The 57,671-nt window shown below is 34.7% G+C and carries 53 protein-coding genes, 2 tRNA genes, 3 rRNA genes, 1 pseudogene and 1 riboswitch (2 of these 60 running past the window's edge); of the genes and pseudogenes, 14 read left to right on the forward strand and 45 right to left on the reverse strand.

Annotated elements, in window-relative coordinates; translation table 11 throughout:
* The 8 genes from ilvB to ilvA all read left to right on the forward strand — a co-directional run.
* Window positions 1-334, forward strand: the 3' portion of a protein-coding gene (gene ilvB / locus NSS86_RS09105; RefSeq protein ID WP_000047811.1) for a biosynthetic-type acetolactate synthase large subunit. Its footprint begins 1,436 nt before the window's first position; only the last 334 of its 1,770 coding nucleotides appear in the window; the start codon falls outside the window, past its left edge; the stop codon is at window positions 332-334.
* Complete coding sequence (locus NSS86_RS09110; RefSeq protein WP_000196911.1) at window positions 334-588, forward strand: ACT domain-containing protein; 255 nt, start codon at window positions 334-336, stop codon at window positions 586-588. The genes ilvB and NSS86_RS09110 overlap by 1 nt, the downstream gene beginning before the upstream one ends.
* A gap of 136 nt (window positions 589-724) precedes the next feature.
* The gene (gene ilvC, locus NSS86_RS09115; RefSeq protein ID WP_000214562.1) at window positions 725-1,729 is read left to right on the forward strand and encodes a ketol-acid reductoisomerase; all 1,005 of its coding nucleotides are present in this window, start codon (window positions 725-727) and stop codon (window positions 1,727-1,729) included.
* 29 nt (window positions 1,730-1,758) lie between these two features.
* The gene (locus NSS86_RS09120) at window positions 1,759-3,288 is read left to right on the forward strand and encodes a 2-isopropylmalate synthase (protein WP_000094583.1); all 1,530 of its coding nucleotides are present in this window, start codon (window positions 1,759-1,761) and stop codon (window positions 3,286-3,288) included.
* 2 nt (window positions 3,289-3,290) lie between these two features.
* Window positions 3,291-4,337: a 3-isopropylmalate dehydrogenase gene (gene leuB / locus NSS86_RS09125; protein WP_000221945.1), complete on the forward strand. Its 1,047-nt coding sequence runs from the start codon at window positions 3,291-3,293 to the stop codon at window positions 4,335-4,337.
* A 13-nt stretch (window positions 4,338-4,350) separates the two neighbouring features.
* Window positions 4,351-5,721 carry a 3-isopropylmalate dehydratase large subunit gene (gene leuC / locus NSS86_RS09130; protein ID WP_000531835.1) on the forward strand — a complete coding sequence of 457 codons (1,371 nt, stop codon included), beginning with the start codon at window positions 4,351-4,353 and terminating at the stop codon, window positions 5,719-5,721.
* A complete protein-coding gene (gene leuD / locus NSS86_RS09135) occupies window positions 5,722-6,294 on the forward strand; it encodes a 3-isopropylmalate dehydratase small subunit (protein ID WP_000718953.1) in 573 nt (190 codons plus the stop codon). It begins immediately after the preceding gene.
* A 14-nt stretch (window positions 6,295-6,308) separates the two neighbouring features.
* Window positions 6,309-7,577: a threonine ammonia-lyase IlvA gene (ilvA, locus tag NSS86_RS09140; protein WP_000216855.1), complete on the forward strand. Its 1,269-nt coding sequence runs from the start codon at window positions 6,309-6,311 to the stop codon at window positions 7,575-7,577.
* Between the two features lie 721 nt (window positions 7,578-8,298).
* Here ilvA and rrf read toward each other — a convergent pair.
* The 22 genes from rrf to kdpF form a co-directional block, all read right to left on the reverse strand.
* Window positions 8,299-8,413: ribosomal RNA gene (gene rrf, locus NSS86_RS09145) — 5S ribosomal RNA — on the reverse strand.
* A 72-nt stretch (window positions 8,414-8,485) separates the two neighbouring features.
* Window positions 8,486-11,408 (reverse strand): 23S ribosomal RNA (locus tag NSS86_RS09150).
* A gap of 471 nt (window positions 11,409-11,879) precedes the next feature.
* A 16S ribosomal RNA gene (locus tag NSS86_RS09155) occupies window positions 11,880-13,431 on the reverse strand.
* Together the 16S, 23S and 5S rRNA genes with 2 tRNA genes alongside form the textbook arrangement of a ribosomal RNA operon.
* A 118-nt stretch (window positions 13,432-13,549) precedes the next feature.
* A tRNA-Gly gene (locus tag NSS86_RS09160) sits at window positions 13,550-13,623 on the reverse strand.
* Between the two features lie 21 nt (window positions 13,624-13,644).
* Window positions 13,645-13,727: transfer RNA gene (locus NSS86_RS09165), tRNA-Leu, on the reverse strand.
* Window positions 13,728-14,373: 646 nt separating this feature from the next.
* Window positions 14,374-14,829: a SprT family protein gene (locus tag NSS86_RS09170; RefSeq protein WP_001058111.1), complete on the reverse strand. Its 456-nt coding sequence runs from the start codon at window positions 14,827-14,829 to the stop codon at window positions 14,374-14,376.
* Window positions 14,822-16,972, reverse strand: coding sequence for a Tex family protein (locus NSS86_RS09175; RefSeq protein WP_000370130.1), 2,151 nt, complete (start codon window positions 16,970-16,972; stop codon window positions 14,822-14,824). Before NSS86_RS09175 ends, NSS86_RS09170 begins: the two co-directional genes overlap by 8 nt.
* 433 nt (window positions 16,973-17,405) lie before the next feature.
* On the reverse strand, window positions 17,406-18,176 hold the full coding sequence (gene sigB, locus NSS86_RS09180; protein ID WP_001041111.1) for an RNA polymerase sigma factor SigB: 771 nt from the start codon (window positions 18,174-18,176) through the stop codon (window positions 17,406-17,408).
* On the reverse strand, window positions 18,151-18,630 hold the full coding sequence (gene rsbW, locus NSS86_RS09185) for an anti-sigma B factor RsbW (protein WP_001190829.1): 480 nt from the start codon (window positions 18,628-18,630) through the stop codon (window positions 18,151-18,153). The genes sigB and rsbW overlap by 26 nt, the downstream gene beginning before the upstream one ends.
* Before the next feature lies 1 nt (window position 18,631).
* A complete protein-coding gene (locus NSS86_RS09190; RefSeq protein ID WP_001052491.1) occupies window positions 18,632-18,958 on the reverse strand; it encodes an anti-sigma factor antagonist in 327 nt (108 codons plus the stop codon).
* A gap of 118 nt (window positions 18,959-19,076) precedes the next feature.
* Window positions 19,077-20,078, reverse strand: a complete 1,002-nt coding sequence (locus NSS86_RS09195) for a PP2C family protein-serine/threonine phosphatase (RefSeq protein ID WP_000390829.1) — start codon at window positions 20,076-20,078, stop codon at window positions 19,077-19,079.
* Window positions 20,079-20,427: 349 nt separating this feature from the next.
* Entirely contained in the window at window positions 20,428-20,790 is a 363-nt protein-coding gene (locus tag NSS86_RS09200) for a type II toxin-antitoxin system PemK/MazF family toxin (RefSeq protein WP_000621175.1), read from the reverse strand.
* Window positions 20,787-20,957: a type II toxin-antitoxin system antitoxin MazE gene (gene mazE / locus NSS86_RS09205; RefSeq protein ID WP_000948331.1), complete on the reverse strand. Its 171-nt coding sequence runs from the start codon at window positions 20,955-20,957 to the stop codon at window positions 20,787-20,789. The genes NSS86_RS09200 and mazE overlap by 4 nt, the downstream gene beginning before the upstream one ends.
* Window positions 20,958-21,041: 84 nt before the next feature.
* A complete protein-coding gene (gene alr / locus NSS86_RS09210; RefSeq protein WP_001281152.1) occupies window positions 21,042-22,190 on the reverse strand; it encodes an alanine racemase in 1,149 nt (382 codons plus the stop codon).
* Between the two features lie 65 nt (window positions 22,191-22,255).
* Entirely contained in the window at window positions 22,256-22,615 is a 360-nt protein-coding gene (acpS, locus tag NSS86_RS09215) for a holo-ACP synthase (protein WP_000581197.1), read from the reverse strand.
* 3 nt (window positions 22,616-22,618) lie between these two features.
* A complete protein-coding gene (locus tag NSS86_RS09220) occupies window positions 22,619-23,110 on the reverse strand; it encodes a PH domain-containing protein (RefSeq protein WP_001205912.1) in 492 nt (163 codons plus the stop codon).
* Window positions 23,097-24,680 (reverse strand): PH domain-containing protein, encoded by a 1,584-nt coding sequence (locus NSS86_RS09225; RefSeq protein WP_001294626.1) that lies wholly within the window; start codon window positions 24,678-24,680, stop codon window positions 23,097-23,099. The genes NSS86_RS09220 and NSS86_RS09225 overlap by 14 nt, the downstream gene beginning before the upstream one ends.
* Window positions 24,673-25,152 (reverse strand): PH domain-containing protein, encoded by a 480-nt coding sequence (locus NSS86_RS09230; RefSeq protein ID WP_001287087.1) that lies wholly within the window; start codon window positions 25,150-25,152, stop codon window positions 24,673-24,675. The genes NSS86_RS09225 and NSS86_RS09230 overlap by 8 nt, the downstream gene beginning before the upstream one ends.
* Before the next feature lie 207 nt (window positions 25,153-25,359).
* A complete protein-coding gene (locus NSS86_RS09235) occupies window positions 25,360-25,920 on the reverse strand; it encodes a K(+)-transporting ATPase subunit C (RefSeq protein ID WP_001092411.1) in 561 nt (186 codons plus the stop codon).
* A gap of 19 nt (window positions 25,921-25,939) precedes the next feature.
* On the reverse strand, window positions 25,940-27,967 hold the full coding sequence (kdpB, locus tag NSS86_RS09240; RefSeq protein WP_000546611.1) for a potassium-transporting ATPase subunit KdpB: 2,028 nt from the start codon (window positions 27,965-27,967) through the stop codon (window positions 25,940-25,942).
* Window positions 27,968-27,985: 18 nt separating this feature from the next.
* Entirely contained in the window at window positions 27,986-29,662 is a 1,677-nt protein-coding gene (gene kdpA, locus NSS86_RS09245; protein ID WP_000402651.1) for a potassium-transporting ATPase subunit KdpA, read from the reverse strand.
* Window positions 29,663-29,685: 23 nt separating this feature from the next.
* The gene (gene kdpF / locus NSS86_RS09250; protein ID WP_001789641.1) at window positions 29,686-29,796 is read right to left on the reverse strand and encodes a K(+)-transporting ATPase subunit F; all 111 of its coding nucleotides are present in this window, start codon (window positions 29,794-29,796) and stop codon (window positions 29,686-29,688) included.
* 137 nt (window positions 29,797-29,933) lie between these two features.
* Here kdpF and NSS86_RS09255 point away from each other — a divergent pair, with 137 nt between their 5' ends.
* Window positions 29,934-32,591, forward strand: coding sequence for a sensor histidine kinase KdpD (locus NSS86_RS09255; RefSeq protein ID WP_000072278.1), 2,658 nt, complete (start codon window positions 29,934-29,936; stop codon window positions 32,589-32,591).
* Complete coding sequence (locus tag NSS86_RS09260; RefSeq protein WP_001190841.1) at window positions 32,591-33,286, forward strand: response regulator transcription factor; 696 nt, start codon at window positions 32,591-32,593, stop codon at window positions 33,284-33,286. The genes NSS86_RS09255 and NSS86_RS09260 overlap by 1 nt, the downstream gene beginning before the upstream one ends.
* A 309-nt stretch (window positions 33,287-33,595) precedes the next feature.
* Here the strand turns inward: NSS86_RS09260 and NSS86_RS09265 are convergent.
* The 5 genes and pseudogenes from NSS86_RS09265 to NSS86_RS09285 form a co-directional block, all read right to left on the reverse strand.
* Window positions 33,596-33,667, reverse strand: a pseudogene (locus NSS86_RS09265) (hypothetical protein); the annotation flags it as partial.
* 2 nt (window positions 33,668-33,669) lie between these two features.
* The gene (locus NSS86_RS09270; protein ID WP_001557163.1) at window positions 33,670-34,989 is read right to left on the reverse strand and encodes an ISL3-like element IS1181 family transposase; all 1,320 of its coding nucleotides are present in this window, start codon (window positions 34,987-34,989) and stop codon (window positions 33,670-33,672) included.
* A gap of 168 nt (window positions 34,990-35,157) precedes the next feature.
* Window positions 35,158-36,678 (reverse strand): DEAD/DEAH box helicase, encoded by a 1,521-nt coding sequence (locus NSS86_RS09275; RefSeq protein ID WP_001178942.1) that lies wholly within the window; start codon window positions 36,676-36,678, stop codon window positions 35,158-35,160.
* A 516-nt stretch (window positions 36,679-37,194) separates the two neighbouring features.
* Window positions 37,195-38,553 carry a UDP-N-acetylmuramoyl-tripeptide--D-alanyl-D-alanine ligase gene (gene murF / locus NSS86_RS09280; protein WP_000611464.1) on the reverse strand — a complete coding sequence of 453 codons (1,359 nt, stop codon included), beginning with the start codon at window positions 38,551-38,553 and terminating at the stop codon, window positions 37,195-37,197.
* A gap of 14 nt (window positions 38,554-38,567) precedes the next feature.
* Entirely contained in the window at window positions 38,568-39,638 is a 1,071-nt protein-coding gene (locus NSS86_RS09285) for a D-alanine--D-alanine ligase (RefSeq protein ID WP_000159631.1), read from the reverse strand.
* Between the two features lie 317 nt (window positions 39,639-39,955).
* Between NSS86_RS09285 and NSS86_RS09290 the strand changes: the two genes are divergently transcribed.
* A complete protein-coding gene (locus NSS86_RS09290; protein WP_001109939.1) occupies window positions 39,956-41,158 on the forward strand; it encodes an FtsW/RodA/SpoVE family cell cycle protein in 1,203 nt (400 codons plus the stop codon).
* A gap of 263 nt (window positions 41,159-41,421) precedes the next feature.
* Here the strand turns inward: NSS86_RS09290 and NSS86_RS09295 are convergent, their stop codons facing one another.
* From NSS86_RS09295 to csoR, 3 genes are all read right to left on the reverse strand, one after another.
* Window positions 41,422-41,559 carry an Lmo0850 family protein gene (locus tag NSS86_RS09295; protein WP_000828354.1) on the reverse strand — a complete coding sequence of 46 codons (138 nt, stop codon included), beginning with the start codon at window positions 41,557-41,559 and terminating at the stop codon, window positions 41,422-41,424.
* 127 nt (window positions 41,560-41,686) lie between these two features.
* A complete protein-coding gene (locus tag NSS86_RS09300; RefSeq protein WP_000581792.1) occupies window positions 41,687-41,896 on the reverse strand; it encodes a heavy metal-associated domain-containing protein in 210 nt (69 codons plus the stop codon).
* 11 nt (window positions 41,897-41,907) lie between these two features.
* Window positions 41,908-42,201 carry a copper-sensing transcriptional repressor CsoR gene (gene csoR / locus NSS86_RS09305; protein ID WP_000138932.1) on the reverse strand — a complete coding sequence of 98 codons (294 nt, stop codon included), beginning with the start codon at window positions 42,199-42,201 and terminating at the stop codon, window positions 41,908-41,910.
* 165 nt (window positions 42,202-42,366) lie between these two features.
* Between csoR and cls the strand changes: the two genes are divergently transcribed.
* Together cls and NSS86_RS09315 are read left to right on the forward strand one after the other, a co-directional pair.
* Window positions 42,367-43,851 carry a cardiolipin synthase gene (gene cls, locus NSS86_RS09310; protein ID WP_000571549.1) on the forward strand — a complete coding sequence of 495 codons (1,485 nt, stop codon included), beginning with the start codon at window positions 42,367-42,369 and terminating at the stop codon, window positions 43,849-43,851.
* A gap of 27 nt (window positions 43,852-43,878) precedes the next feature.
* Window positions 43,879-44,526, forward strand: coding sequence for an HD domain-containing protein (locus tag NSS86_RS09315; RefSeq protein ID WP_001187630.1), 648 nt, complete (start codon window positions 43,879-43,881; stop codon window positions 44,524-44,526).
* A gap of 912 nt (window positions 44,527-45,438) precedes the next feature.
* Here the strand turns inward: NSS86_RS09315 and yidC are convergent.
* The 7 genes from yidC to NSS86_RS09350 all read right to left on the reverse strand — a co-directional run bounded on the left by yidC (window position 45,439) and on the right by NSS86_RS09350 (window position 51,193).
* Entirely contained in the window at window positions 45,439-46,311 is an 873-nt protein-coding gene (gene yidC, locus NSS86_RS09320; protein ID WP_000725802.1) for a membrane protein insertase YidC, read from the reverse strand.
* Between the two features lie 85 nt (window positions 46,312-46,396).
* Window positions 46,397-47,038: a thiamine phosphate synthase gene (gene thiE / locus NSS86_RS09325; RefSeq protein ID WP_000483153.1), complete on the reverse strand. Its 642-nt coding sequence runs from the start codon at window positions 47,036-47,038 to the stop codon at window positions 46,397-46,399.
* Between the two features lies 1 nt (window position 47,039).
* Entirely contained in the window at window positions 47,040-47,831 is a 792-nt protein-coding gene (thiM, locus tag NSS86_RS09330; RefSeq protein ID WP_001108483.1) for a hydroxyethylthiazole kinase, read from the reverse strand.
* Window positions 47,815-48,645 (reverse strand): bifunctional hydroxymethylpyrimidine kinase/phosphomethylpyrimidine kinase, encoded by an 831-nt coding sequence (gene thiD, locus NSS86_RS09335; RefSeq protein ID WP_000594954.1) that lies wholly within the window; start codon window positions 48,643-48,645, stop codon window positions 47,815-47,817. The genes thiM and thiD overlap by 17 nt, the downstream gene beginning before the upstream one ends.
* On the reverse strand, window positions 48,638-49,327 hold the full coding sequence (tenA, locus tag NSS86_RS09340) for a thiaminase II (protein WP_000396077.1): 690 nt from the start codon (window positions 49,325-49,327) through the stop codon (window positions 48,638-48,640). The genes thiD and tenA overlap by 8 nt, the downstream gene beginning before the upstream one ends.
* Window positions 49,328-49,406: 79 nt before the next feature.
* Window positions 49,407-49,509, reverse strand: a riboswitch (TPP riboswitch).
* A gap of 204 nt (window positions 49,510-49,713) precedes the next feature.
* On the reverse strand, window positions 49,714-50,409 hold the full coding sequence (gene sceD / locus NSS86_RS09345; RefSeq protein WP_000752005.1) for a lytic transglycosylase SceD: 696 nt from the start codon (window positions 50,407-50,409) through the stop codon (window positions 49,714-49,716).
* Window positions 50,410-50,797: 388 nt separating this feature from the next.
* A complete protein-coding gene (locus NSS86_RS09350) occupies window positions 50,798-51,193 on the reverse strand; it encodes a single-stranded DNA-binding protein (RefSeq protein ID WP_000932694.1) in 396 nt (131 codons plus the stop codon).
* A 193-nt stretch (window positions 51,194-51,386) separates the two neighbouring features.
* Here NSS86_RS09350 and NSS86_RS09355 point away from each other — a divergent pair, with 193 nt between their 5' ends.
* Complete coding sequence (locus tag NSS86_RS09355) at window positions 51,387-51,827, forward strand: YwpF-like family protein (protein WP_000846746.1); 441 nt, start codon at window positions 51,387-51,389, stop codon at window positions 51,825-51,827.
* Between the two features lie 58 nt (window positions 51,828-51,885).
* Here NSS86_RS09355 and fabZ read toward each other — a convergent pair whose 3' ends face one another.
* The 8 genes from fabZ to atpA form a co-directional block, all read right to left on the reverse strand.
* Window positions 51,886-52,326, reverse strand: a complete 441-nt coding sequence (fabZ, locus tag NSS86_RS09360; RefSeq protein ID WP_000447678.1) for a 3-hydroxyacyl-ACP dehydratase FabZ — start codon at window positions 52,324-52,326, stop codon at window positions 51,886-51,888.
* A gap of 33 nt (window positions 52,327-52,359) precedes the next feature.
* Window positions 52,360-53,625, reverse strand: a complete 1,266-nt coding sequence (gene murA / locus NSS86_RS09365) for a UDP-N-acetylglucosamine 1-carboxyvinyltransferase (RefSeq protein ID WP_000358007.1) — start codon at window positions 53,623-53,625, stop codon at window positions 52,360-52,362.
* A gap of 110 nt (window positions 53,626-53,735) precedes the next feature.
* Window positions 53,736-53,969 carry a DUF1146 family protein gene (locus NSS86_RS09370; protein ID WP_000384523.1) on the reverse strand — a complete coding sequence of 78 codons (234 nt, stop codon included), beginning with the start codon at window positions 53,967-53,969 and terminating at the stop codon, window positions 53,736-53,738.
* A 131-nt stretch (window positions 53,970-54,100) separates the two neighbouring features.
* Window positions 54,101-54,193 (reverse strand): hypothetical protein, encoded by a 93-nt coding sequence (locus NSS86_RS09375; protein ID WP_001790611.1) that lies wholly within the window; start codon window positions 54,191-54,193, stop codon window positions 54,101-54,103.
* 337 nt (window positions 54,194-54,530) lie between these two features.
* Window positions 54,531-54,935: a F0F1 ATP synthase subunit epsilon gene (locus tag NSS86_RS09380; protein ID WP_001094394.1), complete on the reverse strand. Its 405-nt coding sequence runs from the start codon at window positions 54,933-54,935 to the stop codon at window positions 54,531-54,533.
* A gap of 19 nt (window positions 54,936-54,954) precedes the next feature.
* Window positions 54,955-56,367 (reverse strand): F0F1 ATP synthase subunit beta, encoded by a 1,413-nt coding sequence (atpD, locus tag NSS86_RS09385; RefSeq protein ID WP_000511135.1) that lies wholly within the window; start codon window positions 56,365-56,367, stop codon window positions 54,955-54,957.
* A gap of 21 nt (window positions 56,368-56,388) precedes the next feature.
* Window positions 56,389-57,255 carry an ATP synthase F1 subunit gamma gene (gene atpG / locus NSS86_RS09390; RefSeq protein WP_000157603.1) on the reverse strand — a complete coding sequence of 289 codons (867 nt, stop codon included), beginning with the start codon at window positions 57,253-57,255 and terminating at the stop codon, window positions 56,389-56,391.
* Window positions 57,256-57,285: 30 nt separating this feature from the next.
* Window positions 57,286-57,671: the 3' end of a F0F1 ATP synthase subunit alpha gene (gene atpA / locus NSS86_RS09395; protein ID WP_000974881.1), read on the reverse strand. It continues 1,123 nt past the right edge of the window; only the last 386 of its 1,509 coding nucleotides appear in the window; its start codon lies beyond the right edge, outside the window — the gene reads right to left on this strand; the stop codon is at window positions 57,286-57,288.

Genomic DNA, 57,671 nt, shown 5'->3' on the forward strand with positions numbered 1-57,671 from the left:
AGAAATGGCACTTTTACCCGAATATGGTTTAGATGTCAAAATCGTACTAATCAATAATGGAACATTAGGTATGGTTAAACAATGGCAAGATAAGTTCTTTAATCAACGCTTCTCACACTCAGTATTTAATGGTCAACCTGATTTTATGAAAATGGCAGAAGCATATGGCGTCAAAGGTTTCTTAATCGATAAGCCAGAACAACTGGAAGAACAATTAGATGCAGCGTTTGCTTATCAAGGACCAGTTTTAATTGAGGTTCGTATTTCCCCTACTGAAGCTGTAACCCCAATGGTTCCGAGTGGCAAATCAAATCATGAAATGGAGGGCTTATAATGACAAGAATTCTTAAATTACAAGTTGCGGATCAAGTCAGCACGCTAAATCGAATTACAAGTGCTTTTGTTCGCCTACAATATAATATCGATACATTACATGTTACACATTCTGAACAACCTGGGATTTCTAACATGGAAATTCAAGTCGATATTCAAGATGATACATCACTTCATATATTAATTAAAAAATTAAAACAACAAATTAATGTTTTAACGGTTGAATGCTACGACCTTGTTGATAACGAAGCTTAATTTTAAGACAAAGGCAATGATGCGCTAATTAGTTATAGATATATCATAGGCTGCTAGTTAACATCTGCCACTATTACAAAGTTATATTTCAGAATTTTCGAAAAACAAAACATTTAATTATTTGGAGGAATTTATTATGACAACAGTTTATTATGATCAAGACGTAAAAACGGACGCTTTACAAAGCAAAAAAATTGCAGTAGTAGGTTATGGATCACAAGGCCACGCGCATGCACAAAACTTAAAAGACAATGGATATGATGTAGTCATCGGTATTCGCCCAGGTCGTTCTTTTGACAAGGCTAAAGAAGATGGATTTGATGTGTTCCCTGTTGCAGAAGCAGTTAAGCAAGCTGATGTAATTATGGTGCTATTACCTGATGAAATTCAAGGTGATGTATACAAAAACGAAATTGAACCAAATTTAGAAAAACATAATGCGCTTGCATTTGCTCATGGCTTTAACATTCATTTTGGTGTTATTCAACCACCAGCTGATGTTGATGTATTTTTAGTAGCTCCTAAAGGACCGGGTCATTTAGTTAGACGTACATTTGTTGAAGGTTCTGCTGTACCATCACTATTTGGTATTCAACAAGACGCTTCAGGTCAAGCACGTAATATTGCTTTAAGTTATGCAAAAGGTATTGGTGCAACTCGTGCAGGTGTTATTGAAACAACATTTAAAGAAGAAACTGAGACAGATTTATTTGGTGAACAAGCAGTACTTTGCGGTGGTGTATCGAAATTAATTCAAAGTGGCTTTGAAACATTAGTAGAAGCGGGTTATCAACCAGAATTAGCTTATTTTGAAGTATTACATGAAATGAAATTAATCGTTGATTTGATGTATGAAGGCGGTATGGAAAATGTACGTTACTCAATTTCAAATACTGCTGAATTTGGTGACTATGTTTCAGGACCACGTGTTATCACACCAGATGTTAAAGAAAATATGAAAGCTGTATTAACTGATATCCAAAATGGTAACTTCAGTAATCGCTTTATCGAAGACAATAAAAATGGATTCAAAGAATTTTATAAATTACGCGAAGAACAACATGGTCATCAAATTGAAAAAGTTGGTCGTGAATTACGCGAAATGATGCCTTTTATTAAATCTAAAAGCATTGAAAAATAAGATAGACCTACAATGAGGAGTTGTTAAATATGAGTAGTCATATTCAAATTTTTGATACGACACTAAGAGACGGTGAACAAACACCAGGAGTGAATTTTACTTTTGATGAACGCTTGCGTATTGCATTGCAATTAGAAAAATGGGGTGTAGATGTTATTGAAGCTGGATTTCCTGCTTCAAGTACAGGTAGCTTTAAATCTGTTCAAGCAATTGCACAAACATTAACAACAACGGCTGTATGTGGTTTAGCTAGATGTAAAAAATCTGACATCGATGCTGTATATGAAGCAACAAAAGATGCAGCGAAGCCGGTCGTGCATGTTTTTATAGCAACATCACCTATTCATCTTGAACATAAACTTAAAATGTCTCAAGAAGACGTTTTAGCATCTATTAAAGAACATGTCACATACGCGAAACAATTATTTGACGTTGTTCAATTTTCACCTGAAGATGCAACGCGTACTGAATTACCATTCTTAGTGAAATGTGTACAAACTGCCGTTGACGCTGGAGCTACAGTTATTAATATTCCTGATACAGTCGGCTACAGTTACCATGATGAATATGCACATATTTTCAAAACCTTAACAGAATCTGTAACATCTTCAAATGAAATTATTTATAGTGCTCATTGCCATGACGATTTAGGAATGGCTGTTTCAAATAGTTTAGCTGCAATTGAAGGCGGTGCGAGACGAATTGAAGGCACTGTAAATGGTATTGGTGAACGAGCAGGTAATGCAGCACTTGAAGAAGTCGCGCTTGCACTATACGTTCGAAATGATCATTATGGTGCTCAAACTGCCCTTAATCTCGAAGAAACTAAAAAAACATCGGATTTAATTTCAAGATATGCAGGTATTCGAGTGCCTAGAAATAAAGCAATTGTTGGCCAAAATGCATTTAGTCATGAATCAGGTATTCACCAAGATGGCGTATTAAAACATCGTGAAACATATGAAATTATGACACCTCAACTTGTTGGTGTAAGCACGACTGAACTTCCATTAGGAAAATTATCTGGTAAACACGCCTTCTCAGAGAAGTTAAAAGCATTAGGTTATAACATTGATAAAGAAGCGCAAATAGATTTATTTAAACAATTCAAGACCATTGCGGACAAAAAGAAATCTGTTTCAGATAGAGATATTCATGCGATTATTCAAGGTTCTGAGCATGAGCATCAAGCACTTTATAAATTGGAAACACTACAACTACAATATGTCTCTAGCGGCCTTCAAAGTGCTGTTGTTGTTGTTAAAGATAAAGAGGGTCATATTTACCAGGATTCAAGTATTGGTACTGGTTCAATCGTAGCAATTTACAATGCAGTTGATCGTATTTTCCAGAAAGAAACAGAATTAATTGATTATCGTATTAATTCTGTCACTGAAGGTACTGATGCCCAAGCAGAAGTACATGTAAATTTATTGATTGAAGGTAAGACTGTCAATGGCTTTGGTATTGATCATGATATTTTACAAGCCTCTTGTAAAGCATACGTAGAAGCACATGCTAAATTTGCAGCTGAAAATGTTGAGAAGGTAGGTAATTAATTATGACTTATAACATTGTTGCCCTACCTGGTGATGGAATCGGTCCAGAAATTTTGAACGGATCTCTATCATTGCTTGAAATTATAAGTAATAAATATAACTTTAATTATCAAATAGAGCACCACGAATTTGGTGGTGCCTCTATTGATACATTCGGCGAGCCTTTAACTGAGAAAACCTTAAATGCGTGTAAAAGAGCAGATGCTATTTTACTGGGTGCAATCGGTGGACCTAAATGGACAGATCCTAACAATCGACCAGAACAAGGATTATTAAAATTGCGTAAATCCTTAAATTTATTTGCAAATATTCGCCCCACTACCGTTGTCAAAGGCGCTAGTTCTTTATCACCTTTAAAGGAAGAACGCGTTGAAGGCACAGATTTAGTTATAGTCCGTGAATTGACAAGTGGTATTTATTTTGGAGAACCTAGACATTTTAATAATCACGAGGCCTTAGATTCTCTTACTTATACAAGAGAAGAAATAGAACGCATTGTTCACGTAGCATTTAAATTGGCCGCTTCAAGACGAGGAAAACTAACATCAGTTGATAAAGAAAATGTATTAGCTTCTAGTAAATTGTGGCGCAAAGTCGTAAATGAAGTAAGTCAATTATATCCAGAAGTAACAGTAAATCACTTACTTGTTGATGCTTGTAGTATGCATTTAATCACAAATCCAAAACAATTTGACGTCATCGTATGTGAAAACTTATTTGGCGATATTTTAAGTGATGAAGCTTCAGTGATTCCTGGTTCACTTGGTTTATCACCTTCTGCTAGTTTTAGTAACGATGGTCCAAGATTGTATGAGCCTATTCATGGATCAGCACCAGATATTGCAGGTAAAAACGTTGCCAATCCATTTGGAATGATTCTATCTTTAGCGATGTGTTTACGTGAAAGCTTAAATCAACCAGATGCTGCAGATGAATTAGAACAACATATTTATAACATGATTGAACATGGGCAAACGACAGCAGATTTAGGCGGCAAATTGAATACTACTGATATTTTCGAAATTCTATCTCAAAAATTGAATCACTAAGGGGGAGATGTAAATGGGTCAAACATTATTTGACAAGGTGTGGAACAGACATGTGTTATACGGGAAATTGGGCGAACCGCAACTATTATACATTGATTTACACCTTATACATGAAGTTACTTCTCCTCAAGCATTTGAAGGACTTAGGCTTCAAAACAGAAAATTAAGACGCCCAGATTTAACATTTGCAACACTCGATCACAATGTTCCTACTATTGATATTTTCAATATTAAAGATGAAATTGCAAACAAACAAATCACAACATTACAAAAAAACGCCATAGATTTTGGGGTGCATATTTTTGATATGGGCTCTGATGAACAAGGTATTGTTCACATGGTAGGACCTGAGACAGGACTTACACAGCCCGGCAAAACAATCGTTTGTGGTGACTCTCACACAGCAACACATGGAGCATTTGGTGCTATTGCATTTGGAATTGGAACAAGTGAAGTTGAACATGTTTTCGCAACTCAAACGCTATGGCAAACAAAACCCAAAAACTTAAAAATCGATATTAATGGTACCTTACCAACAGGCGTCTATGCTAAGGACATTATTCTGCATTTAATTAAAACGTATGGTGTTGATTTTGGTACAGGCTATGCTTTGGAATTTACTGGCGAAACAATTAAAAACCTTTCAATGGACGGTCGAATGACTATTTGTAACATGGCTATCGAAGGTAGTGCCAAATACGGCATAATCCAACCTGATGATATAACATTTGAATATGTTAAAGGGAGACCATTTGCCGATAACTTCGCTAAATCAGTTGATAAGTGGCGTGAGCTATATTCTGATGACGACGCGATATTTGATCGTGTAATTGAACTTGATGTTTCAACATTAGAACCACAAGTGACATGGGGAACTAATCCTGAAATGGGTGTTAATTTCAGTGAACCATTCCCTGAAATCAATGATATCAACGATCAACGTGCGTATGATTATATGGGGTTAGAACCAGGTCAAAAAGCTGAAGACATCGACTTAGGGTATGTTTTTCTCGGTTCATGTACAAATGCTAGACTATCAGATTTGATTGAAGCTAGTCATATTGTTAAAGGAAATAAAGTTCATCCAAATATTACAGCTATTGTCGTACCAGGTTCTCGTACAGTAAAAAAAGAAGCAGAAAAATTAGGTCTAGATACTATCTTTAAAAATGCAGGATTTGAATGGCGTGAACCAGGATGTTCAATGTGTTTAGGCATGAATCCTGACCAAGTACCTGAGGGCGTACATTGTGCATCTACAAGTAATCGAAACTTTGAAGGACGACAAGGCAAAGGTGCAAGAACACATTTAGTATCCCCTGCTATGGCAGCAGCAGCAGCTATTCATGGTAAATTTGTGGACGTAAGAAAGGTGGTTGTTTAAATGGCAGCAATCAAACCTATTACAACATATAAAGGTAAAATAGTCCCTCTCTTCAACGACAATATCGATACAGACCAAATCATTCCTAAGGTACACTTAAAGCGTATTTCAAAAAGTGGCTTTGGTCCATTTGCTTTTGATGAATGGCGGTACTTACCTGATGGTTCAGATAATCCTGATTTCAATCCTAACAAACCACAATATAAAGGGGCTTCTATTTTAATTACTGGAGATAATTTTGGATGTGGTTCAAGTCGTGAACATGCTGCTTGGGCTCTTAAGGACTATGGTTTTCATATTATTATTGCAGGAAGTTTCAGTGACATATTTTATATGAATTGCACTAAAAATGCGATGTTGCCTATCGTTTTAGAAAAAAGTGCTCGTGAACATCTTGCACAATATGAGGAAATTGAAATAGATTTACCAAATCAAACTGTGTCATCACCAGACAAGCGTTTCCATTTTGAAATTGATGAAACTTGGAAAAATAAACTTGTAAATGGCTTAGATGACATTGCAATCACCCTACAATATGAATCATTAATAGAAAAATATGAAAAATCACTTTAAGGGAGTTGAATATTATGACAGTCAAAACAACAGTTTCTACGAAAGATATCGATGAAGCATTTTTAAGACTTAAAGATATTGTCAAAGAAACACCTTTACAATTAGACCATTACTTATCTCAAAAGTATGATTGTAAAGTTTATTTAAAACGAGAAGATTTACAATGGGTACGTTCTTTTAAATTAAGAGGTGCTTACAACGCTATTTCTGTTTTATCAGATGAAGCTAAAAGTAAAGGTATTACATGTGCGAGTGCAGGTAATCATGCTCAAGGTGTTGCCTATACAGCTAAAAAACTTAATTTAAACGCTGTTATCTTTATGCCAGTCACTACACCTTTACAAAAGGTAAATCAAGTAAAGTTCTTTGGAAATAGTAACGTTGAAGTTGTACTCACTGGTGATACATTTGATCACTGTTTAGCTGAAGCTTTAACTTATACAAGTGAACATCAAATGAACTTTATAGATCCATTCAATAATGTTCATACAATTTCTGGACAAGGTACGCTTGCTAAAGAAATGCTAGAACAATCAAAGACTGACAATGTTAACTTTGATTATTTATTTGCCGCTATTGGTGGTGGTGGATTAATTTCAGGTATTAGTACTTACTTTAAAACCTATTCACCTACTACGAAAATTATAGGTGTTGAACCTTCAGGTGCAAGTAGTATGTATGAATCTGTTGTCGTAAATAATCAGGTAGTCACATTGCCTAATATCGATAAATTTGTGGACGGTGCATCTGTAGCTAGAGTTGGCGATATTACATTTGAAATTGCAAAAGAAAATGTAGATGATTACGTTCAAGTAGATGAAGGTGCAGTTTGTTCTACGATTTTAGACATGTATTCAAAACAAGCAATTGTAGCAGAACCTGCTGGCGCATTAAGTGTGAGTGCTCTTGAAAACTACAAAGACCACATTAAGGGTAAAACTGTTGTTTGTGTCATTAGTGGTGGTAATAATGATATTAATCGTATGAAGGAAATTGAAGAACGTTCTTTATTATATGAAGAAATGAAACATTATTTTATTTTAAACTTCCCTCAACGCCCTGGTGCATTAAGAGAATTTGTAAATGATGTTTTAGGCCCACAAGACGATATTACAAAATTTGAATACTTAAAAAAATCTTCTCAAAATACAGGTACTGTCATTATTGGTATTCAACTTAAAGATCATGATGATTTAATACAACTCAAACAACGTGTAAATCATTTCGATCCTTCCAATATTTATATTAATGAAAATAAGATGTTATATTCATTGTTAATTTAACACATAGTAAGAAAAACAGTCATAAATTGATTTCTAATTGAAATCATCTTATGACTGCTTTTTATTATACTTTACATTTCTCGTTTCGTCAGATTCAAACGTTTTCACTTCGCCAAGCCATCTTTCTTTGTGTTTGCTTTTATTTTGACGTTTTAGACATAAAAAAAGAGACCTTGCGGTCTCAATGCGGCTCATCGCATCCACTTTTTGCCTGGCAACGTTCTACTCTAGCGGAACGTAAGTTGGCTACCTTCGTCGCTAAGAACCTTTCTTGACTTGTGACAATCGCTTGCTTCTTTCCTCTCCTTCGGCTCTCGCTTACTCATTTAGCTCTACTAAACTCGTTGCACTCTTTTCTCGTTTCGTCAGATTCAAACGTTTTCACTTCGCCAAGCCATCTTTCTTTGTGTTTGCTTTTATTTTGACGTTTTAGACATAAAAAAAGAGACCTTGCGGTCTCAACTTGCCTGGCAACGTTCTACTCTAGCGGAACGTAAGTTTGCTACCATCGTCGCTAAAGACCTTTCTTGACTTGTGACAATCGCTTGCTTCTTTCCTCTCCTTCGGCTCTCGCTTACTCATTTAGCTCTACTAAACTCGTTGCGCTCTTTTCTTGTTTCGTCAGATTCAAACGTTTTCACTTCGCCAAGCCATCTTTCTTTGTGTTTGCTTTTATTTTGACGTTTTAGACATAAAAAAAAGAGACCTGCGGTCTCAACTTGCCTGGCAACGTTCTACTCTAGCGGAACGTAAGTTCGACTACCATCGACGCTAAGGAGCTTAACTTCTGTGTTCGGCATGGGAACAGGTGTGACCTCCTTGCTATAGTCACCAGACATATGAATGTAAATTATACATTCAAAACTAGATAGTAAGTAAAAGTGATTTTGCTTCGCAAAACATTTATTTTGATTAAGTCTTCGATCGATTAGTATTCGTCAGCTCCACATGTCACCATGCTTCCACCTCGAACCTATTAACCTCATCATCTTTGAGGGATCTTATAACCGAAGTTGGGAAATCTCATCTTGAGGGGGGCTTCATGCTTAGATGCTTTCAGCACTTATCCCGTCCACACATAGCTACCCAGCTATGCCGTTGGCACGACAACTGGTACACCAGAGGTATGTCCATCCCGGTCCTCTCGTACTAAGGACAGCTCCTCTCAAATTTCCTACGCCCACGACGGATAGGGACCGAACTGTCTCACGACGTTCTGAACCCAGCTCGCGTACCGCTTTAATGGGCGAACAGCCCAACCCTTGGGACCGACTACAGCCCCAGGATGCGATGAGCCGACATCGAGGTGCCAAACCTCCCCGTCGATGTGAACTCTTGGGGGAGATAAGCCTGTTATCCCCGGGGTAGCTTTTATCCGTTGAGCGATGGCCCTTCCATGCGGAACCACCGGATCACTAAGTCCGTCTTTCGACCCTGCTCGACTTGTAGGTCTCGCAGTCAAGCTCCCTTATGCCTTTACACTCTATGAATGATTTCCAACCATTCTGAGGGAACCTTTGAGCGCCTCCGTTACCTTTTAGGAGGCGACCGCCCCAGTCAAACTGCCCGCCTGACACTGTCTCCCACCACGATAAGTGGTGCGGGTTAGAAAGCCAACACAGCTAGGGTAGTATCCCACCAGCGCCTCCACGTAAGCTAGCGCTCACGTTTCAAAGGCTCCTACCTATCCTGTACAAGCTGTGCCGAATTTCAATATCAGGCTACAGTAAAGCTCCACGGGGTCTTTCCGTCCTGTCGCGGGTAACCTGCATCTTCACAGGTACTATGATTTCACCGAGTCTCTCGTTGAGACAGTGCCCAAATCGTTACGCCTTTCGTGCGGGTCGGAACTTACCCGACAAGGAATTTCGCTACCTTAGGACCGTTATAGTTACGGCCGCCGTTTACTGGGGCTTCGATTCGTAGCTTCGCAGAAGCTAACCACTCCTCTTAACCTTCCAGCACCGGGCAGGCGTCAGCCCCTATACATCACCTTACGGTTTAGCAGAGACCTGTGTTTTTGATAAACAGTCGCTTGGGCCTATTCACTGCGGCTCTTCTGGGCGTTAACCCTAAAGAGCACCCCTTCTCCCGAAGTTACGGGGTCATTTTGCCGAGTTCCTTAACGAGAGTTCGCTCGCTCACCTTAGAATTCTCATCTTGACTACCTGTGTCGGTTTGCGGTACGGGCACCTATTTTCTATCTAGAGGCTTTTCTCGGCAGTGTGAAATCAACGACTCGAAGACACAATGTCTTCTCCCCATCACAGCTCAGCCTTAACGAGTACCGGATTTGCCTAATACTCAGCCTTACTGCTTAGACGTGCAATCCAATCGCACGCTTCGCCTATCCTACTGCGTCCCCCCATCGATTAAAACGATTATAGGTGGTACAGGAATATCAACCTGTTATCCATCGCCTACGCCTGTCGGCCTCAGCTTAGGACCCGACTAACCCAGAGCGGACGAGCCTTCCTCTGGAAACCTTAGTCAATCGGTGGACGGGATTCTCACCCGTCTTTCGCTACTCACACCGGCATTCTCACTTCTAAGCGCTCCACATGTCCTTACGATCATGCTTCAACGCCCTTAGAACGCTCTCCTACCATTGTCCAAAGGACAATCCACAGCTTCGGTAATATGTTTAGCCCCGGTACATTTTCGGCGCAGTGTCACTCGACTAGTGAGCTATTACGCACTCTTTAAATGATGGCTGCTTCTAAGCCAACATCCTAGTTGTCTGGGCAACGCCACATCCTTTTCCACTTAACATATATTTTGGGACCTTAGCTGGTGGTCTGGGCTGTTTCCCTTTCGAACACGGACCTTATCACCCATGTTCTGACTCCCAAGTTAAATTAATTGGCATTCGGAGTTTGTCTGAATTCGGTAACCCGAGAGGGGCCCCTCGTCCAAACAGTGCTCTACCTCCAATAATCATCACTTGAGGCTAGCCCTAAAGCTATTTCGGAGAGAACCAGCTATCTCCAGGTTCGATTGGAATTTCTCCGCTACCCTCAGTTCATCCGCTCACTTTTCAACGTAAGTCGGTTCGGTCCTCCATTCAGTGTTACCTGAACTTCAACCTGACCAAGGGTAGATCACCTGGTTTCGGGTCTACGACCAAATACTAAACGCCCTATTCAGACTCGCTTTCGCTACGGCTCCACATTTACTGCTTAACCTTGCATCAAATCGTAACTCGCCGGTTCATTCTACAAAAGGCACGCCATCACCCATTAACGGGCTCTGACTACTTGTAAGCACACGGTTTCAGGTTCTATTTCACTCCCCTTCCGGGGTGCTTTTCACCTTTCCCTCACGGTACTGGTTCACTATCGGTCACTAGAGAGTATTTAGCCTTAGGAGATGGTCCTCCCAGATTCCGACGGAATTTCACGTGCTCCGTCGTACTCAGGATCCACTCAAGAGAGACAACATTTTCGACTACAGGATTATTACCTTCTTTGATTCATCTTTCCAGATGATTCGTCTAATGTCGTCCTTTGTAACTCCGTATAGAGTGTCCTACAACCCCAACAAGCAAGCTTGTTGGTTTGGGCTCTTCCCGTTTCGCTCGCCGCTACTAAGGGAATCGAATTTTCTTTCTCTTCCTCCGGGTACTAAGATGTTTCAGTTCTCCGGGTGTGCCTTCTGATATGCTATGTATTCACATATCGATAACATGACATAACTCATGCTGGGTTTCCCCATTCGGAAATCTCTGGATCAAAGCTTACTTACAGCTCCCCAAAGCATATCGTCGTTAGTAACGTCCTTCATCGGCTTCTAGTGCCAAGGCATCCACCGTGCGCCCTTAATAACTTAATCTATGTTTCCACCATTTTTATAAGTCAAACGTTAACATGAAGTTACGTTCTTTTATAAAAAGATTTAAACGCGTTATTAATCTTGTGAGTGTTCTTTCGAACACTAGCGATTATTTCTTATGAATTCAAGCTTATTTAAAACTCTTTATTCACTCGGTTTTGCTTGGTAAAATCTATATTTTACTTACTTATCTAGTTTTCAATGTACAATTTCTTTTTAGTCAAGCGCTCGCATACTGCTTTATTTTCAAAAAATCAAATGCTCATTTACAAAAGTAAACTCCGCTTTAATTTTTCTTAATGCATTGTCTGACAATCGCTTTCTTTAAAAAGAATAGATTGTCAAGCGCTCGCATAAGCAATATCACTTTAACCAAAAAATATTTGAATGTTAAATAAACATTCAAAACTGAATACAATATGTCACGTTATTCCGCATCTTCTGAAGAAGATGTTCCGAATATATCCTTAGAAAGGAGGTGATCCAGCCGCACCTTCCGATACGGCTACCTTGTTACGACTTCACCCCAATCATTTGTCCCACCTTCGACGGCTAGCTCCTAAAAGGTTACTCCACCGGCTTCGGGTGTTACAAACTCTCGTGGTGTGACGGGCGGTGTGTACAAGACCCGGGAACGTATTCACCGTAGCATGCTGATCTACGATTACTAGCGATTCCAGCTTCATGTAGTCGAGTTGCAGACTACAATCCGAACTGAGAACAACTTTATGGGATTTGCTTGACCTCGCGGTTTCGCTGCCCTTTGTATTGTCCATTGTAGCACGTGTGTAGCCCAAATCATAAGGGGCATGATGATTTGACGTCATCCCCACCTTCCTCCGGTTTGTCACCGGCAGTCAACTTAGAGTGCCCAACTTAATGATGGCAACTAAGCTTAAGGGTTGCGCTCGTTGCGGGACTTAACCCAACATCTCACGACACGAGCTGACGACAACCATGCACCACCTGTCACTTTGTCCCCCGAAGGGGAAGGCTCTATCTCTAGAGTTGTCAAAGGATGTCAAGATTTGGTAAGGTTCTTCGCGTTGCTTCGAATTAAACCACATGCTCCACCGCTTGTGCGGGTCCCCGTCAATTCCTTTGAGTTTCAACCTTGCGGTCGTACTCCCCAGGCGGAGTGCTTAATGCGTTAGCTGCAGCACTAAGGGGCGGAAACCCCCTAACACTTAGCACTCATCGTTTACGGCGTGGACTACCAGGGTATCTAATCCTGTTTGATCCCCACGCTTTCGCACATCAGCGTCAGTTACAGACCAGAAAGTCGCCTTCGCCACTGGTGTTCCTCCATATCTCTGCGCATTTCACCGCTACACATGGAATTCCACTTTCCTCTTCTGCACTCAAGTTTTCCAGTTTCCAATGACCCTCCACGGTTGAGCCGTGGGCTTTCACATCAGACTTAAAAAACCGCCTACGCGCGCTTTACGCCCAATAATTCCGGATAACGCTTGCCACCTACGTATTACCGCGGCTGCTGGCACGTAGTTAGCCGTGGCTTTCTGATTAGGTACCGTCAAGATGTGCACAGTTACTTACACATATGTTCTTCCCTAATAACAGAGTTTTACGATCCGAAGACCTTCATCACTCACGCGGCGTTGCTCCGTCAGGCTTTCGCCCATTGCGGAAGATTCCCTACTGCTGCCTCCCGTAGGAGTCTGGACCGTGTCTCAGTTCCAGTGTGGCCGATCACCCTCTCAGGTCGGCTATGCATCGTTGCCTTGGTAAGCCGTTACCTTACCAACTAGCTAATGCAGCGCGGATCCATCTATAAGTGACAGCAAGACCGTCTTTCACTTTTGAACCATGCGGTTCAAAATATTATCCGGTATTAGCTCCGGTTTCCCGAAGTTATCCCAGTCTTATAGGTAGGTTATCCACGTGTTACTCACCCGTCCGCCGCTAACATCAGAGAAGCAAGCTTCTCGTCCGTTCGCTCGACTTGCATGTATTAGGCACGCCGCCAGCGTTCATCCTGAGCCAGGATCAAACTCTCCATAAAAATTATGATGTTTGATTAGCTCATAAATACTAAATAATGTTTGTAACTTATAGTTACGTTTTTGGAATTAACGTTGACATATTGTCATTCAGTTTTCAATGTTCATTAAAATTATCTATGGAGCGGGTGATGGGAATCGAACCCACAACATCAGCTTGGAAGGCTGAGGTTTTGCCATTAAACTACACCCGCTTATTTAATTAAGAATTTTGATGCGGCCGAGAGGACTTGAACCTCCACGGGATTTCTCCCACTAGGCCCTCAACCTAGCGCGTCTGCCATTCCGCCACGACCGCGGATATAGGCATTTAAAACATCTTCGTTTTTCAGAACGTTATTTATTATATTATGTTTTAAAATATTTGTCAATAACTTTTAATCGTTTTTTTACAATAAATTAATTTGTGTTATCAGTTGTTAACACAATGCTATTTATAATAAAACATTAAGAACTTATTGTCAACATATTTTATAAATTAAATTTAGAATTGACTGTCTTTCAAATCAAAGTTTATTTAATTTGTTCTTTTTTAAGGAACGTGTTTAATCATACTAACTATAAGCTGTACAGTCAATAGAAAAGTTCAATCAAAATGTCATTAAAAATGTATAATTATCTTTTGTGCTACTTTAAAGCTTTAATTGGGTAAAGTTTATATATTATTTATTACTAAAATACGTCAAGATTTTTAATCTAATCAATTTAATTTCATCCTATCAAGTCACAATTTATGCCATTACCTATATCATAAGTAGAAAAGCCGAGATTGCGAAGTATTAAATTACGACAATCTCGGCTTTAAACATTTTATAAACACAATTTCTTCTTATTCAATTACTATGTTTACCAATCAAAATAACTCACTGATAAATTCTATAGAAATTCCATACAACTCATAAATAATCTTACATATACACGAATTAGCTCTATTTGTATTGTACTTATTTCAATTGTCTTTTCATTCTTAATTTTCCATTGCAATGTCCGCAACGCATACGATTCGTATCAACTTTACGGATACGTATATATTTTGCATGACATTTAGTACAATAATATTCATAATTCGCCCGTTGTTGATAGCTTTCAATGCTGTTACAAAATCTAGGCGCTCCAACCTGTTGGCTCAATCGTTTAAAATCTTGATCTTTATGTTGATAACCTTTACCAGCAATATGCAAGTGATAATGACACAATTCGTGCAGTATAATTTTTACAACAGCATCTTCTCCATAATGCTCATATTGTTTTGGATTAATTTCAATATCATGGGACTTTAAAAGATAACGTCCGCCTGTTGTACGTAACCTTTTATTAAAATATGCACAATGTCGAAACGTACGTCCAAATTTTTCTTCCGAAAGGTTCTCAACCATTCGCTGAAGTTTGTCATTATTCATGTGGATCAATCATCGTTAATGATACTTTGTCTTTATTTTTGTCAATACTGTAAACCCAAACGTCAACGATATCACCAACACTGACAATATCCATTGGATTTTTTACGAACTTCTTAGAAAGTTTCGAAACATGGACAAGTCCATCTTGTTTAACACCTATATCTACAAATGCTCCAAAATCTACTACATTTCTAACTGTGCCACTCAATTTCATTCCTTCTTTTAAATCTTCAATTGATAGCACATCGGATTTAAGGATTGGTGTATCAAACTCGTCCCTTGGGTCTCGATTAGGTGCTTTCAAGGATTTAATAATATCCTCTAATGTAGGTACACCGACTTGTAATTCAATCGCCAGTTCATCCATATCCAATGAATTTAATTTAGCTTTTAATGCATCACTACCTAAATCATTGCCACCAAATCCGAGTTTATCTAATAACTGATACGTTACTTTATAGCTTTCGGGATGAATCGATGTATTATCCAATGGTTCTGAACCGTCTACTATTCTTAAAAATCCTATACTCTGCTCAAAAGTTTTAGCACCCAAACGCTTAATCTTGCTTAACTCTTTATTATGCTTTATTGCGCCATTTTCTTCTCTATATGCAATTATATTTTTAGCAATTTGCGAACTTAGACCAGACACATATTGTAATAATGATGATGATGCTGTATTGACATCAACACCTACTTGGTTAACTGCTGTTTCAACAACGAAAGTTAATGCATTTTCTAGTGCTTTTTGATTAACATCATGCTGGTATTGTCCGACACCAATAGATTTAGGATCGATTTTAACTAATTCACTTAATGGATCTTGAACGCGTCGTCCAATTGATACGGCACTTCTTTCTTCCACTTGAAAATCAGGAAATTCATCTCTAGCAATTTCTGATGCTGAGTATACTGAAGCGCCCGCTTCATTGACAATGATGAATTGTACTGGCAACTGATGCTTTTTAATTAAATCTGCAACAAATTGTTCTGTTTCACGACTTGCAGTACCATTGCCAATTGCAATTAATTGCACATCATACGCTTTAACCATTTGTACAAAATCCTTCTCTGCTGCCTCTTTTTTAGAAACTGGTGGATGCGGATAAATCACACCTTTTGCTATAAAAGTACCGAATGGGTTAATGACTGCTAATTTACAACCTGTTCTAAATGCTGGATCTACGCCTAATATTTGTTTACCTTTCATTGGAGGTTGCAGTAATAGATTTCTTAAGTTTTCACTAAAAACATCTATTGCATGATTTTCAGCTTTTTCAGTTAAATCAGCATGGATTTCACGCTCTATCGAAGGGACAATTAAGCGTTTCAAGCTATCTTTAATCGCCTCTAAAATATAACTGCGATTTACATTATTATGATTGATTTCTTGACGTGCAATGAAATCCTCTACTGATGTCGTATCGAATTCAAACTTTACAGATAATACTTTCTCTTTTTCACCACGATTAACAGCTAAAACTCTATGATTAGCAATGCGTTTAATTGGCTCACTATATGCATAGTACATTTCAAAAATACCTTTTTCATCTTCAGCATTTTTCTTTTTAGATGTAGTTAACACACTTTGATGATACATATCTTTTAAAATTTTTGTTCTATATTTAGGATTATCTGAAATTTGTTCCGCAATAATATCTTGTGCACCTTTGATAGCATCTTCAACCGATTGCACTTCTTCATTTATAAATTGTTGTGCTTTTTCTTCAATTGAGACTTCATGTTTACGTGCCTTCATCCATATCGCTAATGGCTCTAACCCTTTACGTTTCGCCTCAGTTGCCCTTGTCTTTTTCTTTTGTTTAAAAGGCCTATATAGGTCTTCAACACGTTGTAATTTGTTCTGTTTTAAAATATCCTTCTTTAATTCCTCAGTAAGTAATCCTTGCTGTTCTATATTTTTGATAACTTCTTCTTTACGTTTTTGTAAATTGACCATATATTGGTATTCGTCATCAATTTGCTTTATTTGAACTTCATCTAGTCCACCAGTTTGCTCTTTTCGATACCTCGCAATAAATGGTACTGTATTTTTTTCTTCTAGCAGTGTTAATACTGCTTCAATTTGTTTTTTACTAAATTGATATTTCTCTATGATTGAATTAATCAATTGATTGTCCATTTACTTAACCCACACTTTTTCTTAAATTTACTCATTTATTTTAACATATTCTAAAATACTTCTATTAAGGTATGATACTTAATGTAATTTTCACTTCCAAAACATTTAAAACGAATTATTAGGTCATACTATATTTTAAAACGCACTAAGATTATTGAAAATGACACACCATCATTTCTAAATTTCATAATCTAAGACTACTTTTTTTATTCTAATAGCAATCCACCTATTTAAAACGACAATTAGATATCTTCTTCACTTAAATTATTAATACTATATCGCGACATTTATGTGGATACACATTAAACTACGTTAATAATGTATTAATTCGAAAATCTTAATTAAATTAAAAATACCCCTCGATTTCAATTTAATAATCAAGGGATAATTATATGGATTTTTCATTATAAAACGTATCATTAATAAGCAAATTCTATTTATGTGCTGCTTCTTGTAATTTCTTAATTGCCGTTCTCTGAAGTCGTGATACATGCATTTGACTTAAACCGATACGCTCACCTGTCTCTTTTTGACTCAATCCTTCAATAAACGTACATTGTATGATTTCTCGTTCGCGATCAGATAATATAGGTAATATTTTTTCTAAAATCATACGTTTTTCAGTTAAGTCATAATGGTCATCTTGTTGCCCCATAATATCTAATAGCGTAACAGTTGAACCATCTTTATCAGCTTCAATGGAATGATCAACACTTAACGCATTATAACTTTGTCCCATTTCCATTGCTTCTAACACTTCTTCTTCTGAGACTTCTAATCGATTAGCTATTTCACTGATAGAAGGTGAACGCTCTAATTCAGCGGTTAGTTCATCGCTCACTTTTTTGATTCTTGGCCCAATTTCTTTAATACGTCTCGGAACATGTACACTCCAAGTTTTATCTCGTAGATATCTTTTGATTTCACCGATTACAGTAGGTACTAAAAAGGCTTCAAACTTCCGTTCAAAGGACATATCGAATCTATTTATGGCACCTATTAAACCAACCATACCAACTTGAACTAAATCTTCGTGATGTGATTGTCCTTTAGAATATTTATATGCCAATGACTCAATTAGTTTTTGGTAATGTTTAACTAACTTATCCTGTGCATCTGTATTCTTATTTTCTTGGTGTTCTTTAATCCATTGGTTAATTTGCTCAGGTGAAACTTCATTAGCTGATTTCGACTCTTTCGCCATTATTTCGCACCTGCTCTTTTTTTATATACTTAGTCATACTGATTGTCACACCAGATTCTTTATATACTGTGACTTCATCCATTAAAGATTCGATTAAAAATAAACCTAGGCCACCTTCGCGTAAAAAGTCTATATTTTCGTCTTTATCGTAAGGACCTATTTTTGATTTAGTTGTTTCATAATCAAAACTGTCACCTTTATCAGAAATAACAATTTTAATTTTATCTTCTAAAATTTCAAAATATATGTTAATAATGCCCACATTGTTATTTTCTTTGTATGCATGTTTAACTGCATTTGTCACAGCTTCACTAACTGCAATCTTGGCATCTTCAATATCATCATATGTAGCACCAGCTCTCGAAAAAACGCCAGAAAGTGTTAAACGAATTAAACTTACATACTCTGCCGATGCTGGCACGCGCATTTCGATAAAATCTTCTTTAGATTGCATGTTATTCGACCTCCGTTCCTTCATTAACATGCATTAAATCCTTAAGACCAGTAATTTCAAATAGTCTACCGATACGATCTGACACACCTAAAATGTATAGTTCTTTATCATTTTGGTTTAATGCTTTTAATGTACCTACGAATAAACCTAAACCTGTCGAATCCATATAACTCACATTTTCTAAATTAACATAAATATCACGAGTTCCATCTTGTCTCATAGGTGTTAAAACCTCTTCTAATTCAGGCACAGTATAAACATCTAATTCTCCACCGACTTTAACTTCGTAAAATTTATCTTGAGTGGTTGTTTCTATATTAAGATTCATTTCATTACACTCCTACTTATTAAAAATATTTATCTTCATTTTAAGCGCTGTATCCACCATATTTATATTTCAAATTATTATATACCCATCGAAATAATTTCTAATCTTCTTTTTTAAATTAATTTACTCTTTTTATAATCAAAATAGTCATATCATCTTTTTTATTTGGGTTTTGAAGCTTTAAAATTGCTTCATAGATAATTTGAACAATATCTTGTGGGTGCATATGTTTATGTTTTTTAATATATTCTAAAAGTTTTTGTTTATCTATAAAGGTACCTTCACTATTTCTAGCTTCAGTCACACCATCCGTTAAAATGATAATTAAATCATCAAGGTATATAGGAATTTCTTGTTGTTGATATCGTGTTTGTGAACTGATTCCTAACACTCTACCTCTAACTGAAATTTCTTCAAATTCTTCTTTTTCAGCGCGATAAATATATCCAGGCTCATGACCAGCTGAACTACAATACAATAAATGGTTCATTTCTTCATATAAACCATAAAACATTGTGACGAACATATTTTGATTAATATTCTTTTCAACAACACGATTTAAACGTTTTAAGCCATCACTCGGTAATTGTGAGTGTCCATAAGAATCCATGCCAAACTTTATCATACTCATTGCTAAAGCAGCTGGTATACCTTTCCCAATGACATCTGCAACAGCAAAGCTCATTGTGCCATCGTTATGGTCAATTAAATTAAAATAATCTCCACTTACTTTTTGTGCTGCCACTGAAATAACGCCAATTTGAATACTATCAAATTGTGGAATATCTGTTTTAAGCATTGTTTGTTGTAAGCTAGAAGCTAAGTCTATCTCTTTATCGTGAACTTGAAGTTTATCTACCAATCTTTGATAATCTCGATAACTATAACCAAAGCCTTTAACGATTTCTTGTAAGACATCTAATGTCTTGAACACATCTTCACGCGTTAAGTTTAACGTCAATATATAGTTTTTGTGAATATCGACAATGTCTTCAGGCAAGACGTCCTTACGAATCACTTCGTCAGTGTATTTCTCACACTTTTTTATCAATTCTACTTTATCTTGGCACGTTAAACTTTCATCAATTAAACCCTTATAATGTTGCTTAAATTCTTCCACGATTAGTTGCCTCCTCACTTCCCTTACAAAGCAAATGCTTAAGCAAGGATAATTATGATTCACTTACTAACATTTATTTAATTGCACTTATCAATTTTGTCGTTTGCAATTTTGCTGTAGATGATACTTTTAAGCTAAAAAAAACTTTAGGATGGAATACCTAAAGCCTAAAAAACTTAAGACATCCTTTTATAATAAAAAATATGAATATCATAACTGGTATTTGCTAAAATCTATGTTTATAAGAAAATTCTTCGTACAGAATTTAGAAATAGTTATAATTATTATAAAGTTATTGTCTTTTATATCAATATTTTATTTATCTCTGAAAAATACATATAATAGACGCCTAATTTTTCTGGTGAGCTACTGCATTCAGCCCTAAACTAATCATTAGTGCATTATCTACTTCTTTCATTTTATCATCGGATAAGTACGTCAGTTTTTCTTTCAATCGTTTTTTATCAAGTGTACGAATTTGTTCTAATAATATAACTGAGTCTTTATCCAATTTATACTTTTTCTTTTCAATCTCTACATGTGTCGGTATTTTCGCTTTATTAATCCTACCAGTTATTGCCGCAACAATAACTGTAGGACTATATTTATTACCAGTATCATTTTGAATTATGACTACAGGTCTGACTCCCCCTTGTTCAGATCCCTGTACTGGTGATAAATCTGCTAAATAAACATCTCCTCGTCTAATCATTCATTCGTTGAATTAGAAGATAAATATGTTTCGTTGCAATCGCATGCTTCACACTCTATCGGAAAAGCTTCGTTCGCTAGGGAGAGATTTAAATCAGCCATTTGTGAATATCCTTCTTTTAAAGATTGTTCTAAGCTATGACTTCTATTTTGACTAAAAGATAACATATGAGAACCTCCAATTGATTCCAAAAGTTATTAAATGACCTTTAATTACTCTAATGATAACAAATTTTATATGCACTGACCATATTATTTTAACAATTCATTTGTTACAAAACGTTGATCACCATCATGATAGATTCGCGGCAAACGTCTCGACAAGTTACAAAGCACTTCATAATTAATAGTATGTTGCTTTTCAGCTACCACCTCTACCGACTGTGGACTTTCTCTATGATTATCTATTAAAATCACCGAATCTCCAGCTTTAACTTGATCTGGCACTTTAACAATTGTCTGATCCATACATACGCGACCAATAACTTCGCATTGATGACCATTTACATTTACAAAGCTACCTTGCATTATGCGTAAATAGCCATCTGCATATCCAATAGGTAACAAAGCTATTGTAGTTGGGTCAGTAGCTGTATAAGTTGCACCATAACTTACAGACTCACCCGCTTGTAGCGTCTTTATTTGAACTACATTAGCAATTAATTGCACACTTGGTTTAAGGTGTACTTTAACTTTTTGCTGTACATACTCTGATGGATAATATCCATAAAGGGAAATTCCTGGTCTTATTGCATTACAGAATTGGCAATCCATTAATAGAGAGCCTGCTGAGTTCTGACAATGTATATATTCAGGTTTAATTGCTTCATTGACCATATCTTTAAAACGTTGATATTGTTCAGTTGTCATATCTCCTGGTTCGTCAGCACAGGCAAAGTGTGTAAACACGCCTTCAAATACAAGTTGCTCATATTGTTGAATGATTTCAATCACTTCTTGATACGTATTAGTATCTTTAATACCTAAACGTCCCATTCCTGTATCTAATTTAATGTGCAACCATAACTTTTTCTCTTGCTCACCAGAAATGTTTTTAATTGCTTCTTTCAACCACTGTTTAGACGGAACCGTTAAGGCAACTCTGTGTTGTATCGCTTTATCAATATCTTTAGCTGGTAACACACCTAAGACTAAAATTTTAGCAGTAATCCCATGCATTCTAAGTTCTATCGCTTCATCTAACGTTGCTACAGCAAAAAATGTGGCGCCATTTTCCATTAAATGACGTGCTACTTTAACACTACCTAGTCCATAGGCATTGGCTTTAACGACAGCCATCACTGTTTTATTTGGATGCAATGTACTGAATACTTTGAAATTTGATGCAACAGCGTTTAAATCTACATTCATATACGCAGATCTATAATATTTATCCGACATATTACTTCCTCCTGTAATTCCCACACGTTTTAAAACTAGATCTTAATTATCATTGTATAACAAATTTAAAATGCTGACTTTTCTAAAACAACTTGGCTCATCGCATAATGCTCAGTGTGTGAGATACTAACATGTACGATGAACCCTTCGTAATCAATCTTTGGTTTGCCAAGTTCGTCGTTGTAACAGTCTATATCGTTAAAAGCTACATGTTTTCCTAAGCCTGTGCCTAATGCTTTACTGAACGCTTCTTTTGTAGCAAACCTGCCAGCTAAAAATTCAATTTTACGTTGCTCATGTGTGAAATTGTTGAATTTGTGCTGTTCATTTTTAGTTAAAATCCGCTCAACCAATTTTGGCTGCTTACTATATAACACTTTTATTCGATCGATTTCGATTAAATCTACACCAATTCCATGTATCATTGATTATTCCTCATTTTTATTGTTTTCTAAATGTCTCTCGTTATTTAACCATCGTTTCAATCTACGTGCTTCACTTCTATCTATTAATTCAATTTCAGCTTGACCACCCGCTGTATAAAGGGTCAAAGTTGCTAATCGATAGCGTCTCATTATAGGACCAACATCGATATCAATATTTTGAATACGAAAATATGGTATTACTTTTTCATCCAAAAATAAAATGCCGTTTCGTACACGCAAATGGTGTTTTTCAAATGCATATCTGCAGTGCTTATATCGATATACTGGCGCTATGACAAGCGTGAAAACAGCAACAAGTAATATTATAATCACACTACTAACAATGGATATATTGTTATCTAATATCTCCCAAAATAGCCAGTTCAAAATATTAAATGCGATTAAAAGTACAAGCGCTATGGGTATCCAAAACAGCACAGCACTTAACCTCATCACTTTTTTAGCGTGTGGTGACATAAAATTATAATCCCTCATCATTTTCACCTCTTAAATACCATGATTTCAATTTATTTGCATCTTCACTTCTTGCGTATTTTAGGTTAATCGATTGGGCTCCCACACCTTTAGCAACAATAAAGCTAAAATTATTTAAATTGTTGCGTTTAAGTAATGTATGTTGCCAAGTGTCAAATCCTATAATGTGATGCGCTTTAAAATAATAAATATTTCGTTTCAATAGCTCGAAATTCTGGATAGTAATTTGTTCTTCTGTCATTTTAAAACCCGCATGTTTGACATAAAGATATCCTTTGATCACAAATAAACCAATAATGACTATTGTTATAATCGTAAATAACAATAATAATTGATTCCAAAAATAACAGCCAATACCTGCCATAGCTATGACAATAATACTAGGTATTAAAAAGTGTCTGTGGAAACCTGACAAAGGCATACCTTCATTAACTTGTTGATAAGATAAATCTGGTACTAAATTCTGGATAATTTGATATGCTTTGTCTCGTTTAATAAACGGCAATATCGGCACACTACCTGAATCATTGTCATCATCTTCGATTTTTTTATTTTCAAAATCACTTGTGATGATAAAATGTATTGCTGTGTAGCCAAATAATCTTCGTATATATGACTGACGTTCAACAACAGCTTGCAATCGTTTCGTTGGTACAGTTACTTTCTTCTTGTTAAAGAGACCATATTCAATTTTAAGTTGCTCATTTTCAAGCATCACCGAAAAGCCATAAAATCTTATCATTGTTATAATCGTTCCAATAATATATGCCACTATTAATACTAGTAAAATGATGATTAATACTGAAATACTTACAATTTGAACCCATTGACTAATTTCATGATTTAGCTTCGACCATGGGATCAACTCTCTTACAGCCCCGTAAATCGGTACTAAAGCTGCTAACGTTACACCAATGGCGCCACTGGTCATTGCCATAAATAGTGATTCTTTAAAATTCATCTGATATATAGGAATGCGTTTATTTTTCTGATTAAGCATACTATCAGTGTTCTGCACTTCATCTAAGCGACCTTCTGCGATGTCTTCCACATTACCTTCAATGTCATGATTACAGTTGTCATTCTTCTCAGCACTAGACTTTTGCGCCACTTCTGTCTTCAACTCTGTTTGCAATTGATCAATATATCGTTCAAGATATTCACCTTGTTTTTTCGAAATAACACTTAAGACAATACCATCACTTGGTGTTTTGATTTGTAAATCCACACCACCAATAATTTGATTGACGACCCCTTGTGTCATATCAACGGACTGAATACGTTTTATATTTAATTCTTTACGCTTTTTATTAAAAATACCTGTTGTTAAAATGAAATAATTATCCTCAATCCAATATCGCGTGTTCATAATTCCGACAATTTGAGAAATGTATGATATTAAAAAGAATACAAATACAATACCTATCCATAAATATGATTCGGGATTCGTATAATCAAAATCTTTCAATTGAAAGATAATGAAAATAAAAAAGACGACTATGTTTTGTTTGATAGCATTGATTATGCCATTAAAATATGAAATCGGATGTAATTTTTGAGGTTCAGACATCACTTTCAACCCCTCTCAAATTCGACATAGTTCTCGCTTCGATTATTTTAACATCGTCATGAGACATCATCGGTAAATAAATAGTATGACCTGCAGTCATAAATCCAACTTTATACAAATTAAGCACTTTACTAATTGGATTAGATTTAATCGACAAGTATTGTAAACGTTCAATTCGACTCGTTTCTTCTTTATATATAAAAAATGATGTACGATATTGTACACTTAGTTGATCAACTTTATAAAAGCGACAATGATATTGCCATAAAGGCTTAATAAATAATTTTAATGTACTCAGAGCACCTAAAACCAACAAAATATAAAGTAAGTAATGTGGCCATTCAAATCTTAACCATATAAAATAAAAAATGACATACACAGCTACACTCAATATAAATTCTAAGCCATTCGTAATGTAGTAATACAACAATGCTGACTTAGGACTCTTAGTCAACTTAGTATAATCTGACATAACCCCTCTCCCCAAATAAAAAATTATACGGATTTATAATCTATTTCATTTTATTTTTATATGATGATAATTATAGCATATGGAATATTTCATGCTAATTTATTCTTCCTAAAGGTACATCTAAAAATTTAATTAAGCAGAAAGTGCTTGAATTGCTAAAAAGACACCATGTTATAATTTTATCAACATGATGCCTTTCATCTATAATCAATCTTTCATCTTATCAAGAGCGATATTTAGTTCAAGCACATTCACATAATCATTTGTTAACACACCACGCTGCTTACGATGTTGAATCAAGTCGGCCACTCTTGAAGTAGATACATGACGAGCATCAGCAATACGAGGTGCTTGCTTCAATGCATTTTCGACCGTAATATGCGGATCTAAGCCCGACCCAGAACTTGTTGCAGCATCTATTGTTACATTTGAATTCCCAAATTTAACATGATGTTTCATGCGTGCTATTAATTCGGTGTTTCCATTCGATTCATTACTTCCACCTGAAGATACGCCGTTTTTATATAATTTTTCAGGATTCATATTATAATCAACTGCACTCGGTCTCCCGTGAAAATATCGTGTCTCTGTCCAGTGCTGTCCAATCAATTTTGATCCAACTATACGATTGTCATACGTAATTAAACTGCCATTTGCTTGTTGATAAAAAAATATTTGACCAATTAACGTGATAGCTAACGGGAATAAAAATCCACATAATACCATAGTTATTATCGTTAAACAAATACTATTTCTTATCGTATTCATGGTACAGGCTCCTTCCTCTTTACACAAAAAATTGTACAATCATATCTATTAATTTAATGCCTAAAAACGGGACGATTAATCCACCTAATCCATAAATCAACATATTATTTATAAAGATTCTATCAATGCTGTAACCCTTTACTTTTACACCTTTCATGGCAATTGGAATTAAGGCAACAATGATTAATGCATTGAATATCAAAGCTGATATAATTGCAGATTTAGGTGACGATAAATGCATAATATTTAGTGAAGTCATTTCTGGAATTGTTGACATCATTAGTGCAGGTAAAATTGCAAAGTATTTTGCTACGTCATTAGCCAAACTAAATGTCGTTAATGCACCTCTCGTCATTAATAATTGTTTGCCTATTTTTACAACCTCTATTAACTTTGTAGGATTCGAATCTAAATCAATTAGATTAGCTGCCTCTTTAGCACTAATTGTCCCTGAGTTCATAGCTAATCCTATATTCGCTTGTGCTAGCGCAGGTGCATCATTTGTACCATCTCCTGTCATCGCAACAATATGGCCTTTCGCTTGTTCATCTTTGATGACTTTAATTTTATCTTCGGGTTTACACTCTGCAACAAATCTATCAACCCCGGCTTCTTTTGCAATTGTAGCTGCTGTTAAAGCATTATCACCTGTACACATAACTGTTTCAATCCCCATTTTTCTCAATTCAGTAAATCGTTCTACAAGACCATCTTTAATCACATCTTTTAAATAAATCACGCCAAGCATGACATTGTTTTCAATGACTATTAATGGTGTGCCACCTTTACTCGATACATCCATACAGAGAGACTCAATGTTAAGAGGAATATTGCCTTGTTGTTGTTTGACAAGATTTATCATACTATTAGGTGCACCTTTGAATACCGATATTTCATTTGTAATGATTCCGCTCATTCTAGTTTCAGCTGTAAAAGGCTTATATGTGCCATCAATGTCTTTAGGCAGCTCATTTATATACATCTGCTTCGCTAATCGTACAATACTTTTTCCTTCTGGCGTATCATCGTAGATTGATGACATATAAGCAGCGACTATCAATTTTTCCAGCATTTGTTGATTCACTGGTAAAAATTCACTAGCGATTCGATTGCCATAAGTGATTGTCCCTGTCTTGTCTAAAATCATTACATCGACATCTCCACATACTTCTACAGCACGCCCACTTTTCGCTAATACATTGAATTGAGTAACACGATCCATGCCTGCAATACCAATCGCCGATAACAAACCACCGATTGTCGTTGGTATTAAACATACTGTTAACGCAATGAGCATCGCAATAGGTAAAATTAAATGCAGGTAAGATGCTATTGGATATAACGTTACAATAACGACTAAAAATATAATTGTTAACGTTGTTAATAATGTAAAAAGTGCAATTTCATTTGGTGTTTTATTTCTTTCCGCCCCTTCAACTAAGGCAATCATTTTATCTAAAAAAGATGTACCCGCTTCACTCTCAACACGTATTTCTAACCAATCAGATGTTACAAGTGTACCGCCAATGACTCCATCAAAATCGCCACCTGATTCTTTTATCACAGGTGCAGACTCACCAGTAATTGCAGATTCATCAACGGTTGCTAATCCATTTATTACAACGCCATCAGCAGGGATTGTTTCTCCATTTTCTACCCGAATATTTTGTCCGGCTTTTAACTCTGTGGCGTTCACTATCCGATACGCACCATTTTCTTCTATCAATCGAGCAGTTAAATTTGATTGTGCTTGTCTTAAACTATCAGCTTGCGCTTTTCCACGACCTTCAGCAAAGGCTTCTGAAAAATTAGCAAACAATATAGTTATTAATAATATGATAAAAATTGTAATCAAATAACCTCGCGATAGATAGCTAGTTCCAAATATGTCAGGAAAACATATTAATATCAACGTTAAAACCATTCCAACCTCAACGACAAACATTATCGGATTTTTTATTAATTGTTTAGGATTCAGCTTATAAAAACTCATTTTCAAAGCTTCTATCACCATTGTTTGATTGAAATATTTATTTACATGATGCATTTTTTCCATCCCTTTACTTTATTTTAAAGTTAAAAATTCACCAATAGGACCAAGTAATAGTACTGGAATAAATGTCAAACCACTTAGTAAAACGATAAATACGATTAGTGATACGCCAAAATAAGGTTTATCAATCGCTATTGTATATTTATCTTGATGGTATGATTTTTTATTCACTAAACTTGATGCAATCATTAATTGCAAAATAATTGGTATATAACGAGAAAGCAACATAATGATTCCTGTAGAGATATTCCAGAATGTTGTATCATCTTTCAGTCCTTCAAACCCTGATCCATTGTTCGCAGCAGCTGATGTCATTTCATACATAACTTGTGAAATACCATGAAAAGACGGATTCGTTATACTTTCACTTGCTCCAGGAATCATAAAAGCAAGTGCTGAAAATACTAAAATTAAAATTGGGTGTATGAGAAAGACTAAGACAATACATTTCATTTCACGGGCGCCAATTGGCATATTTAAATATTCTGGTGTTTTACCAACCATCAAACTGCATATAAACACCGTCAGTAAGACAAATATCAATAAATTCATGAGTCCTACGCCTTCGCCACCAAATACAACATTTAGCATCATTAATACCATTGGTCCTAATCCACCTATAGGCGTTAAGCTATCATGCATGTTATTAACAGAACCCGTTGTAAATGCCGTCGTAATAACTGTAAATAGTGCTGACAAACCTGCTCCAAACCGTACCTCTTTACCTTCCATATTCGGTCCATAAATGCCTAAATTCGCTAGTATTGGATTACCACGATACTCACTCCACATAGTTAATGTAAGAATTGCTATAAAAATGAAAAACATTGCGACAAATAATATCAACGCATGACGATGTACTCGTTTACCATGTCTACTTAACATGCGACCAAATAAGAACAACATTGACATAGGAAGTAACATCATACTGCCCATTTCTATAAAATTGCTCCAAATATTTGGATTTTCAAAAGGTGTTGCAGAATTTCCTGCTAAAAATCCTCCACCATTCGTACCAAGATGTTTTATTGATTCAAGTGATGCAATAGGTCCAAATGCAATATGTTGAATATGTCCGCTTAAAGTCCGAATCATTAAATTAGCATGCAACGTTTGTGGTACACCTTGAGTCATCAATAAAATACTAATTAAACATGATAATGGTAAAAGTACTCGGACAATAAACCGAACAATATCTTGATAAAAATTACCAATGATATTAGTTAATCCAGTTAAACGTCTCAACATCGCTATACAAACGGCGTAACCTGATGCACTAGATGTAAACATTAAATATGTCATTACAATCATTTGCGTTAAATATGTCACATCTGATTCACCGTTATAGTGTTGTAAATTACTATTTGTTAAAAAAGATATTGCTGTATTAAACGCTAAATCTATCGATTGGTTTAAAATATGATTTGGATTTAAAAAAAGCCATTGCTGAACTATTAGCAATACAAATGTTATAAACCCCATAAATCCATTAAATGCCAGAAAATGTTTGACATATGTTTTAGCTGACATGTGTTCTAAATCTGTGCCGATAATTTTAAAACACATATTTTCAAATCTAGTAAATATTAAATCTACTCTTGACGATTGCACCAATGCTACGCGATATAGATATCCACTAAAAACATACGTAATCATAACCATCATTGTTAGAAACAAAATTATTTCCATGATAACCCTCACTTAATATATTTCTAAAATTTTTCACTACGAATTAAGGCATAAAATAAATACAAAACTAATGCAATAACTACCAGTAATAAAACGATGAGCATTGCCATAACCTCCTTACAACACAACAACATCGTAACAACTTGTTTATGAGAGAAATATTAATTTTCAAACTTAGTTATTAAGAAATCATTAAGATGTGTATGCAGAAATAAATTTTATAGCATTTAATTGTGAAGAATATTATGATATTGCTATCGAGGTGAAGGTTATGTCAAACACTGAATCGCTAAACATAGGAAAAAAGCGTGGATCTTTAACAATTTACATCGGTTACAGTCCAGGTGTTGGTAAAACATTTGAGATGCTTTCAAATGCCATTGAACTATTTCAAAGTAACGTTGATATTAAAATAGGATATATTGAACCGCATCAGCGTGATGAAACAAATGCATTAGCTGAACAATTACCTAAAATCACAACCAATTTTACTAAACATGGTAGTCATCATTTTCAATATTTAGATGTCGACCGCATAATCGAAGAATCGCCGACAATAGTACTTATCGATGAGTTAGCACATACGAATATTTCTAGAGATCGTCATGAGAAACGATATATGGATATTGAAGAAATTTTAAATCATGGTATCGATGTTCATACCACTTTGAACATTCAACATATTGAAAGTTTAAGTAGTCAAATTGAACTGATGACCGGTGTACATGTTAAAGAACGTGTACCCGACTATTTCATAATGAGCGCCGATGTATTAGAAGTCGTAGATATCTCACCTGAACAATTAATTAAACGCTTAAAAGCTGGCAAGGTATATAAAAAGGATAGGCTAGATGTAGCATTTAGTAATTTCTTTACGTATGCCCACCTAAGCGAACTGCGTACATTGACGTTAAGAACAGTTGCCGACTTGATGAGTGATAAAGAAAAAGTCCGACACAACCATAAAACGTCACTCAAACCTCATATTGCTGTGGCAATTAGTGGGAGCATTTATAATGAAGCAGTAATTAAAGAGGCATTCCATATTGCTCAAAAAGAACATGCGAAGTTCACTGCTATTTATATAGATGTATTCGAAAAAAACAGGCAATATAAAGATAGTCAAAAGCAAGTGCATCAACATCTCATGCTTGCAAAATCATTAGGAGCAAAAGTAAAAGTAGTTTATAGCCAAACCGTTGCATTAGGATTAGACGAATGGTGTAAAAATCAAGATGTAACCAAATTAATTATCGGACAACATATTAGAAATAAGTGGCGAGACTTTTTCAATACACCTTTAATTGACCATTTAATGTCCTTTGAACATAGCTATAAAATCGAAATCGTTCCAATCAAACAAATACCTGTTGAATTGAAAATGAACAAATCACCCTATCGTCCTAAAGGCAAACGTTTCGCCATAGATATGTTAAAAATGATTTTGATTCAAATAATTTGTGTAATGATGGGACTGTGGATTTATCAACTTGATAAGCATGAGTCTAGTACGATTATTTTAATGATTTTTCTCATCGGCATCATTTTATTATCCATTTGGACGCGGTCCTTCATCATTGGCTTTTTAGCAGCAATTATTAACGTATTTGTTTTTAATTATTTTTTTACGGAACCTAGATATACATTTGAAGTATATCGCTTTGACTATCCTATTACATTTATCGTTAGCATTTTAACAAGTATTTTAACGAGTGCTTTATTAAAACAAATTAAATTCCAATACTCCATTACTAAAAAGCAACTTTATCGTACAGATTTATTATTTCAATTTAATGATTCGATTAAACAAACTTATACAGTTGAAAACTTACTAATAAATGCTGGATACCAAATTAATCAATTATTGCAACAATCAATTACTATATACGTTATCAATCAATCGAAAGTAATTAAAACAATACCATTGCAAAACCATATCGATAATACGACTCAACAGCATGAACAAGCATTAAGCTGGGTAATTAAAAATGAAAGACAAGCTGGTGCAACAACAGATACATTTCCAGGCATTAATAAATGGTTGATACCAATTGGCACATCTCCGATTAAAGGCATTCTAGCCATTGATTACCAAAGTTCTCAAGTGATTAATCCATATGATGCATCAATATTAGAATCAATGTTAAATGAACTTTCTCTCGCCGTTGAAAATGTGACGTTACTTAAACAAACGAGAGAATCCATGTTACAGGCTGAACGTCAACTGACACATTCAAATTTTTTAAGATCAATTTCGCATGACATACGTACACCGTTAACAACAATTATGGGAAATTTAGATATTTTAGTATCACATAGTAAAGATATGTCTATCATAGAAAAGGAACAATTACTTGTACATAGTTTTCAAGAAAGTCAGTATTTATATCTATTAGTGACAAATATTTTATCATTAACAAAATTACAGTCATCAAATGTTCAGATAAAATTGCAACCTTATCTCGTTAGTGAATTAGTAGAAGAAATCGATATGATTTTAGAACGTCGCCATTTAAAAAAGCGTATAACTGTATCATCCTCCGTAAATTTACAGTTTATACACATTGACAGTAAGTTGATTTTACAAGCTTTATTCAATTTGATTGAAAATGCAGTTAAACACACTTCTACTGACACCAAAATCAATTTATCTATTCGTTATGCTAGCTATGAACAAATCGAATTTGCCGTTATAGACGAAGGACCTGGAATTAGTTTAGAAGAACAACAAAAGATATTCGAGCCTTTTTACACAGGATCAAATAAATATTTTAAAGATAACCAAAAAGAAAGCATGGGACTAGGCTTATATTTAGTACAGACTATCCTACACAAACATCAATCAAACTTACAATATAAACCGAACCAACCACACGGCAGTATATTCTATTTCAATATATATACAGACTTTAACGAAGGAGACGTATAATGCAATCTAAAATATTGATAATTGAAGATGATCACGCAATCACACATTTACTTGATGTTGCATTAACTTTAGATTATTACAATGTAACTACAGCCGACAATGCCACACAAGCACACTTTAAAATTCAAATTGATAAACCAGATGTCATTTTATTAGATTTAGGTTTACCAGATAAAGATGGATTATGTTTGATTTCAGAAATCAGGCAACATACTGACATTCCTATCATTGTAATAAGTGCAAGACAAGAAGAACAAACAATTATTCAAGCTTTAGATAACGGTGCGAATGACTATATGACTAAACCTTTTAATGTTGATGAGCTTCGGGCACGAATACGAGTCATCGAGAGAATCGCTAAGTCACATCAAGAAACTAACATTGTATTTACTAACGGTTTGCTAAGCATCGACTTTGGCTCCAAATCTGTTGTTATTAATAATCAGGAGGTACATTTGACGCCAAATGAATTTAGCTTGTTAGAACTATTGTCAAATCATAAAGGAAAAGTACTCACTTATGAGATGATATTAAAACGAATATATGGCTATGTTAATAAGACTGAAATGCCTAGTTTAAGAGTGCATATGACATCATTAAGACAAAAACTTTCACAATGTCATGAGGACGCAAAAGATATTATTAAAACACATCCACGCATTGGTTATCAAATGTTGCAGTGGAAAGAGAAATAATTAAATAAAAAAGATCGCTGCCATTAAACGAATGATTGGCAGTGATCTTTTTTATATTCAACTTATTATTTATCGCGCACTAGCGTCAGCAAAAAGCCCTATTGTTTTTTATAAGAACATGATACTGAAATTTCATAAAGTTTATTTATGTTCGATTATTCTTAATTTAAGTAGTTGTTATATTCTAGATTCATATTTATATTTACACAGAATGATATAACCGCATACAGATCTCAATCCAATTAAATATTTAACCTTTAAAACGTTAGTACTTTGATATCTACAGAGAATCAATTATTGAAAACAAAAAGGTTCTCCACCAAATGTGGTGGGTATATAATTTAAAGAACTATTTTAAATTACAACTTTTAGAGTTTTTATTATTAGGCGGCCAGTCCATTATTGGGCTTGGTTGTCTTCTTTTTTTCTCCTTTGTATAAGCTGAAAATCATCATTATACGTGCTTTAAAGTTGTTGAAATTTCTGTAACCAAAAGAAATTCGCTTGATTAATTTTATCTTATTATTAATTCCTTCTATAGCACCATTATTAAATGCTGGGTAATAAATTGTATTTCTTAACATCCTTTGATGTTTTCTATAATATTTAACCACTTTCCATACACCTTTACTCACAGACTTTTTACTAACTGAATTTAAACGATTAATAAATTTAGGCCAATTACATAACCTTAGATCTTTTCTTAATCCTTGGACAAGTTCGTAGGAGCGTCGTAGTATATCGTCTTTTGAAAGCATGAATTCTACAATGTCAGATGAGCGTTTATAAGCCTTAAAAGATTTATTCCATCTGTATTTACTAAATATGGTTTTACTAGTATCCATCAATAGAACTTTCCAGTTATTCTTAAAAATTGTATAATTAGGTCCTTTTTTATTACGGTATTCATTCATAACTTGTACACGATACTTATTAAGTTCCCTATTTAAATGTTGAACGATATGGAATCTGTCAAAAATAATAGCTGCATTAGGAAATAGGTCGCGAAATAATCGGACATAGGGTTCATACATGTCAATAGTAACCGTCTTAACTTGTTGTCGATTTTTTAAATCGAATCGCTCGAAATAGGCACGCAAGAATCTTGTAGTTCTATTTTCTAAAATATCTATAACATCATGAGTATCATTATCTATAAAAATGAAACTCATTGATCCAGTTACATTTTTAACGCTTTTAAATTCATCCATAGCGATGTGTTCTGGCAAACAATTAAACGGTTTAATTCGTAATGAATTAGCCGCTTTAGTTCTAATACGACTTACAGTAGATGGAGAGATACAGTTATCTTCTGCAGTATCAATCTCTGTTTTAACTTTAGTAGCTTCTTCTATAACTTTTTGAGTAACACATCTTGAGATAAAACACGACTCATCAACAATTGACGTTTTAGCAGTAAAAGTGCCATTGCATTCTAAGCATTTAAAACGTTGTTTAGCTAAGTTGAGGTATGTGTTATACCCTTGAGTTTTAAGTAAAGTAATACGAGAAACACGCTTACCATGTTTATGAATTTGTCCTTCATTTTTAACTCCACAACAATAACAGGCCGAAGGCTTATACGTTAGTACAGCATTAACCACTGTTGCTTTTTTTCCTTTGATAATGACGTCAATTTCTTGGTTTATATATTTTATATTTTCATCTTTTATTCTTAGTAATTCTAAGGTATCATTACACATAGGCGCACTTGTCTCCTTTAGTTTGGGTTTGGTCACTTTAAATTATAGAGGCAATTGCGCTTTTTGTGTATTAAAAAAAGCAGGAAGTTTTACCTTCCCACCATAAAAGATGAAGAACCAACAAAAAAGAGCTCAAGACATTACATCTTTAAGCTCTTAATCTATAAATTATTTTTGATGGTCAGCAAATGTGCGACCTTTCATAGGTCTGCTTCCACCGCTGCTCTTCTCTTTACGGTCGAATTTTTTTGTACTTTTCTTCTTACTTGAGTATCCTTTTGAACGTTTACTCTTACTGTCAAATTTAGGATTACCACGCTTACTATTTCTGTTACGAGAACCGCTTGGTTTACCATTACGGCCTTTGCGAGATAATGGTTTTTCAAAAGTTAATTGAACTTCAACTTCATCGTTCGCTTCTACTAACTCTTGTAAAAGTGCAGCAACTAAATCAACATCGTTATATTCATTTAACAACTCTGTAGAAATGCGTTTCAAGCGTGATTCTGACTCTTTAGACATCCAGTTTTCAACTTTTTCTTTGATGTCATCTTCACGTGCTTGAAGTACTTCTTTACGATGAGGTGGACGAAGTGCACTCATTTTTCTACCGTTTGCATCTTCAATTTGTCTGATATAATCCATTTCGATTGGATTAACAAACGTTACAGCGATACCTTCTTTACCAGCACGACCCGTACGACCAATACGGTGTGTATAGCTTTCAGTATCTTGAGGTATATCAAAGTTATAAACATGACTCACACCAGAAATATCTAGTCCTCTTGCTGCTACATCAGTAGCGACTAAAATATTAATTTGGTCATTTTTAAATTTCTTTAATACTTCTAAACGTTTCGCTTGTGTAATATCACCATGTAAGCCTTCAGCTTTATATCCTTTAGAAATCAAAGCACTTGTTAATTCATCAACACGACGTTTTGTACGTCCGAATACGATTGCTAATTCAGGTTGATGAACATCTAGGAAATTTGTAAATGTATCAAATTTCTCTAATTCTTTAACAATTGTATAGAATTCTTCGATTTGTGGATCAGACATTTCATTATTCATTGTCTTAATGATTTTTGGTGATTTCATAAATTGTTGTACTAAAGCTTGGATTGCTTTAGGCATTGTAGCTGAGAACAACATTGTTTGACGTTGTACTGCTGGAATTTTATCCATAATAAATCTCATATCATCGATGAATCCCATATTCATCATTTCATCAGCTTCATCTAAAATCAAAGTATGAATTCCGTCCGTTTTTAATGTGCGACGATTTAAATGGTCGATAACACGCCCAGGTGTTCCGACTACGATTTGTGGGCCTTTTTTCAAGGCTTTAATTTGGCGTTCGATAGGCATACCACCGAATACAGTAACAACTTGGACACCTTGTCCACGGCTAAATTCTCTTAATTGTTCAGCTACCTGCATTGCCAATTCTCTTGTAGGTGCTAAAATCAACGATTGAACCCCTTGTTTCCCTACTACTTTCTCAATTAAAGGAATACCGAATGCTCCTGTTTTACCTGTACCGGTTTGAGCTTGCCCAAGGATATCAATTCCTTGTAACGCATAAGGGATACTGTCTTTTTGGATAGGTGTCGGCTCTTTAAATCCCATTGATTCAAGTGACTGAACCGTATTATCCGAAATCCCTAGTTCTTTAAAATTTTGCAAAATAATTCTCCTTTTTACCTGTTTATTTCTCAATATACTTTTGCATATAAGTTCATTAATATTTCATCAACTTCTATATAGTACCACCAAAAAAATTTAATCGCAATAAAGCAATTTGCGAATATTTATTAGAATCACATTAATTGATTGTCATATTTTTGTCAAAAAGCTAGCATTAGATAAGATGTAAGCGTTACGCATCATTCGAATAATCATTATAAAAAATTTTTTATAAAATACGTATATCGTTAACATTCCACAACAAATTTTACTGAAACACATGTGAAATTAGACATTATAATACTACATCTTTTTGTAAAACATTATATAAACATTCAAACTACTTCCTATATAAAGTGTGTACATAGAATTAACCTTGATTTAGTTTCAAATTTATAGATTTAACATAAAAAGAAAAAGGCAATTTTGTATTTACACACAAAACCACCTCTTCTTTGTAATCTTTTAGTATTAATTCAAATCATTTTTATAAGTAAAAGGTCGCTCGACTAATCTCTATGAAATTAAAGCATTTACAACTTCTTCTAACTTCATACCACGTGATCCTTTAACTAATACACGGTCATGCGCTTTTAAATCGCTTGTTAAAACTTCTATCATATCGTCTTTAGAATTGAAGTGTTGTGCTTTTTCGACATGTTGCTGGCCCGAATCATAAATATACTTCGCTTCATTACCAAACGTATACAACACATCTATATGCTTTTCTTCTAAATAATTACCTACACCGATATGCATTTCTTTGCTATTTTCACCTAATTCTAAAACATCTCCTAAAATTAGAATGCGACGCCCTGTCAAAGTACCCAGTGTATCAATAGCTGCTCTCATACTTGTAGGACTTGCATTATAGGCATCATTTATCACAGTAATATCATTTTCTAATGTATGTTGCTCCATACGCATACCAGTTAAGCTGACATTTTTTAAATTTTGATAGATTGTGTTATATGTCAAACCTAATTCATGACCAACCGCAATGGCAATCGTCGCATTTTTCATATTATGCTTTCCTAATATTGGCAGATCGTAATGTTCTTTATTATTAATCGTAAATGAAATACCTGTAGTATCTCTATCATCAACAGAACAAACTAATGCATTATCAGTAGCAACACCAATACTAATACATTTTGCATTTTCAACTTCTTTAACATGTGGTTTCAATAATGGTTCATCGCCATCATATATAAACGTACCATTATCTTTTAGACCTATTGTAATTTCAGATTTAGCTTTAGCAATCCCCTCGCGCGAACCTAAATCTTGCATATGTGACTCACCAATATTAGTTATAACTGCAATATCTGGTTGAGCGAGGTTTGACAGAAATTCAATTTCATGGAAACCTGACATCCCCATCTCCAATATTGATATTTCAGTATCATTATCTAATTCCAAAATAGTTAAAGGTAAACCAATTTCATTATTGTAATTACCTTGCGTTTTCTTAACTTTAAATTCGGTATGCAATACACTTTCAATCATATCTTTAGTCGTTGTTTTACCATTAGACCCTGTGACGGCAATTACTTTAGGGTTTACATGTCTCAAGTAAGCTTGTGCCAATTGTTGTAATGCCGTTAATGTGTCTTCAACCCATATAATAGGCCCGCTTACATTTTCATCTATAGGTGTCCCTCTTTGATAAAAAGCAGCCCCAGCACCATCTTGTAATGCTTTAGAGACAAAGCGATGACCGTCAACATTTTCACCTTTAAATGGTATAAATAACATATTTTTAGAAATTGCTCGTGAATCAATTGTGACTCCATTTATCTCTTGATTTAAAAATTGATCTTCAATTTCACAAGGAATCCATGATTGAATTTGCTTTAATGTAACATTAATCATAATAACAACCTCAGTTAGTCAATTTTGTATTTATTTTTCTGTTTATCCTGGTGACGTTCTTTAGCAAGCTCGATAAGTTTTGTAATCAATTCTGGATAAGATAAGCCCATATTTTCCCATAACTTTGGATACATACTGAAAGCCGTAAATCCAGGCATTGCATTTGTTTCATTAATATATATTTGGTTGTCTTCTGTTACAAAGAAATCAGCACGGACTAAACCAGAACAATCTGTCGCTTTGAATGCCTCTAATGCCATATTTCTAAGCGTTAATTGAACATCTTCGTCTAAGTCAGCTGGAATTTGTAATTGAACCTTACCATCTTTATATTTTGATTTGTAATCGTAAAACGCGACATCTTTTACGACTTCACCTGGCCATGTCGCTTCAGGATAGTCATTTCCTAAAACTGCTACTTCAATTTCACGTGCGTTAACGCCTTGTTCTATAACAAGCTTACGGTCAAATTGGAATGCTTCTTTAATACCTTCTTTAAGTTCCGCTTCATTATTACATTTACTGATACCTACACTTGACCCTAAGTTAGCAGGTTTAACAAAGACTGGGTAATTTAATTTATCATTTACTAATTTTAAAATGTTATGTTCATATTTTTCATATTCAGAACGTAAGAAACTAATATAAGGTAACTGTGGTAACCCTCGATGTTCAAATAATTGTTTCATTACAAGTTTGTCCATAGAACTTGCAGCTGACAATACACCATTTCCTACATATGGTACATCCAAAACTTCAAAAAGCCCTTGAATCGTGCCATCTTCACCATTAGGACCATGTAATAATGGGAATACTGCATCGTATGGTTGTCCTGAACTACTTTCTTTCAATAGCTGTGAAATCTCAAGCGCCTCTCCATTTTCTAAATGAAGCTCATCAGTAGATTTAATTTCAGCTGTAATATTATTTTGCTTTCTCCAATCACCATCATTGGTAATATAAATGATATCAACATGATATTTGTCTTTATCTATTGCATTTAATACATTTTGTGCTGTCAGAATCGATACTTCGTGTTCTGCACTTTTCCCTCCAAAAACGATACAAATATTTTCTTTTGTCATTTCGTTTTCCTCCAATGATATATCAGGGTTTGCTACCTTAATATAAATTAATATTGATTTAGTCCTATTGTTAATTGATTTATTCGCATCTTTGAATCTTAATAGTATCACATTTTAATGCTATTTTGCATTTTAAAAACGAGGACTTATGTGTCTGTATCTATGTTGATTCATTTATAATCAGAACAATATTCCCTTCTATTTTATTCCTAATTCAAATTGAAATCTATAGCTGATATCACTGTGATATTCTAGCTAATTTTTAAAAAGTCATGTAAAATTGATATAAACATTAGTGAGTATAAAAGGAGTTTGCAATGAATTATTCATCTCGTCAACAGCCGGATAAGCATTGGCTTCGCAAAGTAGACTGGGTATTAGTAGCCACTATAGCTGTTTTAGCAATTTTCAGTGTTCTGCTTATTAACTCGGCAATGGGCGGTGGTCAATACAGTGCTAATTTCGGTATCAGACAAATTTTTTATTACATTTTAGGTGCAATTTTTGCAGGTATCATCATGTTTATTTCACCTAAAAAGATTAAACATTATACATATTTATTGTATTTCTTAATCTGTCTATTATTAATAGGCTTGCTCGTTATTCCTGAGTCACCTATTACACCTATTATCAATGGTGCCAAAAGTTGGTACACGTTTGGCCCTATCAGTATTCAGCCATCTGAATTCATGAAAATTATTTTAATTTTAGCATTAGCGCGTGTCGTTTCTAGACATAATCAATTCACATTCAATAAATCATTCCAAAGTGATTTGTTATTATTTTTCAAAATTATTGGTGTCTCGTTAGTACCAAGTATTTTAATATTACTGCAAAATGACCTAGGAACTACATTAGTATTAGCTGCTATTATTGCAGGTGTGATGTTAGTAAGTGGTATAACATGGCGTATCTTAGCACCTATCTTTATTACAGGTATTGTTGGTGCAATGACAGTCATTTTAGGTATTCTATATGCACCCGCATTAATTGAAAATTTATTAGGTGTCCAACTGTATCAAATGGGACGAATCAATTCATGGCTTGACCCCTATACATATAGTAGTGGTGATGGCTATCATTTAACTGAATCACTTAAAGCTATCGGTTCTGGACAGTTACTAGGTAAAGGATACAATCACGGTGAAGTTTATATACCTGAAAATCATACTGACTTTATCTTTTCAGTGATTGGAGAGGAACTTGGCTTTATCGGTTCTGTCATATTGATCTTAATATTTTTATTTTTAATCTTCCATCTAATAAGATTAGCTGCGAAAATTGAAGATCAATTTAACAAAATCTTTATCGTTGGTTTCGTCACTTTACTTGTGTTCCATATTTTACAAAATATTGGTATGACAATTCAGTTGTTACCAATCACTGGTATTCCATTACCATTTATTAGTTATGGTGGTAGTGCGCTATGGAGTATGATGACTGGAATAGGTATAGTCTTATCAATTTATTATCATGAACCAAAACGATATGTCGATTTATACCATCCAAAAAGTAATTAATTTAAACTATTTTGAGTTTCAAATATCATAACTTTTCAAGATGACGTTATATAGTCTATTTACGTCGTCGATTTAAAATGTCATATATAGATATTACTCGATAATAACAATCCCTCTTTGAAGTACACATTGTAAAATGTACACTCTAAAGAGGGATTTTGTTATATAGTACTTGCTTTCATTTTAGTAAATCCAGTCAAAAAAGCTATCATCGAATAGTCCGACGATAGCTTTAACGGTGTGTGATTCACAATCACAGTCAATTATTTTAATTCGTGACTTACTTTATTAGATGCTGGCAAAGTATTAATAATGTCTAAACGAGATTTAGTTTTTTTAATATTCACACCTAATGATGACAATAGTTTGACTACATTTTGAATCTTTTCAGGACGTTTCATTATTATCACCTCGTTTGGATCGCTTTCAATATTATCTTACCCTATTCGACATACCTTTACTACATCATTTACAAAATTTTTAATTTATTTTCAAAATTAAAATCTATAGCGCACTCTACATTATACCCTAAAATACAATTTTGTATCCTTCATCATAGATTTCTTTTTCAATACTATTCAAATTTGCTGGTGTCTCATACGATACAGTTACTTGACCATCTATTATATTAATATTCACTTGATGAACACCTATCATATTTGAAATGCGTTCTGTCAATTGACTTACTTGTTCTTCTGTTTCAATTCCCGCTGTGTAAATCGTATTTTGATGTATCATCTTAAACTCCTTTAGTCTTTAATCAATTTTTGAAAAGTCACTAATAACTCTTCCATTGCCTCTTCCTGAGCACCTTGATTAACTTTATTCATAATACAACTTTTCATATGTTGTTCTAATAACTTTATCGCAACACTGTTTAACGCCGAACGTGTCGCTCTTATTTGCGTAAGGACATCATCACAATAGACATCTTCTTCAATCATGCGATTAATCGCTCTCACTTGTCCTTCAATTCGATTTAAACGTGATTTAAGATTCGTTTTTATTTGTTCAGAATGATGTGCATTATCTTGTTCAGTCATAGCATTCACTCCTTCATTTACATTCCTTACTATACTATATCCCATAAAACACAACGTCAACACAAAGTGTGTTTTTCAAACTAAATTGTCATGATATTTAAATTGCTTCATGATACAATTAATAAGATATACTACTCGTTTAAGATTTTCGATGGGAGGTTTCAAATGATAGAGTTATTATCCATTGCACTCAAGCATTCTAATATTATTTTAAATTCAATATTTATTGGTGCATTTATTTTAAACTTATTATTCGCCTTTACCATTATTTTCATGGAAAGACGTTCTGCCAATTCTATCTGGGCTTGGTTACTAGTCTTAGTTTTCTTGCCTTTATTCGGCTTCATTTTATACTTACTATTAGGACGACAAATTCAACGTGACCAAATTTTCAAAATTGATAAGGAAGATAAAAAAGGATTAGAGTTAATCGTTGATGAGCAATTAGCTGCTTTAAAAAATGAAAACTTTTCAAATTCCAATTATCAAATTGTAAAATTTAAAGAAATGATTCAAATGTTGTTATATAATAACGCAGCATTTTTAACAACAGACAACGATTTAAAAATATACACAGACGGCCAAGAAAAATTTGATGACCTAATACAAGACATCCGTAATGCTACTGATTATATTCATTTTCAGTACTATATTATTCAAAATGATGAATTAGGTCGTACCATTTTAAATGAACTTGGTAAAAAAGCGGAACAAGGTGTAGAAGTTAAAATTCTTTATGATGACATGGGTTCTCGTGGACTGCGTAAAAAAGGCTTACGCCCGTTTCGCAATAAAGGTGGACATGCTGAAGCATTTTTCCCATCAAAATTACCTTTAATTAACTTGCGTATGAACAATCGAAACCATCGAAAAATTGTTGTAATAGATGGGCAAATTGGATATGTTGGTGGTTTTAATGTTGGTGATGAGTACTTAGGTAAATCAAAAAAATTCGGCTATTGGCGAGATACGCATTTACGAATTGTCGGGGATGCAGTGAATGCATTGCAATTACGATTTATTCTAGATTGGAATTCACAAGCCACACGTGACCACATCTCCTATGATGATCGTTATTTCCCAGATGTAAATTCTGGTGGAACAATTGGCGTTCAAATAGCTTCTAGTGGTCCTGACGAAGAATGGGAACAGATTAAATACGGCTATTTGAAAATGATTTCATCTGCTAAAAAATCGATTTATATTCAATCTCCCTATTTCATACCTGATCAAGCCTTTTTAGATTCTATTAAAATTGCGGCATTAGGTGGTGTTGATGTCAATATCATGATTCCTAATAAACCTGACCATCCGTTTGTTTTTTGGGCTACTTTAAAAAATGCAGCATCCTTATTAGATGCCGGTGTTAAAGTATTTCACTACGACAATGGCTTTTTACACTCAAAAACACTTGTTATAGATGATGAAATTGCAAGTGTGGGAACAGCTAATATGGACCATCGCAGTTTCACATTGAATTTCGAAGTCAACGCTTTTATTTATGACCAACAAATTGCCAAAAAATTAAAACAAGCTTTTATAGATGATTTAGCAGTATCTTCTGAATTAACAAAAGCACGTTATGCTAAGCGAAGTCTTTGGATTAAATTTAAAGAAGGTATTTCACAATTATTGTCACCTATCTTATAAAATAGAAATATGAGGAGTGTAACTTTAATGCAACAATCAGACGTCATTAGTGCTGCCAAAAAATATATGGAATCTATTCATCAAAATGATTATACAGGCCATGATATTGCGCATGTATATCGTGTCACTGCTTTAGCTAAATCAATCGCTGAAAATGAAGGTGTTAATGATACTTTAGTCATTGAACTCGCATGTTTGCTTCATGATACCGTTGACGAAAAAGTTGTAGATGCTAACAAACAATATGTTGAATTGAAGTCATTTTTATCTTCTTTATCACTATCAACCGAAGATCAAGAGCATATTTTATTTATTATTAATAATATGAGCTATCGCAATGGCAAAAACGATCATGTCACTTTATCTTTAGAAGGTCAAATTGTCAGGGATGCAGATCGTCTTGATGCTATAGGCGCTATAGGTGTTGCACGAACATTTCAATTTGCAGGACACTTTGGTGAACCAATGTGGACAGAACATATGTCACTAGATAAGATTAATGATGATTTAGTTGAACAGTTGCCACCATCTGCAATTAAACATTTCTTTGAAAAATTACTTAAGTTAGAATCTTTAATGCATACAGATACGGCGAAGATGATTGCTAAAGAACGTCACGACTTTATGATGATGTACTTGAAACAGTTTTTTACGGAATGGAATTATCACGACTAGACATTGAAGTTGTAGTATGATGATGCGATGTAATGGCGTGTTGTTGTGGAAGCTTGGTGTCATGCCATGTTACTTTGATGTGTTGTTGTGGGAGCTTGGTGTCATGTCATGTTACTTTGATGTGCTGGTACCACGATGCGTCTTGATGTAGTGCTATGATGTGGCATTGCGGTGTTATGGTGTTATAGACCGGTTTGGCGTCGATGCCATGCTACTTTGATGTGCTGGTACCACGATGCGTCTTGATGTAGTGCTATGATGTGGCATTGCGGTGTTATGGTGTTATAGACCGGTTTGGCGTTGATGCCATGTTACTTTGATGTGCTGGTACCACGATGCGACTTGATGTAGTGCTATGATGTGGCGTTGCGCTGTTATGGTGTTATAGACCGGTTTGATGTTGATGCCATGTTACTTTGATGTGCTGGTGCTACGATGCGACTTGATGTAGTGCTATGATGTGGCGTTGCGGTGTTATGGTATTATAGCCCGGTTTGGTGTTGATGCCATGCCGTTACTATTCTATGATATGTTGTTGGGACGTTGCAATGTGTATTATGCCGTTGTGATGTTAGTATTTCACACTGTTACATGTATTAGTGAATTACTGTGGAAATTTGCGACATATACTGCTACACTGATGAATCATTGTGTCAAGATGACATTGCGATGAAGAATGCCAACTCTGTTATTAACCACTTTTTACATACTGAAATCTCGTTAATATTATTTCAAATAAAAACAGCAGTAGGATGACTTTCACATTTGAAATCATCTTACTGCTGTTTCTATTTATCACATATTGTATAATGTGACACTAAGTTTCGCTATTGAAGCGAAAAATAATGTGCGCCCTATAAAGTTAAAATTATCTTCAACTTTTAGGGTGCACATTATTTGGACTTGCTAAGGTTATTTCTTTTTCTTTTTAGACACTACTTGTGTGTTTTTGCCTTTTTTATTGCTGCCGCCGTTGTGCTCTCTTTCATACGCTTCAATGAAAGGTTGTACTTCTTTTTTAGCGACTTTTTCATAATAAATGTTCGCAAAGTGTGTTTGAACTACAAGGAACGCCGCACTGACAGACCAGTACAAACCAAGTGCTGATGCTGAGCTTAATGAAATCCAGATAATCATAATTGGTGAAATGACCATCATCATGTAACCCATTTGCCGTTGTTCGTCTGGCATCGTTTTACTTGATACATATGCTTGGATAAAGTATAAAACACCGGCAATAATTGTAATCCAAATATCAGGACGTCCTAAATCGAACCATAAGAAGTGTGGATATTTAAACAAACCATCTACAAGTTGGTCTTTAAGTACAAAGTATAATCCCATGATGATTGGCAATTGGATTAGCATTGGTAAACAACCCAACATACTCTTAATCGGGTTCATGTCATACTTTTTATATACTTGCATTAATTCTTGGTTTGCAGCCATTTTTTCTTCTTGTGTACGCGCACGTTTCACTTTTTCTTGAATTTTTTCAACTTCTGGCTTTGCAACTTTCATTTTTTGACGCATCATATGACTATTTTTATAGTTTGACAACATGAATGGTAATAAAATAATACGAATTACCAATACAAGGATAATAATAGCTAAACCATAATTGTCGTTTAATAAGTTATTTCCCAACCAATCCAATACATTTTTCATTGGATCTACGAATGTATTGTAGAAAAACCCACTACGTTTTTCAGGTTTAGAATAGTCACAACCAGCCAAAAAGACCATAATACCTAAAAATAATGGTAGTAACGCTTTTTTCTTCATTTTTCCACCTCTATCATTATATTCACATAGGATTTATTCTATCACATTAATGAGTACGTATGAAACAATAAGTGGAAAAATTTAACTAATTATTAAAAAAATCTTTGAATCGATTAACAGTCTTTTCAATATTTTCACTTTTAGAAATGGCTGAAATGACTGAAATTCCATTGGCACCTGCTTCTACAATCGGCGCCACATTATTAGTATTGATACCGCCAATAGCTACAATCGGTAGTTGCGGATTCATTTCTTTAAACGTTGCAATCATTTCTGGACCTACTGGTATATGCGCGTCATGCTTCGACGGCGTAGGATAGATTGGTCCAACACCTATATAATCAACATGAGTTAAATCAGATTTTGCATACTCATCTAAATCACTAATACTAAGTCCAATAATTTTATCAGTGAAATATTGTGCTATCTCTTTGACTTTCGCATCATCTTGACCGACATGTATACCATCCGCGTTAATTTCTTTTGCCAAGGATACATCATCATTAACGATAAAAGGCACATCATATTGATGACAGAGATGCTGTAATTCTTTAGCTAATACAAGTTTATCGTTTCCTTTTAAAGCTGATTCACCCTTTTCTCGAAATTGGAAAAGTGTAATCCCTGCCTTTAATGCTGCTTCTAATACTTCATGAATAGTTCGATGACTCGGAACATCGGAGGTCCCACAAATAAAATACACATTTAGATACGATTGGTTAAACATATTATTCCACCTCTTGAATACGAATCCGTTGTTGATAGGTTGTTTCATTTAAATGATATAACGTATCAAGCAACAATGGTGAAAACGTACCAGGACCACCACAATTTTCATTTTCAGCAGCTACCTCAGCAGCAATATTAAATACGCTTACCGCTTCAATTAACGCTTCTATGTCTGGTTCTGTTTCTCTAAATAAAAATCCAGCAATAACGCCTCCTAATAAACAACCAGCTCCAGTTACTCGTGCTAATAATGGAGATCCATTAGCTAATACGATGGCTTTATTATCTTGAACAATAACGTCCTCTTTACCTGTGATTACTATTGCAGTTTTATATATTGCGTAAGCCTTTTTCGCTATTGCAACCGCATCAAGATTAGCATCACTATCTGTACCTTTCATAGTTGCTGTATCATCAATCAACGCTAATATTTCAGATGCATTGCCTTTAATTACTGATACTTTCGCTGATTTCAATAATAATTTACAAAATTGCTTTCGATATGTAGAAGCACCAACAGCTACAGGGTCAAATACAATAGGTAAGCCTGCCTCATTTGCCGTTTGAGCAATCGCAATAATATCTTGTTCATTTTGTGCTGTTAAAGTACCGATATTGATTAATAGCGCTTGTGCAACTTTGTAAAATTCTTCAGCTTCTTCGGGAGCTTCACTCATGGCAGGGCTCGCACCAATACTTAATAAACCATTCGCTGTAAAATTTTTAACTACATCGTTTGTATAACAAATTGTTAATGGGTTTTCAATACGTATTTTATTTAGATAATTCATCGTCTAATCCCTCTTTCTTTAAATATGCAAAATGATTCACTGGTCCTCTACCACGGCCGATTTCAGGTGTATATTGTATACTCATTGAAATAAACTTTTTAGCCTTGTGTACAGCCTCAAATAATGGTCTACCTTTTGCAAGTTCTGCCGTTATAACTGCTGAAAATGTACACCCTGTTCCATGCGTATGTTTTGTTTTAAATCGTTCATTTTCAAATGTTTGAACACCTTCGTTAGTAAATAAATAATCTTTTGCTATATCAGTATCATTTGAATGACCGCCTTTAATGATGATACCTTTACTACCAATCTCATTAATAAAGATGCGGCCAGCCTGCATAATTTTTTCTTCACTATCAATGGTTAGTCCCGTTATTTCTTCAGCTTCTGGTAAATTCGGTGTTACTACGTCAGCTAATGGCAATAACGTATGCTGCAAGTTTTGCTTTGTGTCATTATCCATTAATGAATCACCGCTTTTCGCCAACATAACAGGATCAATTACATATGGAATAGATTCATGTTGCATTAAATAATGACGAATCGTTTCCATAGTATCTGCTGTAGCAATCATCCCCGTTTTAATAGCATGAGGTAAGGTATCATTGAAGACACTATCAAGTTGTTCATCTACCCATTGATGATTTAAATTATGAATATGTTGTACGCCCAATGTATTTTGAGCAACAATACTTGTAACGACGCCCATACCATATACACCACATGAATGAAATGATTTTAAATCAGCCATTACGCCGGCACCACCTGTTGGATCAGTACCTGCAATGGTTAATGCTATTTTAGGTTTAATCATTTACTTTTCCTCCAAATTCCCATTGTTCTAGTGTCATAGCCATATTGAAAAATCGACGCTCATGTATGCAACTTTCTAAAAATACTTGCTTTACTTGTTCCAATTCCTTGTCAGACATTGATTCGGCTAATTTATTCATTAATGCCTCAAATACGTTAATTATGTCATCCATTTCAGTACTATAAAAATCAAACCATTTTGCCGTATCTTTTTCTCTATTAAGCTTATGATCACTTTGAGAGCGCTTAGCTAATTCTGCATAAATATATGGACAAGGTGCCATTGCAGCAATTGTATAAATAGCATTTTCACGACTATGCGCTTGGAAATACATATGTTTTATGTAATGGTCGCCACTTGGAGGCCAAACTTTTGTTTTAATGATTTCTTCGTATGATTCACCAACAATTTGCGCTAAAATATCATGCGCAAGTACTTCACCTTCAACCATAAATTCTATTTGCTCTACTAAAAATTTTACGTCATTCATGCTATTCATTTTTGGAATTAACAAAGCATATAAGTTTGTAAATTCTTTTAAATACGCAGCATCAGCTTTTAAGTAATGGCGTAATGCGTCAGCTCCTATATCTCCGGATAACATCTTCTGAATAAAGTCATCCTCATAAATATCATTAATGATTGGCTTTGCAGCTTGGTACAATTTTTGTGAAAATTCCATTGTAAAAAATCCTCCCTAAATAAAAAAACTACTTCCAACATGAAAGTAGTTTGATGGCAATGTTGCTATACTAGCCCCATCACTTCAATAACTACTTTCCTACGTTGGTACTAACCAAATCAGGTCATAAGGGTCTGAACAATTCATCTCAGCCATATCATTAGGCTCCCCTAGTAGTTCCTTAGTATTCAATTGCAAATTAATCTTAGCAAACGGTTTCAACATTTTCAATTATTGTTGCTCAGTTGTATTATTATCTTTAAATAATAATTCTATAATGACGTATATTTGCGAAATAAAAAAGACCGGAACATATCGAGAATTCCCCGATATATTCCGATCTAAAAGTTACTTATATAACTATTGATTAGCTATGCATAAATGGCTTATGCAGTAACCCAATGTCCAGCGCCACCAGTGTTATATAATTTTACTGCTGCGGCATCTTGAACACTTTCAGGAGCATTTGCTGGTGATACACCTTTATATTTAGCAGGTGCTACTGAATCCCAAGTTGATTGTAAGAATTGATACTTACCAGCTGCACCTGATGTTGGATTTACAGCATGAATATTGCCACCTGATTCACGTTGAGCAATTTGTTTTAGATGAGCATTCACATTTACTGATGAACCTTCTGATGCTTTTGATTCAGTTGGTGTTGCAGTAACTTGTGAATTGTTTGATGTTGATGCTTGTGGTTGTTGAGTTTGAGCATTTTGTGGTGCTTCAACTTCTTGTGATTGTACTTGATTAGCTTGAACAGCTGATGGTTCAACATTATTAGTTGCAGGTGCTTGTGCACTCATGTTTGCTCCATTAGCACCTGTTGCATGGTAATTCCAAGCAAAGTGTGTACCATCTGATTCAAAGTGATAAGTAAACCCTTCATAGTCAAATGTATAATTATAAGCCCCAGCTTCAATTGGTTTTTGATTTAATGTTTGATCATTTGATTGCGCCATTTGCGCTAAAGATGCTTTATTTAAGTCCGCTTCACTTGCATGGGCTTCGTGACCTGCATTTCCTGCTACGATTCCTAAACCTACTGCTAATGATGATGCGAGTAATGTTTTCTTCATAATCTTAAAATCCTCCTACAAGTAATTTGTTTCTCTAAAAGTTTTACAGAGACTACTGTAACATCTATAAAATCCGTGCAGGTTACAACAAAATAAAAAAATAGCCTTGTTTTTTACACAGTGATTACAACGAAATCCCCCCTAATTTCAGATATGATTCTATCGAGAATTGTCATGACAGTAAAAATGTTTTTTATTTGCAATTTTTTATGTAATCGTTTTGCAATCTATGTCTATTTTCTATTAGAAAAACTACACAAAAAGACGACCTACACAACAGTACTAGTCATGTAAGTCGTTTTTAATTGAGTATATTTCAAGTTAATTAGATCTATAAAAAATTTAGGATGGATTAAATGTATATTAAGGATGTTTAGGATAATTGGATTTAAATTTCTAATAAGTCATGATTATCTATATTTTGAGAGTCAATATCTAAAATACTATCTGAGAGAATTTCATTATTTTGGGATTTAGGGGACATAAATTTTATTGTTTCAACATATAATTCAGTGACAAAGTGTGTTTGTCCGTCTTTATCATACTTTCTTGATCTCATTTGACCAGTTATACCAACCAATGTACCTTGATTAGTATATTTTTCTATATTAGAAGCTAACTTGCCAAATGCTTTACAGAATAAGTAATCACAGACGATTTCTCCATTTTCATCTTTATAATTTCGGTGCGTTGCAACACAAAACGTTGCAATTTTTCTATCCTCCTTTTCAAATATTTGTGCGTCTTTCGTCAGTCTCCCGACAATTACGATTTTATTTAGCATGTAGTGTGTGATTCACCTCCTATGCCTATATCTTAATTACTAGCTTAAAAATGGTCAAAATGGCAAATTTTATATAATTAATAGCTATAGCATCTCGTTATTTGTTATATTTAAAGAAATTAGTCATGAAATGACCTTAAATCTTCTAAATAATTCAAAAATCATAAATATTAAACTAATGGGATGTGGGAATATGAAAACTTTTAAAGCAGTAAGGTTTCAAATTGTGAATGAACACGGCAGAATTATAGAATATGAATTAGAAGATGGCGTAATAATTAATAAAGAGGAAAGTGGCACGGGTTGGTTGCTTGAAATTGTCATTTCTAATGAGCATTATGAAACATTTAAGGAATATCAAGACAATGAACAGTTATTGGATATTCGTGTCGTCATCACGCGTCCAGCCAATGATCCAGCTTTATTTGAATCTACTGTGAAAAGTATTAAAAATTTTAAAACAACAATGTCTATCGTATTTGAATGTCATATTTACACTTTACGTCAACAGTATGCTGAAAGTTTATTAGAACAACTTATTGATGATGGATTATCTGGTGAAGAATTAAAAAAATCATTTAATCGAATGATGCAGTCTAAACCAAAGTTAAAGGATGAAAAATTAGAAGAGTAAAATAAAAAACATTCAAAGATTATGCCAACACATTAAATCTTTGAATGTTTTTTTTGTTTTATTTTACATCTTGAATTGCAAATGTAAGTTCACAACTACAAGCAAGTTGACCATCGACAGTAGCTTTAGCATTACCTTTACCGATTGGTCCTTTAATTTTAGTGATTTCTACTTCCAACGTTAAAGTATCACCAGGTACTACTTGACGTTTAAAACGACATTTATCAATACCAGCAAATAAAGCGATTTTACCTTTATTTTCTTCACTATTTAAAATAGCTACCGCACCTGTTTGAGCTAACGCTTCAGTAATTAATACGCCTGGCATTACCGCATACTCAGGAAAATGCCCTTGAAAGAATGGTTCGTTTCCTGATACTTGTTTAATAGCCACACAACGTTGACCTTCTTCATATTCAACTACTTTATCAATTAATAAAAATGGCTGTCTGTGAGGTATAATTTGTTTAATTTGGTTATAATCAAAAATTGTTTCCATGGTTGAAATCCTCCATTATATTAATTTACTGAATTAATCGTTAATACGTTCAATGTCTGCACCTAATTGCTTCAATTTACCGTGTAAGTCAACATAGCCTCTATCTAGGTGCGTTAATTCAGTAACGCTTGTTTTACCATCAGCAACTAATCCAGCTAAAATTAAGGCTGCTGCTGCTCTTAAATCAGTCGCTTTAACTTGTGCACCTTGCAATTGACTTTTACCTTCAAGTTTAGCACTACGACCTTCTACATTGATATTAGCATTCATACGTTTGAACTCTGCAACATGCATAAAACGGTTTTCAAAAACAGTTTCGGTTACGACTTTATGACCATTTACCGTTAATAACAATGCCATCATTTGTGATTGCATATCAGTCGGGAATCCAGGATGTGGTAGTGTTTTGATGTCTACAGGTTGTAATTCCCCTTCAGCACGTACACGAATACCATCTTCTTGATAGTCCAATTCAACGCCCATTTCTTCTAGTTTATAGACTAAACTCGCCATATGTTCTTTGATTGCACCACGTACAAAAATATCACCACGCGTTATAGCACCAGCGATTAGTAATGTGCCTGCTTCAATTCTATCTGGAATGATAGCATGTTCTACACCATGTAATGATTCTACACCATTGATTGTAATTGTGTCTGTACCAGCACCAGTAATTCTACCACCCATTTCATTAATGTAGTTTGCTAAATCGACAATTTCAGGTTCTTTAGCTGCATTTTCAATTAAAGTCTTACCCTTAGCTAATGATGCTGCCATAATAATATTTTGTGTTGCTCCTACACTTGGAAAATCTAAATGAATTGATGTACCTTTTAATCCATCTTTAGCATTAGCATAAATATTACCATTTTCAAGATGAATTTCTGCGCCTAAAGCTTCAAAACCTTTAATGTGTTGCTCAATCGGTCTACTTCCAATTGCACAACCACCAGGCAATGCAACAATAGCATGTCCTAGTCTTGCTAAAAGAGGTCCCATAACTAAAATACTTGCACGCATTTTACTAACATATTCATATGGTGCCTCTTCATTTAGAGTCTTTGTTGCATCAACGACAACAGCATTTTCGTCCTTTTTGTATGTAACGTCAGCATTTAAAGTTGTTAATACATTATTTATTGTTTCTACATCACTTAAAGCTGGAACATTAACTAATTTACTCGGTTTATCAGAAGCTAATAAAGATGCTGTCAATATTGGTAATACTGCATTTTTAGCACCTTCTACTTTAACTTCACCCGTTAATTTATTTCCACCTTTGATTACTATTTTATCCATCGTAAATCCTCCACTTAGAACTCCTATTACTTTACATTTCCCTATTTTAAAATTATTTTAAGTCATTATTTAATTATATCTAGTTTTGATTACAAATCATAGAGTTAGACTTATTTTATTAAATATTTTACCTGCGTCGAGTATTGTAACAAATCTACAATAAAATTGCTTACTGCAGTGCCTAATAAAATAGCAACAAATATCATACACACTTGTAATTGAGTGGCGTATCCTTTTTTAAAAAATTGATCTAATCTAATTGATTGTAAAGCCCAATAGGCAATACAAATACATACAACATGTAACACTAAATGGATAACTGCATATTGTCCGATATAATCCATTTTATCACCTCATAAGATTACTGTATTACATTGTACATGAAAAATTTAAATAATGATACAAAGTTTAATACCCGTTTTTAGTAAAGTTTAAGCTAACTTACTATATAATTCTTTTTACATAAATATCATAACTATAAAATATCTTGGTATGAAAAAATGTAGATAATTTCAAAAAATGAAATGTCGACTGTAGATAGTGGTGAAGGAAATTTTGATTTTAGCAATCTATTAGTGATTGTAAAAAAGTAAAACTATTCTTGGGAGTCGGACATAAATCAATGTCTAGACTCTATAGTGTTGTATTTGGCAGTAGTTGACGGGGCCCCAACATAAAGAAATACTTTTTCTTTAAAAATTAGTATTTCTTATACATGAGTTTTACTCATGTATTCCTATTTTTAAATACACATTAGCTGTGTTTAATGATAAAGAACCACTACATCATAAATCTTTAATGGTTCTTTATCAATTCCTTCCCCCCTCTCATGTTTTGTATCTTTAAATCAATATAATTCAAAAAAGGGTCGAAGATATGAAATCACATCTTCGACCCTTTATTTACTATTTTAATTCAGCCACACGCAAACGGTTATTTGCTCTCTCTAAAGCTCTTTCGGCTCTATGAATATCAGTATTGTCGTCATCATTTTCCAAGTGAGACTCTGCTCTTGCTTTGGCTAATTTAGCTCTTTCAACATCAATTTCTCTTGCAGTTTCTGCAGTCTGAACAATGATTGAAACTTTATCTTTTCTAACTTCAACAAAGCCATCGCTTACAGCAATATATTCAGTTCCATCGTGAAATTTCACTTTTACAAAGCCTGTTTTTAAAGCAGCTACAGTTGGAATATGTCCACTCATGACACCTATCTCACCAGCTGTTGTTTGCATAACAACGAGTTCAACATTATCACGATTGTAAACAGAACCATTAGGAGTGACAATATCTAGGTTTAATGTATTCATTATCCATTCCTCCTAATTGTTATACTTCAACACCCATATCTTTAGCTTTTGCAATAACATCATCCATGCTACCAACTAAACGGAATGCATCTTCTGGAATATGGTCATATTTACCATCTAAGATATCTTTAAAGTTTGCAACTGTTGTCTTAACAGGTACATAAGAACCTTTTTGACCAGTAAATTGTTCCGCTACGTGGAAGTTTTGAGATAAGAAGAATTGAATTCTACGTGCGCGTTCAACTGTTTGTTTATCTTCATCAGATAATTCGTCCATACCTAAGATAGCAATGATATCTTGCAATTCACGGTATTTTTGAAGTGTTGATTGTACATCACGAGCTACTTCATAATGTTCTTGACCTACAATTGATGGTTCCAATGCTCTTGATGTAGACGCTAATGGATCCACGGCTGGATAAATACCCATTTCAGTTAATTTACGTTCTAAGTTAGTAGTTGCATCTAAATGGGCAAACGCTGTCGCAGGCGCTGGGTCAGTATAGTCATCGGCAGGTACGAATACCGCTTGAATAGAAGTAACTGATCCTTTTGTTGTAGACGTAATACGTTCTTGTAATTGTCCCATTTCAGTAGCAAGTGTTGGTTGGTAACCTACTGCAGAAGGCATACGACCTAATAATGCAGATACCTCAGAACCAGCTTGTGTAAATCTGAAAATGTTATCGATGAATAATAATACGTCTTGACCTTGTTCGTCACGGAAATATTCAGCCATTGTTAAACCAGATAATGCAACACGCATACGTGCACCAGGTGGCTCATTCATTTGCCCGAATACCATGGCTGTTTTCTTAATTACACCACTGTCACTCATTTCGAAGTATAAATCGTTACCTTCACGAGTACGTTCACCTACACCGGCGAATACAGAAATACCACCGTGCTCTTGAGCGATGTTGTTAATTAATTCTTGGATTAATACTGTTTTACCTACACCGGCACCACCGAACAATCCGATTTTACCACCTTTAATATAAGGTGCTAGTAAATCTACTACTTTAATACCTGTTTCTAAAATTTGAACTTCTGTTGAAAGTTCATCGAATGCTGGTGCTTGACGATGGATAGGATCGCGGCGAACAGAATCACTAATTTCTTCTTTAAGGTCAATTGTTTCACCTAGTACATTAAATACACGACCTAATGTTTCGTCACCAACAGGTACACTAATTTCTTTGCCTGTATCTTTTACATCCATGCCTCTTTGGACACCATCAGTTGAATCCATCGCAATTGTACGAACAACGTCGTCACCTAATTGCAGCGCAACTTCTAATGTTAGTTGTATTGTACCTTCTTCTTTAGGCACATCAATAACCAAGGCGTTATTAATTTTAGGAACTTCGTTATGTTCAAATCGAACATCAATTACAGGACCCATAACTTGAGTTACACGGCCAATTCCCATGCTATTTTCCTCCTTTAAATATTATTCAAGCGCTGCGGAACCACCAACAATTTCAGTAATTTGTTGCGTAATTTCTGCTTGTCTCGCTCTGTTATATTCTAATGATAAGTCATCAATAAGTTCAGTTGCATTATCAGTGGCATTTTTCATCGCAGTCATACGTGTTGCATGCTCACTTGCTTTTGCGTCTAATATTGTTCCGTAAATCAAACTCTCAACATATTGAGGCAAGATTACACTTAAGATAGATTCTTTATCTGGCTCAAATTCATAAGAAGACAAATGACCATGCCCCTTACTAGAATCCTCTTGAGATAATGGTAATACTTGTCTAGATGTAGGCTTGTTTTCAAGAACGCTGACATAATGACTATAGTATATATTTAATTCATCAATTTCTTCTTCACTGTATAAGTCTATAGCATGGTTAGCTAGTGCTTGAACAGATTTGAAAGAAGGTTGATCAGGTACGTCTACTTGAGAATACTCAATGTCATAACCTCTATTTTTTAGGAAATCAACACCTTGTTGCCCTAAAACTACAATACTGTATTCGCTACTATCTTGATGTTTCGCTTCAATATCAGTAATCAATTTTTTAAGCACGTTTGCACTATATGCACCTGCTAAACCTTTATCACTCGTGATAACTAAATATCCACTTCTAGTAATTTTACGAGGTCTTAGCATTGGATGGTTTGTATTGCTACTTGCCCCTGCAACTGCAGTAATTGCATCTTGCATTTTATCCATATATGGTGTGAATTGTTTTGTATTTTTTTCAGCTCTACGAAGTTTTGAACTTGATACCATGTTCATCGCTTTCGTAATCTGCTTCATTTTTTTGGTTGATTTTATTCGAGTATCTATTTCTTTAAGAGAAGCCACTATCTCACCACCTTATACTAAACTTGTTTATTATTCAGATTTGCTAAAGCTTTTTTTGAATTCGTTAATTGCTGTGTCAAACTTCTCAGCATCTGGTAAGCCACCAGTTTCTCTGATTTCATTTAACAGTTCAGTAGCATTTGATTCTGCCCAGTGGTTTAACTCGTCTTCAAAACGTGTGATATCTACAACTGGAATATCATCTAAATATCCTTTTGTTAATGCATAAATAATCAACACTTGGTGTTCGACTGGTAATGGTTTGTTTTGATCTTGTTTTAAGACTTCAACGGTACGTTTACCACGTTCTAATTTACTTGCAGTAAATTCATCAAGGTCTGAACCGAATTGTGCAAATGATTCAAGTTCTCTGTATGACGCTAAGTCAAGACGTAACGTACCAGCAACTTTCTTCA

Origin of the sequence: Staphylococcus sp. FSL W8-0056 (genome assembly GCF_037963075.1) — a bacterium.
Taxonomy (GTDB): domain Bacteria; phylum Bacillota; class Bacilli; order Staphylococcales; family Staphylococcaceae; genus Staphylococcus; species Staphylococcus aureus.

Coding starts and splice junctions, on each gene's coding strand:
- NSS86_RS09355 (WP_000846746.1), top strand. CDS start 51,387: ATGAAAACTTTTAAAGCAGTAAGGTTTCAAATTGTGAATGAACACGGC.
- NSS86_RS09200 (WP_000621175.1), bottom strand. CDS start 20,790: ATGATTAGACGAGGAGATGTTTATTTAGCAGATTTATCACCAGTACAG.
- NSS86_RS09110 (WP_000196911.1), top strand. CDS start 334: ATGACAAGAATTCTTAAATTACAAGTTGCGGATCAAGTCAGCACGCTA.
- NSS86_RS09175 (WP_000370130.1), bottom strand. CDS start 16,972: ATGGACAATCAATTGATTAATTCAATCATAGAGAAATATCAATTTAGT.
- thiE (WP_000483153.1), bottom strand. CDS start 47,038: ATGTTTAACCAATCGTATCTAAATGTGTATTTTATTTGTGGGACCTCC.
- leuD (WP_000718953.1), top strand. CDS start 5,722: ATGGCAGCAATCAAACCTATTACAACATATAAAGGTAAAATAGTCCCT.
- alr (WP_001281152.1), bottom strand. CDS start 22,190: ATGTCGGATAAATATTATAGATCTGCGTATATGAATGTAGATTTAAAC.
- sceD (WP_000752005.1), bottom strand. CDS start 50,409: ATGAAGAAAACATTACTCGCATCATCATTAGCAGTAGGTTTAGGAATC.
- NSS86_RS09260 (WP_001190841.1), top strand. CDS start 32,591: ATGCAATCTAAAATATTGATAATTGAAGATGATCACGCAATCACACAT.
- NSS86_RS09295 (WP_000828354.1), bottom strand. CDS start 41,559: ATGAAACGTCCTGAAAAGATTCAAAATGTAGTCAAACTATTGTCATCA.
- thiD (WP_000594954.1), bottom strand. CDS start 48,645: ATGATTAAACCTAAAATAGCATTAACCATTGCAGGTACTGATCCAACA.
- csoR (WP_000138932.1), bottom strand. CDS start 42,201: ATGACTGAACAAGATAATGCACATCATTCTGAACAAATAAAAACGAAT.
- NSS86_RS09270 (WP_001557163.1), bottom strand. CDS start 34,989: ATGTGTAATGATACCTTAGAATTACTAAGAATAAAAGATGAAAATATA.
- NSS86_RS09235 (WP_001092411.1), bottom strand. CDS start 25,920: ATGAATACGATAAGAAATAGTATTTGTTTAACGATAATAACTATGGTA.
- mazE (WP_000948331.1), bottom strand. CDS start 20,957: ATGTTATCTTTTAGTCAAAATAGAAGTCATAGCTTAGAACAATCTTTA.
- leuC (WP_000531835.1), top strand. CDS start 4,351: ATGGGTCAAACATTATTTGACAAGGTGTGGAACAGACATGTGTTATAC.
- murA (WP_000358007.1), bottom strand. CDS start 53,625: ATGGATAAAATAGTAATCAAAGGTGGAAATAAATTAACGGGTGAAGTT.
- NSS86_RS09290 (WP_001109939.1), top strand. CDS start 39,956: ATGAATTATTCATCTCGTCAACAGCCGGATAAGCATTGGCTTCGCAAA.
- NSS86_RS09255 (WP_000072278.1), top strand. CDS start 29,934: ATGTCAAACACTGAATCGCTAAACATAGGAAAAAAGCGTGGATCTTTA.
- NSS86_RS09120 (WP_000094583.1), top strand. CDS start 1,759: ATGAGTAGTCATATTCAAATTTTTGATACGACACTAAGAGACGGTGAA.
- thiM (WP_001108483.1), bottom strand. CDS start 47,831: ATGAATTATCTAAATAAAATACGTATTGAAAACCCATTAACAATTTGT.
- cls (WP_000571549.1), top strand. CDS start 42,367: ATGATAGAGTTATTATCCATTGCACTCAAGCATTCTAATATTATTTTA.
- tenA (WP_000396077.1), bottom strand. CDS start 49,327: ATGGAATTTTCACAAAAATTGTACCAAGCTGCAAAGCCAATCATTAAT.
- kdpA (WP_000402651.1), bottom strand. CDS start 29,662: ATGGAAATAATTTTGTTTCTAACAATGATGGTTATGATTACGTATGTT.
- NSS86_RS09370 (WP_000384523.1), bottom strand. CDS start 53,969: ATGGATTATATCGGACAATATGCAGTTATCCATTTAGTGTTACATGTT.
- sigB (WP_001041111.1), bottom strand. CDS start 18,176: ATGGCGAAAGAGTCGAAATCAGCTAATGAAGTTTCACCTGAGCAAATT.
- NSS86_RS09300 (WP_000581792.1), bottom strand. CDS start 41,896: ATGATACATCAAAATACGATTTACACAGCGGGAATTGAAACAGAAGAA.
- kdpB (WP_000546611.1), bottom strand. CDS start 27,967: ATGCATCATGTAAATAAATATTTCAATCAAACAATGGTGATAGAAGCT.
- NSS86_RS09350 (WP_000932694.1), bottom strand. CDS start 51,193: ATGCTAAATAAAATCGTAATTGTCGGGAGACTGACGAAAGACGCACAA.
- atpD (WP_000511135.1), bottom strand. CDS start 56,367: ATGGGAATTGGCCGTGTAACTCAAGTTATGGGTCCTGTAATTGATGTT.
- NSS86_RS09230 (WP_001287087.1), bottom strand. CDS start 25,152: ATGTCAGATTATACTAAGTTGACTAAGAGTCCTAAGTCAGCATTGTTG.
- NSS86_RS09225 (WP_001294626.1), bottom strand. CDS start 24,680: ATGTCTGAACCTCAAAAATTACATCCGATTTCATATTTTAATGGCATA.
- fabZ (WP_000447678.1), bottom strand. CDS start 52,326: ATGGAAACAATTTTTGATTATAACCAAATTAAACAAATTATACCTCAC.
- NSS86_RS09170 (WP_001058111.1), bottom strand. CDS start 14,829: ATGAATAATGACAAACTTCAGCGAATGGTTGAGAACCTTTCGGAAGAA.
- rsbW (WP_001190829.1), bottom strand. CDS start 18,630: ATGCAATCTAAAGAAGATTTTATCGAAATGCGCGTGCCAGCATCGGCA.
- NSS86_RS09380 (WP_001094394.1), bottom strand. CDS start 54,935: ATGAATACATTAAACCTAGATATTGTCACTCCTAATGGTTCTGTTTAC.
- NSS86_RS09315 (WP_001187630.1), top strand. CDS start 43,879: ATGCAACAATCAGACGTCATTAGTGCTGCCAAAAAATATATGGAATCT.
- leuB (WP_000221945.1), top strand. CDS start 3,291: ATGACTTATAACATTGTTGCCCTACCTGGTGATGGAATCGGTCCAGAA.
- ilvA (WP_000216855.1), top strand. CDS start 6,309: ATGACAGTCAAAACAACAGTTTCTACGAAAGATATCGATGAAGCATTT.
- NSS86_RS09285 (WP_000159631.1), bottom strand. CDS start 39,638: ATGACAAAAGAAAATATTTGTATCGTTTTTGGAGGGAAAAGTGCAGAA.
- NSS86_RS09220 (WP_001205912.1), bottom strand. CDS start 23,110: ATGAGGGATTATAATTTTATGTCACCACACGCTAAAAAAGTGATGAGG.
- yidC (WP_000725802.1), bottom strand. CDS start 46,311: ATGAAGAAAAAAGCGTTACTACCATTATTTTTAGGTATTATGGTCTTT.
- NSS86_RS09190 (WP_001052491.1), bottom strand. CDS start 18,958: ATGAATCTTAATATAGAAACAACCACTCAAGATAAATTTTACGAAGTT.
- ilvC (WP_000214562.1), top strand. CDS start 725: ATGACAACAGTTTATTATGATCAAGACGTAAAAACGGACGCTTTACAA.
- kdpF (WP_001789641.1), bottom strand. CDS start 29,796: ATGTTGTTGTGTTGTAAGGAGGTTATGGCAATGCTCATCGTTTTATTA.
- murF (WP_000611464.1), bottom strand. CDS start 38,553: ATGATTAATGTTACATTAAAGCAAATTCAATCATGGATTCCTTGTGAA.
- acpS (WP_000581197.1), bottom strand. CDS start 22,615: ATGATACATGGAATTGGTGTAGATTTAATCGAAATCGATCGAATAAAA.